The sequence below is a fragment of the Sphingobacteriales bacterium genome (assembly GCA_016700115.1).
Lineage (GTDB): Bacteria > Bacteroidota > Bacteroidia > Chitinophagales > UBA2359 > UBA2359.
This window is the reverse complement of sequence record CP064999.1, coordinates 1557126-1614796: the sequence shown is the minus strand read 5'-3', so window position 1 is coordinate 1614796 and position 57671 is coordinate 1557126. Positions and strand designations below refer to the sequence as shown.

General features: G+C 39.0%; 48 protein-coding genes, 1 tRNA gene and 3 pseudogenes (2 of these 52 cut by a window edge). 26 read left to right on the top strand and 26 right to left on the bottom strand.

Annotated features, from left to right (window positions below; translation table 11 throughout):
* The 3 genes from IPM47_05700 to IPM47_05690 all read right to left on the bottom strand — a co-directional run.
* On the bottom strand, nt 1-273 hold the 5' portion of the coding sequence (locus IPM47_05700) for a hypothetical protein (protein ID QQS30437.1). It extends 201 nt beyond the left edge of the window; 273 of the gene's 474 nt are visible here — the first part of the coding sequence; the start codon lies at nt 271-273; its stop codon lies off the left edge, out of view.
* Between the two features lie 174 nt (nt 274-447).
* Entirely contained in the window at nt 448-630 is a 183-nt protein-coding gene (locus tag IPM47_05695; protein ID QQS30436.1) for a hypothetical protein, read from the bottom strand.
* A gap of 43 nt (nt 631-673) precedes the next feature.
* Nucleotides 674-1018, bottom strand: coding sequence for a hypothetical protein (locus IPM47_05690; protein QQS30435.1), 345 nt, complete (start codon nt 1016-1018; stop codon nt 674-676).
* A 530-nt stretch (nt 1019-1548) separates the two neighbouring features.
* Between IPM47_05690 and IPM47_05685 the strand changes: the two genes are divergently transcribed.
* From IPM47_05685 to IPM47_05660, 6 genes are all read left to right on the top strand, one after another.
* On the top strand, nt 1549-2823 hold the full coding sequence (locus tag IPM47_05685) for an MFS transporter (GenBank protein QQS30434.1): 1275 nt from the start codon (nt 1549-1551) through the stop codon (nt 2821-2823).
* 297 nt (nt 2824-3120) lie between these two features.
* The gene (locus IPM47_05680; GenBank protein QQS30433.1) at nt 3121-3624 is read left to right on the top strand and encodes an SRPBCC domain-containing protein; all 504 of its coding nucleotides are present in this window, start codon (nt 3121-3123) and stop codon (nt 3622-3624) included.
* Nucleotides 3625-4047: 423 nt separating this feature from the next.
* Entirely contained in the window at nt 4048-5007 is a 960-nt protein-coding gene (locus tag IPM47_05675; GenBank protein QQS31393.1) for an NAD(P)-dependent alcohol dehydrogenase, read from the top strand.
* A gap of 44 nt (nt 5008-5051) precedes the next feature.
* Nucleotides 5052-5477, top strand: coding sequence for an SRPBCC domain-containing protein (locus tag IPM47_05670; protein QQS30432.1), 426 nt, complete (start codon nt 5052-5054; stop codon nt 5475-5477).
* A 724-nt stretch (nt 5478-6201) separates the two neighbouring features.
* Nucleotides 6202-6918 carry a leucyl/phenylalanyl-tRNA--protein transferase gene (locus tag IPM47_05665; protein ID QQS30431.1) on the top strand — a complete coding sequence of 239 codons (717 nt, stop codon included), beginning with the start codon at nt 6202-6204 and terminating at the stop codon, nt 6916-6918.
* Nucleotides 6919-7016: 98 nt separating this feature from the next.
* Nucleotides 7017-7448, top strand: a complete 432-nt coding sequence (locus IPM47_05660; protein QQS30430.1) for a hypothetical protein — start codon at nt 7017-7019, stop codon at nt 7446-7448.
* Nucleotides 7449-7486: 38 nt separating this feature from the next.
* Here IPM47_05660 and IPM47_05655 read toward each other — a convergent pair whose 3' ends face one another.
* Complete coding sequence (locus tag IPM47_05655) at nt 7487-8752, bottom strand: pyruvate dehydrogenase complex dihydrolipoamide acetyltransferase (protein QQS30429.1); 1266 nt, start codon at nt 8750-8752, stop codon at nt 7487-7489.
* Between the two features lie 1208 nt (nt 8753-9960).
* Here IPM47_05655 and IPM47_05650 point away from each other — a divergent pair.
* The 8 genes and pseudogenes from IPM47_05650 to IPM47_05615 all read left to right on the top strand — a co-directional run bounded on the left by IPM47_05650 (nt 9961) and on the right by IPM47_05615 (nt 17994).
* A complete protein-coding gene (locus tag IPM47_05650; protein ID QQS30428.1) occupies nt 9961-10080 on the top strand; it encodes a transposase in 120 nt (39 codons plus the stop codon).
* Between the two features lie 162 nt (nt 10081-10242).
* A complete protein-coding gene (locus IPM47_05645) occupies nt 10243-10659 on the top strand; it encodes a transposase (GenBank protein QQS31392.1) in 417 nt (138 codons plus the stop codon).
* A gap of 53 nt (nt 10660-10712) precedes the next feature.
* Nucleotides 10713-10919, top strand: a complete 207-nt coding sequence (locus tag IPM47_05640) for a hypothetical protein (GenBank protein ID QQS30427.1) — start codon at nt 10713-10715, stop codon at nt 10917-10919.
* A 207-nt stretch (nt 10920-11126) separates the two neighbouring features.
* On the top strand, nt 11127-16397 hold the full coding sequence (locus tag IPM47_05635) for a hypothetical protein (protein QQS30426.1): 5271 nt from the start codon (nt 11127-11129) through the stop codon (nt 16395-16397).
* Between the two features lie 260 nt (nt 16398-16657).
* Nucleotides 16658-17038, top strand: coding sequence for a helix-turn-helix domain-containing protein (locus IPM47_05630; GenBank protein QQS30425.1), 381 nt, complete (start codon nt 16658-16660; stop codon nt 17036-17038).
* Between the two features lie 36 nt (nt 17039-17074).
* A complete protein-coding gene (locus tag IPM47_05625; GenBank protein ID QQS31391.1) occupies nt 17075-17680 on the top strand; it encodes an IS630 family transposase in 606 nt (201 codons plus the stop codon).
* A gap of 2 nt (nt 17681-17682) precedes the next feature.
* Nucleotides 17683-17871, top strand: coding sequence for a hypothetical protein (locus tag IPM47_05620; GenBank protein ID QQS30424.1), 189 nt, complete (start codon nt 17683-17685; stop codon nt 17869-17871).
* A 33-nt stretch (nt 17872-17904) separates the two neighbouring features.
* Nucleotides 17905-17994, top strand: a pseudogene (locus IPM47_05615) (transposase).
* Between the two features lie 139 nt (nt 17995-18133).
* On the opposite strand, the gene IPM47_05610 reads toward IPM47_05615, so the two are convergent.
* Entirely contained in the window at nt 18134-20830 is a 2697-nt protein-coding gene (locus tag IPM47_05610) for a hypothetical protein (protein ID QQS30423.1), read from the bottom strand.
* Between the two features lie 167 nt (nt 20831-20997).
* On the opposite strand from IPM47_05610, the gene IPM47_05605 reads away from it, so the two are divergent.
* Nucleotides 20998-21366 carry a hypothetical protein gene (locus IPM47_05605; protein ID QQS30422.1) on the top strand — a complete coding sequence of 123 codons (369 nt, stop codon included), beginning with the start codon at nt 20998-21000 and terminating at the stop codon, nt 21364-21366.
* A complete protein-coding gene (locus IPM47_05600; protein ID QQS30421.1) occupies nt 21327-22343 on the top strand; it encodes a transposase in 1017 nt (338 codons plus the stop codon). The genes IPM47_05605 and IPM47_05600 overlap by 40 nt, the downstream gene beginning before the upstream one ends.
* A 64-nt stretch (nt 22344-22407) precedes the next feature.
* Here IPM47_05600 and IPM47_05595 read toward each other — a convergent pair whose 3' ends face one another.
* From IPM47_05595 to IPM47_05535, 13 genes are all read right to left on the bottom strand, one after another.
* Entirely contained in the window at nt 22408-24249 is a 1842-nt protein-coding gene (locus tag IPM47_05595; GenBank protein ID QQS30420.1) for a T9SS type A sorting domain-containing protein, read from the bottom strand.
* 42 nt (nt 24250-24291) lie between these two features.
* A complete protein-coding gene (locus IPM47_05590) occupies nt 24292-25233 on the bottom strand; it encodes a glycosyl hydrolase (protein ID QQS30419.1) in 942 nt (313 codons plus the stop codon).
* Nucleotides 25234-25243: 10 nt separating this feature from the next.
* Entirely contained in the window at nt 25244-26149 is a 906-nt protein-coding gene (locus tag IPM47_05585; GenBank protein QQS30418.1) for a glycosyl hydrolase, read from the bottom strand.
* 56 nt (nt 26150-26205) lie between these two features.
* On the bottom strand, nt 26206-27636 hold the full coding sequence (locus IPM47_05580) for an MFS transporter (GenBank protein QQS30417.1): 1431 nt from the start codon (nt 27634-27636) through the stop codon (nt 26206-26208).
* A 34-nt stretch (nt 27637-27670) separates the two neighbouring features.
* The gene (locus IPM47_05575) at nt 27671-29164 is read right to left on the bottom strand and encodes a glycoside hydrolase family 30 protein (protein QQS30416.1); all 1494 of its coding nucleotides are present in this window, start codon (nt 29162-29164) and stop codon (nt 27671-27673) included.
* Nucleotides 29165-29169: 5 nt separating this feature from the next.
* Nucleotides 29170-30456, bottom strand: a complete 1287-nt coding sequence (locus IPM47_05570) for a glycosyl hydrolase family 17 (GenBank protein ID QQS30415.1) — start codon at nt 30454-30456, stop codon at nt 29170-29172.
* Between the two features lie 50 nt (nt 30457-30506).
* Nucleotides 30507-33923, bottom strand: coding sequence for a hypothetical protein (locus IPM47_05565; GenBank protein ID QQS30414.1), 3417 nt, complete (start codon nt 33921-33923; stop codon nt 30507-30509).
* A gap of 56 nt (nt 33924-33979) precedes the next feature.
* Entirely contained in the window at nt 33980-34567 is a 588-nt protein-coding gene (locus IPM47_05560) for a transposase (protein ID QQS30413.1), read from the bottom strand.
* 50 nt (nt 34568-34617) lie between these two features.
* Nucleotides 34618-35415 (bottom strand): hypothetical protein, encoded by a 798-nt coding sequence (locus IPM47_05555; protein QQS30412.1) that lies wholly within the window; start codon nt 35413-35415, stop codon nt 34618-34620.
* Nucleotides 35416-35557: 142 nt separating this feature from the next.
* Nucleotides 35558-36400, bottom strand: a complete 843-nt coding sequence (locus IPM47_05550; GenBank protein ID QQS30411.1) for a glycoside hydrolase family 16 protein — start codon at nt 36398-36400, stop codon at nt 35558-35560.
* A 13-nt stretch (nt 36401-36413) separates the two neighbouring features.
* A complete protein-coding gene (locus IPM47_05545; GenBank protein ID QQS30410.1) occupies nt 36414-38135 on the bottom strand; it encodes an Ig-like domain-containing protein in 1722 nt (573 codons plus the stop codon).
* A 12-nt stretch (nt 38136-38147) separates the two neighbouring features.
* Nucleotides 38148-38288: a hypothetical protein gene (locus IPM47_05540; GenBank protein ID QQS30409.1), complete on the bottom strand. Its 141-nt coding sequence runs from the start codon at nt 38286-38288 to the stop codon at nt 38148-38150.
* Between the two features lie 12 nt (nt 38289-38300).
* Entirely contained in the window at nt 38301-41447 is a 3147-nt protein-coding gene (locus IPM47_05535; protein QQS30408.1) for a glycosidase, read from the bottom strand.
* A 478-nt stretch (nt 41448-41925) separates the two neighbouring features.
* Between IPM47_05535 and IPM47_05530 the strand changes: the two genes are divergently transcribed.
* From IPM47_05530 to IPM47_05500, 7 genes and pseudogenes are all read left to right on the top strand, one after another.
* Complete coding sequence (locus tag IPM47_05530; protein QQS30407.1) at nt 41926-42084, top strand: hypothetical protein; 159 nt, start codon at nt 41926-41928, stop codon at nt 42082-42084.
* 121 nt (nt 42085-42205) lie between these two features.
* Nucleotides 42206-42659 (top strand): annotated as a pseudogene (locus tag IPM47_05525) (D-tyrosyl-tRNA(Tyr) deacylase).
* A gap of 149 nt (nt 42660-42808) precedes the next feature.
* On the top strand, nt 42809-43357 hold the full coding sequence (locus IPM47_05520; protein ID QQS30406.1) for a hypothetical protein: 549 nt from the start codon (nt 42809-42811) through the stop codon (nt 43355-43357).
* 36 nt (nt 43358-43393) lie between these two features.
* Nucleotides 43394-45226 (top strand): hypothetical protein, encoded by a 1833-nt coding sequence (locus IPM47_05515; GenBank protein QQS30405.1) that lies wholly within the window; start codon nt 43394-43396, stop codon nt 45224-45226.
* Between the two features lie 94 nt (nt 45227-45320).
* On the top strand, nt 45321-45602 hold the full coding sequence (locus tag IPM47_05510) for a hypothetical protein (GenBank protein ID QQS30404.1): 282 nt from the start codon (nt 45321-45323) through the stop codon (nt 45600-45602).
* 94 nt (nt 45603-45696) lie between these two features.
* A tRNA-Ser gene (locus IPM47_05505) sits at nt 45697-45781 on the top strand.
* A gap of 92 nt (nt 45782-45873) precedes the next feature.
* Nucleotides 45874-47028, top strand: coding sequence for a glycerate kinase (locus IPM47_05500; protein QQS31390.1), 1155 nt, complete (start codon nt 45874-45876; stop codon nt 47026-47028).
* A 111-nt stretch (nt 47029-47139) separates the two neighbouring features.
* Here IPM47_05500 and IPM47_05495 read toward each other — a convergent pair whose 3' ends face one another.
* Complete coding sequence (locus IPM47_05495; GenBank protein ID QQS30403.1) at nt 47140-47652, bottom strand: FKBP-type peptidyl-prolyl cis-trans isomerase; 513 nt, start codon at nt 47650-47652, stop codon at nt 47140-47142.
* 256 nt (nt 47653-47908) lie between these two features.
* On the opposite strand from IPM47_05495, the gene IPM47_05490 reads away from it, so the two are divergent.
* On the top strand, nt 47909-51166 hold the full coding sequence (locus IPM47_05490) for a gliding motility-associated C-terminal domain-containing protein (GenBank protein ID QQS30402.1): 3258 nt from the start codon (nt 47909-47911) through the stop codon (nt 51164-51166).
* A gap of 157 nt (nt 51167-51323) precedes the next feature.
* Here IPM47_05490 and IPM47_05485 read toward each other — a convergent pair whose 3' ends face one another.
* Nucleotides 51324-52343 (bottom strand): nucleotidyl transferase AbiEii/AbiGii toxin family protein, encoded by a 1020-nt coding sequence (locus tag IPM47_05485; GenBank protein QQS30401.1) that lies wholly within the window; start codon nt 52341-52343, stop codon nt 51324-51326.
* On the bottom strand, nt 52336-52932 hold the full coding sequence (locus tag IPM47_05480) for a type IV toxin-antitoxin system AbiEi family antitoxin domain-containing protein (GenBank protein ID QQS30400.1): 597 nt from the start codon (nt 52930-52932) through the stop codon (nt 52336-52338). Before IPM47_05480 ends, IPM47_05485 begins: the two co-directional genes overlap by 8 nt.
* Nucleotides 52933-53237: 305 nt before the next feature.
* Here IPM47_05480 and IPM47_05475 point away from each other — a divergent pair, with 305 nt between their 5' ends.
* Both IPM47_05475 and IPM47_05470 read left to right on the top strand, forming a co-directional pair.
* On the top strand, nt 53238-53507 hold the full coding sequence (locus IPM47_05475) for a hypothetical protein (GenBank protein QQS30399.1): 270 nt from the start codon (nt 53238-53240) through the stop codon (nt 53505-53507).
* Between the two features lie 53 nt (nt 53508-53560).
* Complete coding sequence (locus tag IPM47_05470; protein QQS30398.1) at nt 53561-53710, top strand: hypothetical protein; 150 nt, start codon at nt 53561-53563, stop codon at nt 53708-53710.
* Between the two features lie 192 nt (nt 53711-53902).
* Here IPM47_05470 and IPM47_05465 read toward each other — a convergent pair whose 3' ends face one another.
* The 5 genes and pseudogenes from IPM47_05465 to IPM47_05445 all read right to left on the bottom strand — a co-directional run.
* Nucleotides 53903-54805 (bottom strand): hypothetical protein, encoded by a 903-nt coding sequence (locus IPM47_05465; GenBank protein ID QQS30397.1) that lies wholly within the window; start codon nt 54803-54805, stop codon nt 53903-53905.
* A gap of 8 nt (nt 54806-54813) precedes the next feature.
* A complete protein-coding gene (locus IPM47_05460; GenBank protein QQS30396.1) occupies nt 54814-56262 on the bottom strand; it encodes an MBOAT family protein in 1449 nt (482 codons plus the stop codon).
* A 241-nt stretch (nt 56263-56503) separates the two neighbouring features.
* Nucleotides 56504-56665: pseudogene (locus IPM47_05455) on the bottom strand (tyrosine-type recombinase/integrase).
* 181 nt (nt 56666-56846) lie between these two features.
* The gene (locus IPM47_05450; GenBank protein ID QQS30395.1) at nt 56847-57329 is read right to left on the bottom strand and encodes a hypothetical protein; all 483 of its coding nucleotides are present in this window, start codon (nt 57327-57329) and stop codon (nt 56847-56849) included.
* Nucleotides 57322-57671, bottom strand: the 3' portion of a protein-coding gene (locus IPM47_05445; protein QQS30394.1) for a hypothetical protein. Its footprint extends 58 nt past the window's final position; only the last 350 of its 408 coding nucleotides appear in the window; its start codon lies off the right edge, out of view — the gene reads right to left on this strand; the stop codon is at nt 57322-57324. Before IPM47_05445 ends, IPM47_05450 begins: the two co-directional genes overlap by 8 nt.

The window sequence follows — 57671 nt, the reverse complement described above, 5'->3', positions numbered from 1 at the left end:
TTGACGTATAATCGGTTCATTCGCTTTTTCCCTGTCTTCGGCTGCTTTAATATCTTCGGGGCTTCGCCGAAGTTTAACGCTTCCATACTCAGTTTTATAGGTATTCGTATCTCCGGCTTCTATAGGTTGACCGGGTTTTAATGTCTTCTCAACAGTTTCCTTGCTTTGCACCTGTCCGTTTTTTGAATCAAGTGCCTGCTTGTTGCTGTTACATGCGTTAATGACAAACAACCATACGATTGAGATAAGCGGCAGAACAAATTGTCGTTTCATAATAGTGGTTAGAAACATGAGTTTTCAGAGTTGTGATTTTTGAAATGATTTTTTTGTTTTTTTCTTTCGGGTCGGCCATAATGGCATCATTACTGTGTGTTCAGACACCTTAGAGGAGTATTCAACAGCAATATTGCCGTTAAATACTCCCTTCAGATGTTAGCGCGATTTAGACTATTGACCGCCGGCGGTCGTGTCAGCCTTTGCTGCAGCAGTAGTATCAGCAGCTTGGGTTGTCGTAGTCGTTGTGGTTGTCGTAGTCGTCGGTTCTTCTGTTTTGGTGTCTGCAGGTTTACTCTCTCCGCTGCAGGCAGAAAAGAAAGCAACTGTTGCGAGAACAAGTAGTAACTTCTTCATTGTTGGTTGTTTTAAAAATTTATTAAAAATGGGTAGGACAATTTTATTTGCAAGATTTTATTCCTTCATTATAAGTAGCTTCAAAAGCATCTTTTTCTGCTCCTTTCAACACTGCAGTAATTTGATTTACTGCTCCCAATACTTGCCCTTTACATTCTTTCCGAGAGGTTTCTGCCACCCGCTCAGAACATTTACAATACACACCTGCAAGTTGTACAGCCTGGTTCACGATATCTTGCGCTCTTTTTGCTTTGTTGGCAGTAGCTGTCGAATCTGCACTGCTCATCTTTGGCTGCTCATTTTGCCCTGATTTGCTCCCTTCTTCGCTGCATGAAGTTTGCAACACAACCATCAATATAAAAATTCCAAAAAAGATATTTTTCCTCATCAATCGGATTACTTATTACAAATTCGGGCTGCAAGATACGGACATTTCTAAAAAATGTGCGCATCTTACCATTATATTATTTTGTTGTTATGGTAATTAAGTATTGTTTTGACTTATTTCTAAAGCTGAATCACGGCGCAAAGCTAAATACGTTTTTGGTTATTCAGTAATCATTTTCTAAAAACGATGTTTTTTTTACAAATAACTTACTTATTTCCGGGCATCTGTTGTTAAACTTTACTGTTAAAGAGCACGAATACCTGACTTTTTCAATGAACAGACTAAAACGGCTTTTTCTTAGGATTTTAAAAGGACTAAGTATTGTATGCTTTTATTTTATAGCCTCCATCTCTAAATAGCGGAATATCCAACAGTTTTGCAGCAATAAATATGCCAAAAAAACAGATTGCCTTCTTACTCTCGTTGCATTTTATTTCCATGCCTGAGTAACCCTTTTTAATAGATGGTCATCTGAAAATTCATGAGTTCCGGCATTTTAAAAAGTTTAACTTTGCCGCCAAAATACCGGTTTGAAAAACAAGTCCGCTATCCTGCGATTATTTGCCGCCAATACCATTTCAGGAGCAGCACAGGGCATCAGTATGTTGGCAGTGCCCTGGTATTTTGCCGATGTGCTTCAAAAAATTTCGCTGTTCAACGCTATCTATGCTGTTGCCACCTTTATTTCTTTGTTTTGGGGATTGTATGCAGGCACATTGATAGACCACTACAGTCGTAAAGGAATTTTTTTGGCCGAAAACATGGCCGGTGCTTTAGTCCTGTTGAGCATTGCACTCACCGGATATATTTGGGGTAGTCTGCCGGTGCCATTGGTGGCATTGGTTTTTTTGACGACATTTTTTAATTACAATATCCATTACCCCGCGCTTTATGCTTTTGCACAGGAAATCAGCAGCCGTCAGGATTATTCCCGGATTACTTCCTACCTCGAAATTCAGGGGCAGTTTACCAACGCCCTCGCCGGTGGTTTGGCCGCTCTGCTTCTGACCGGAATTCCACAAGGTGATTACAATTTTGCAGGTTATACCTTATATATACCGTTCACCATCAAAAAATGGAGTCTGCACCAAGTGTTCCTGCTCGACGGACTGACTTACTTAGTTTCTTTTCTACTCATCTTAACCATCAAATATACTCCTCAATCTAACCGGCATCCCGAAAACCTTTCGATCAAAGAGCGGTTCAAAATCGGCATCGGCTTCCTAAATAAGAACCCGCTCGTTTTTTTATTCGGCAATTTTTCCTACTTTGTTTTTGTAACAACCATGGTGCTCAATTTTGTACTCATGCCCAACTTTGTCAAAAACTATCTTCACGCCTCAGCCGATGCTTATGCCATCGGGGATGTGGCTTTTGCAGTAGGTGCTATTGTGTCTGGTCTATTTGTGGCAAAACTTTTTTCCCAAAAAGCAACGGTGAAAGGCAATATTCTGATGGCCTTTTTGTCGGCTTCTGCTTTCTGCATTCTGATTTTCAACAGGCAGGTCGGCATTTACTACCTGATGGCATTTTTGTTGGGGCTTGCCAACGCCGGTGCGCGAATTATGCGTGTAACTTACCTGTTCAACCATATTCCCAACCAGATTATCGGACGCACTTCCAGCGTTTTTCAGGTAATTAATGTATTGATGCGATTCGGCTTTATCGGATTGCTTTCCGGCACTTTCTTTGTCAACCATATTCAATACTCCTTCCTGATAATGGCAGCACTTTGTATCGCCTCAGCTTTGGCTTTAGGCCTGTTCTACCGCAGGCTGATTGAACTGGAAACCACCAATGATTAACATTTTCTGAAATTCAGACATCAGGCTTAAAACTACAGGATTTCATAGATACTTTAGCCTTTATCCTTAAAGTATTGTCCGATTACCTCCCCTCTGAAAATTTTTTTTAATGAAATGTTGTGCAACCGAAATGTTGCACTTATATTTGCAACCAATTAGTTGCTGAAAGCATTTTTTCAAATTTTTAAGAAGAAATGAAAAAAAATACCGGTTTGATAGCGTATTCCCGGTAAAAGTGTGCAGCGTTTTTTAATCAATCTGACAACATATATTCCACTAACTCAAATTTTTTTAAAAATGAACACTGAAAACAAAACACAGGTTACAAAGGATTTAGCCAATAAATCCATCTTGATTTCGCGGGAATTTAATGCCTCGCTAAAAACCGTTTGGCGCGCTTTTACAGAAAAAGAAATATTGGATCAATGGTGGGCACCGAAACCATGGAAAGCAGAGACTAAGTTTATGGACTTTATCGTTGGCGGATATTGGATGTACGCCATGGTGGGGCCGGATAATACCAAACATTGGGCGCGGGCTAATTTTTTAGCGATTTCCCCACTCGTCAGTTTTGAAATAGAGGATGCCTTTTGTGATGAAGAAGGAAATGTAAACACAGCATTGCCTTTATCTACATGGCTCAATACATTTATTGAAACAAAAACAGGAACAAGAGTAGAAGCCAAACTAATTTTTGCCACAGAAGAAGATTTGCTGAAATTGGTTGAAATGGGCTTTGAAGAAGGATTCTCAATGGGGCTGAACCAACTCGAAGAATTGTTGAATCAGTTTGAAATTTAAAGCATCAAATTCTAAAAAAGGATTTTAAAAAAGGAAATAATAATTAAAGTGCCTTAGCGCGTTAATTATTATTTCCTTTTTTTGTTGTTAGTTACTGAGTCAGAGAAAAGGATTTTCAATAAAAAAAGAAATTTATCCTGAATTATAAAAGAAAAAGATTTTCAGGATTTAAACTTTCTTTTTAAAATCTTTTATTTGTCAATTCTGTTTCTGAAAACATTGTTTTTTCTCTCAAACCCTCTCATCTGGCAATTTGGCGTTCACAAAACCGGAAATATTTTTGATTCTTGTCAGAATTGATGTAAATTTGAACACTGTTGCAAAAAAATATTTAATCAGGCTGTGCTGAGAAAATCTGCATAAGGTTCTGACTAAATGATGTGATTCTTCTATAAAATTTAGCGCTATATGGAAAACGGAAAAATGAAAGCAGTGGTTTACAGGAAATACGGAGCACCGGATGTTTTGGAACTAACAGAAACAGATATGCCTGAAGTTGGCGATCATGATGTTTTAATCCGGATCAAAGCAACGGCCGTCAATTCGGGAGACTGCCGTTTGCGGAAGGCTGACCCTTTTTTAGTACGCCTATTATTTGGGTTGTTTAAGCCCCGCCTACCGGTACTCGGTGTTGTCTTTGCGGGAGATGTGGTTAAAACCGGCAATTCGGTAACACTTTTCAAAGAAGGGGACAAATTGTTTGGTTTATCGGACACTAAAATGGGGACTTATGCCGAATATATCAGCCTTCCGGAATCTGCCGTAATGGCAAAGATGCCGGGTAATGTTAATTATGAAGAAGCCGCCTCAATCCCTTTTGGCGGACATACTGCACTCTATTTTTTAAAGAAGGCAAATATTCAGTCCGGACAAAAAGTTTTGATTTACGGTGCTTCAGGGGCAGTAGGTTCTGCTGCTGTACAGATTGCAAAATACTTTGGAGCCTCGGTTACCGGTGTGTGCAGTACCGGAAATATTGATTTAGTCAAATCATTGGGAGCCGATAAAGTTTTGGATTATACCAACAAAGATGTTGCGTATCTCGGTTTTATGTTTGATATTATCTTCGAAACAGTAAATAAAGTTTCAGTTACAAAAATCAGCAAACTGGTCAAAAAAGATGAAGTGTTGATTTTAGGTTCTGCCATGTTTATCGAAGCCCTCCAAGGATTTTGGGTTTCTTTAACCCAAGGCAAAAAAGTCATTATGGGTGAAGCAAAAGCGACTGCCGAAGATATGGTTTTTTTAAAAAAACTGGTAGAAGGTGGTTTCCTGAAACCGGTGATTGACAGAAAATTCCGGTTAGATCAAATCACACTGGCCCATACTTATGTGGATTTAGGACATAAAAAAGGAAATGTAACCATTGAAATGCCCGGATAAAAAAGGAATCTAAATAAAGCTTTTCAATTTAAACCTGATTAAAAATGCAATCCGATTTCAAATCTGTTTATGAAACCACCGTCAATGCCCCTGTTGAAAAAGTTTGGGAGGCCTTGACAAATCCTTTAATTGTAAAACAATATTTCTTTGGTTCAAATCTGGAAACCGATTGGGTAGTTGGCAACCCGATTTACTTTAAAGGGGAATACAACGGCATGGCTTATCAGGACAAGGGAATCGTTTTGGAGTTTGAACCACTCCATAAACTCAGCTTCAGCTATTTAAGCAATTGGAGCGGGCTACCCGATAAGCCGGAAAATTACCTCTTTGTGCAGTATGAAGTTTTTGATCTGAAAAACCTCACAAAACTCGTAATTACCCAATCCAATTATGACGAAACACGAGCAAAACATTCAGCCTCTAACTGGGAAAATGTGATTGACGGTTTGAAAAAAATTCTGAATTCCTGACAGAATTTGGCTGTCTGCGGTTCCTTTCTGGGGTGATTCCATGTTGGTAGAGACAAGGCATGCCTTGTCTCTACAACCGTTATTCCGAAACCGCCATTCCTAATCTGATTATTTTTATACCATCAACCTGAATTCTGACATTGGCATCCCCACACAACGAATATACCTTTATGCCTTTCATACATTTGCATGTTTAATCTAAAAACGGGCTTTCTATTGTTCAGATTTTAAATTCCAAAAATATAAATCTCAAATTCGTCCTTTGCAATACTATTTTGCAGGTCAACAAAGCTTTATTGCCCCTCTGAATTGTCTTATAGTACCCCTGCAATGAACCTTCGCACCCCTGCATCACTTTAAATCACCTCTACATAGACTTATTGCACCCTTGCAGTAAACTGATACACCCCTGCAATAAACCATTGTACCTCTGCAATGAACCACTGAACCCCTGCAACACTTTAAATCGCCTCCGCATAGACTTATAGCACCCCTGCATTAGCCTGTTGCACCCCTGCATTAGCCTGTTGCACCCCTGCAATAAACCATTGTACCCCTGCTAAGGTTACCTTTTATCTTTAGAAACAGACCTCGACCCGCTACTGATCAATAAAAAAAATTTGACAGGAAGCTTTTTTAGAATTATTCCTTATCTTTTAACCCCAAAACTGGTTTTTTCCCTTTTTTTGATTATCCTTGTCTGCTACAACCAACCAATTGAAACATGCCTTTTTTGTTGACAAAAGATTTGGTGTTTCCCCCTCCTAATTTAGCCGGCCCCGATGGATTGTTGGCAATTGGCGGCGATTTATCGGTAAAGCGGCTGATTTTAGCCTACCGCAAGGGAATTTTCCCCTGGTATAGCAAGGGAGAACCAATTCTTTGGTGGTCGCCCAATCCTCGGTTTGTACTATATCCCCACGAACTCAAGGTTTCAAAAAGCATGAAGCAGGTTTTAAAAAACGGACAATTTACCCTCACATTTGACACCTGTTTTAATGAAGTGGTGCAAGCCTGTAAACGCATTGCCCGAAAAGGTCAAAACGGCACCTGGATTACCCGTAACATGGAAACAGCGTTTCAGGATCTGCATCAGGCCGGGTTCGCACATTCAGTTGAGGTTTGGAACACCAAAACCGGTGAACTGTCCGGAGGGCTGTATGGTGTTTCATTGGGAAGGCATTTTTACGGAGAGTCAATGTTCAGTTTTCAGAGCAATGCTTCAAAATACGGATTTATTGTCTTAGTCAGGCAACTTGCTCAACAAGGATTTACCTTAGTTGATTGTCAGCTACATACCGATCATCTCGAAAGTCTCGGAGCAAGACATATCTCTCGCACTGTTTTTTTGGAGTTACTGGAAGAAAACAAGCAAAATCCCACATTAAGAGGTAATTGGAAGTCAGATTTTGCGACCAATCTTTTGAACGAAGTTCCTTGAATGAAAATTTGACTTAACTGGAGGCAGTTTGTTGTTAAAGAACAGAATACGCATCAAATTCTAAAAATTACCTATTAACCGTAAAAATATAAACAGACATGGAAAATCAACATCCGAAATTCATCGAAATCACCAACCTGAAAGAGCAACAGGAAAACAAAGAAACCCCGGCAAAGGAAATGCCTGAAAACAACTCGAACAACAATGGGAATGATGATAAACTGATTCGGGCGATTACTGAAGCCGGTATGGGCTTGCTCAAACAGTTGGCCAAAGACAAAGTAGCAAAGGTCTTGACCGATTTTCAGGAAAAAGGCACTTTGAACCCGAAAGAAGGGAAGCAGCTACTCGAAATCCTGCAACGGGAAGCAGAACTTGCACGGCTTCGCAACGAGCAACATCAGTCAGACAAACACTCCGGTTCAAAAGATGCGGTTAAAAAACTCAAAAAAAGGGTGCGCCGCCTCGAAGAAGAGGTAAAAGAGTTAAAAACGATGTTGTTGCTGTTGAATGGCATCAACAAAGGGTAAGCGGACATTTCAGAACCTGAAAACAAACTGGTTCTGTACTATACCAACAATCGGATCGGGTCTTCCAGCAGACCTTTTAAGGTTTGCAAAAATTTAGCGCCGGTTACTCCATCCACCACCCTGTGGTCGCAGGACAATGTAATCTTCATTTTGTTGACCACCTTGATTTCGTTGTTGACTACAGCAGGAACCGCTGCAATTTTCCCAACTGCCAAAATACAGGCATCCGGCGGGTTGATGATGGCGGTAAACTCATCAATGTCGAACATACCGAGATTTGAAATGGTAAAGGTATTGCCCTGCATATCGGCCGGTGCAAGCTTTTTGTTTTGTGCTTTTTGAGCCAGATCTTTGGTTTCGGCGGCAATCTGGCTGAGCGATTTGTTGTCTGCAAAACGAAGAACAGGTACTAACAGACCTTCATCTACTGCCACCGCTACACCAATATGTATATGTTGGTTAAAACGGATAAAATCCCCCATCCACGAAGAATTGACCGCAGGATGTTGACGCAAAGCCATACTGACGGCCTTTACAATCAGGTCGTTGAAAGATATTTTTACCGGCGAAAACTCATTCATGCTGCTACGGGCGGCCATGGCTTTATCCATCGTCAGCTCCATCGTGAGGTAAAAATGAGGAGCACTAAACTTGCTCTCGGCCAACCGGCGGGCGATAGTTTTGCGCATTTGCGAAACCCGTACATCCTGAAAACTTTCAGTACCTGAAAATGCTAAGGTCTTGTCAATTGTTTCAGGTTCAGGCTGCTTTTGTTCAGCAGGTGTCTGAATAAAGGCTTCAATATCCCGTTTGATGATGCGTCCATCTTCTCCGCTTCCTTTTACCAGACTGATGTCTATATTGTTTTGTTTGGCCAAGCTTTTTGCAAGTGGTGAAGCTTTCAACCGTCCGTCTCCCGCCTCAGTCGCGGGAGTTTCGACAATAGCTGTAACCGGCATTGTTTCCTGAATAACAGGTTGCTCGTTAGTTTTTTGAACCACCTCGGTTGTCGGGGATTTCTTTTCCGGTTCGCTTCCTCCCGAATTGAGCAATGCTCTGATATCCTCACCGGCCTTGCCAATAATGGCCAAAACAGCGTTTACCTTGACTGCCTCCCCTTCAGGAGCGCGGTATAACAACACACCGTTGGCAGGCGATTCAAATTCCATAGTTGCCTTGTCGGTTTCTATTTCGGCCAACAAATCGCCTGAACTTACTTTGTCGCCTATATTTTTATGCCACGCTGCAATAACACCTTCGGTCATTGTGTCGCTCATCAGGGGCATGTTGATTACTTCTGCCATTTTTTAAAGGATATTTTTGAATGGATGTTCCTGTTTTGAGGGGCAAATATACGGTTTTACACCACAGCCTAACAACAAATGAGGTAAATAGTTGGGTTGTTTGTGTGGGTTTGCCCAAAGAAAATAAGCTGCCTTGTTGTCAAAAAAAGAAAAAACGCATTTGCTGGAGTAAAATATCAGATCCGTTCCCTTTTTCATTGAATTGGTAATAAGCAAAGGAGGGATTTTTGAATCTACCTCTTATCAGTTCATTCACAACATTTTTTGTTTTCAAGTATCGCAAATTAACAAAGCCTTCTTTCCAATGGTTGCCAAAAGCATTTAATCCGGTCTTTCTGTATCTTTTAAACAAACGGGTTTTATATGACCCCTTACTTTAACGTGAGATATGGAATTAGTGCTTTATTTTACAAGGCCTTAAGTGATGTTAAGCAACAAATTGGATAGTATTTGAGTAATTATTTTGGTTGGGGATAAAAACAGATGGCTTTTTATCAAGGATTGATAAGCAATTAGCGCAGTTATAAAATATGTAGCTGCGTTTTCCGGTTAACGATGTCTTGTGTGTTCTTAATTGTAAACTGTTTTCAGAACATCATTTACCGATTCTATCATTGCTCTTTATTTACTATGCGAGACCTCTTTTTTCTAATCTCCACCCTAATTTATCAAAATTTAATTACAACTTGTCGTTCGATTACCGGGTTTGAATCGGGTGCAGAAGTTAGGGTGCAAATTTGTGCCAGCAACTCTAATGGCATAAGCAATTGAACAGTACTTATAGAATCCGAATATTTAAAATGGTTATTAGCCCATTAATTCTAATCGAACAAAAAAAAACACCCCAATTTATGTTGGCGTGGATTTTTTGTGCTAAGAGGGTTTGTTCCTTAGAAGCTGCCCGAAAAGTATCTTACAAAGGGCTGTAGAGGCATAATGAATTTCAATAAGCCTATAAAATGCGTTCACAGCGATTAAAATTGTGCAAAAGTTAGCAACAATTTCATAAAACAATCAATTATAAACGCAAATACAAAGGAACGGAATAAAATAAAAAAGCCAAGGAGAAATTTAAAAGACAACTCAAGAAAAATGCCAAACCAAGTGTTTCAAAACGGTGGGCTTATCCCAGTGATATGAGTAAAGTTGCATGGGAGAAGTTGAAACCGTTACTGCCTGCCGCAAAGCCGGGTGGTCGTCCATGAAAAGTGGTAATAAAAGAGGTGGTAATTGCTATCTTTTATGTGTTATGTACCGGCTGTCAGTTGCAGATAATACCCCATGACCTTCCTAATTGGTCAACGGTGCATGATTATTTTACCAAATAGAGTAAGGAAGGCAGATGGGAAAAGAACAATGCCCTGTTAGTGAGCAAATACCGCAGACAAACAGGAAGGGAAAGTTGCCCAAGTGCTGCAATGATTGATAGTCAGTCGGTCAAAACAACCGGTTGCGGAGGAGAATAGCGAGGCTATGACGACCGTAAAAAAATAAAAGGGCGGAAACGCTTCATTTTAACAGACACGCAGGGTTTGGTACCGATAGCGTATGTATGTAGTGCTGCAAAAAGCGAAAAAGAAGGTGCTATATGTTTGATGGAACGCATTAAAGAGCGTCCTGTATTAGGAAGTATTTGTGGTAGAATAAAGCAAGTTTGGGCAGATAGAGGTTATCGGGGTGAAGAACTAATAACTATGGTGATGAATTTACTGACTTGGGTATGGTTAATCATAACACAGAAAGAGGGACAAAAGGGTTTTGAAGTTTTGCCTCGCAGGTGGGTAGTAGAACGCACCTTCGCATGGCTTAATCATAAAAGACGATTAAGTAAAGATTACGAGAAAAAAAGCAACTACTCTGAAAACATGATTTACATAGCAATGATTAATGCCTTATTAAAAAGATAAATGGACTTTTCGGACAGCTTCTAAGCGGAGATGCCATTATCAAATCAAAAAAAATGACGAACTCCATCCAAAACCAAATTCTTTTCGCACCCGATCCTTTAGGCCCCGACACTGCGTGGACTGAGCTTCCCCTTCAAACAAAAGCCACGTTCTATTTAACCGAACTAACTACCGGCAGACTTTATTGGTTTCAAACCCAAACCTTCAGCACGAAAGGCTACAGTTATTGGTCTGACCCTTTCCAATTTAGAGTTCGGTAGAAATTAAACAACAGTTAACTGTATAGCTTTAAAAGCCCCTTCTTGGTAAAGTGGGGACTTTTTTGATTATTTAGTATATTTGCGGATTGTGAGTTAGGGGTGTAACCTTAATGGGTGAATGTGCTCAGTAAACTTGCCTTTATACTCAAGTTAAGGCTCATTGTAAGAACGGCAATTAATCACATATTCTAAAAGAAAACTAAAAAAATGAAGAACCAAGCTAACTGGCAAAAAATTAAAAAAGCTCTAAAAGAAAATTTTATCCTTATAGACTTTCAAGATTTTGCAACTACTGCCTTCGTTGGAGTTGATTTTGATAAAGGGCTAGAAATATTTAGATACATTTTAGAACAAAAATTACCTAATCATGATGAAACAAAGTCAGTTTTTGAAAAATTGGAATTATATGCTGATGGACAGCTAAATAAAGATATTTTCGACGGACTAATTGCAAAGTATGAACCATTTCTTAAAAAAATGTTTGAAATAATAGAAATGACTTATGCTCCTAATCCCCAAAGACCCAAACCAATTGCACTTGGTTGGTGCTATAATGAGTTATTTTCTAAACTTTCGATACCAAAAACTCCACAAAAAGATGAATTTTACGCTACAATCGTCAATGGAAAAATAGAAACTCCGACACATCAATCTTCTCACTTTACAACAAATTTTCTAACAGATTCAACAAAATTTGGAAAAGCACTACATTCTTCATATCACTTTAGAAATTCTCAAATCCACGATGACCCGTCTTTTACTAATAGAAAATCTCAAGAACTAATAACTGATACTGTCAATTCTTATTTATACTTTACTTTCAAATACTACAATGAACTTAGCACAAAAATACCACCAAATGATTTACAGCCTTCTTCAACTTTGACTATAAGAGATTTGGCTTCTCTAAGTGGTGGAGCATATAATCCTGACGTTGAAAATGAAGTAAAAAGGGATAATATCATTCAAACCATAGAAAATAAAATCAAAAATCTTGATGTGCTTTTTATTGAGGGGGAGGAAGGTATTGGGAAAACCACGATTTTACATCAATTTGTAGCAAAATACCCAAATGATTGTTTTGCATATTTTATTGATAGCAAGGACAGTAGTACATATTCAAATTCATCAATTCTTAAAGCGTTTTGTAATCAATTTCATTTTGTAAAAAAAGGATGTGTATTAGAAGAAGACAATGTTAATATTAACCTATACACAGATGAAGATTGGCTGAAAAACTATCTACATTCAGAAAGAATAAGAAATAAACCCAATCAAACTTTTTATTTTATCATAGACGGACTTGATGAAATAAGCCAAGACAGGCAAAATGAGATTAAAGAACTGATATTGGATAAATTACCTTATGACAAAACAAATATAAAACTACTTCTTAGCGGACAGCAGAACAAGAACCTTGTAAAGCGAGACTGTCAATACGATAAGTATGAAATTCCATTTCTTTCAAAAGATGAATCCTTGGTTGTTTTTGGCTCTAGTATTACGTCAGAGAAATTTGAGAGTATAAATAAGGCCTGTAAAAATAATGCAGGCAAGATTGTATTTTTCAGGTATTTAATAAAAAATCGAGGAATAAGTGTAGACAATATTACGGACAAACTTTCACCATCAAACCTAAAAAGTATCTTTCAATATCTCTGGAATGATATTGATGAAAATTGTAAAATAATTTTGGCAATAATTGCTTTTCAAGATGAAAAATTTAATTCAAAGGATATTTCAAAGATTATAGGACTTAGCGAAAGAGAAATTATTAATTCTTTACAATTTCTCTCATTTGTGAAAAAAAATGCAAGAGGCAAGTATGAATTTATTTTTGATGATTTCATGGATTTTGCTAAAAATAAACTCACCTCTTACAAAAGGAAAATTGATGAAATTGTAATTAAATATTTATTAAGTGATTTGGATTCTATTGATTCCTTGGTTCGATTACCTGAAATGTATAAAAAAACGGGAAAGAAAGATGATTTAATGAAGCTATTGACCGATGAAAGATGGAAACAAATATTAAAAGCAAGCGAAAAAATTAGTGATATAAGTCGTGTGTCTAATGTGGCTCTTGAAGCGATTCAAGACGAAAAAGAAAACAAGTATATTCCCACAATACTTAAATATTCTGTTCTAAAATCTGCTCTTAAAGAACTTAGTCGAACAACTGTATGGCAATATGAAATAGCAGCAAGTCTTGTATTGAAAGACTATATGGAAGCTCAAAATTTGGCTAATATAGCTTTTTTAAAAGAAGATAAACTAAAAATGTTCGCTTTTATAGCAAGAGCATATACAGAACGAAAAGAAAAGATCCCCAACGATATACAACGAAACATTCAAGAGCTTTACGATGACATAGATTTGTCTAAAAATTTTAAAAATATAAAAGAATCAGCAGTGGAAATTGCATCTTTATTGATGTATTCTAATCCCAAATTAGCTTTCCGATTAATTGAGGACTTATCTGGAAGCATATTAGACAATGATAATGCTTTTGATTGGGCGTTAGCACAAATATCTCTTTCCATTCATTCAAATTTAGAAAATTTAGAAGACGTGTCAAAAGAAGATATAGACACAAAGGTTTATTCAAAAATACGCAACCCAAAAATTAAGGAATTTGCAGACGCAATTTTATACCTATCTGAAAATCAAACTTCAGATCAAATAATTGAGAAAATCAATCAATTAGAAAGCACAAGTCAAAAAATGTTTTTGATTAGAAACTGGATAGGAAATAATCAAAAAGATGAAAACGTAGATAAAATTATTGAATTGGGATTGAAACTAGTTGTAGATAAGAGTGATAGATACGTACCAAAATCAAGCGATTATAAAATTTTTGCAATGCCTTTGCCTTATCTTAAAGAAAAGGATAAAGCCTATGAGTTGGTAGAAAAAATTGAGCAATATACCGCTTCAATAGAGGCGAATTCAGGAACTAATGATTTATTAGCAATTAAATTATTCATTGCACGTACATTGTGCAAATTTGAGTTTGAGAAGGGTGAAGAAAAATTACTAGACATCTATACTGAAATTGGAAAAGTTGCAGATTTAGCTATAAGATGCACTTGTTTCGCTATTTATGCAAATGAGGCTACAAGAATTAAACAAATACATCAAGAGGAAAATCTTGATGTATATTTAGAAGCCGCAAAAAGAGGGATTGATGATAATATAGATAAAATTCTAGAACAAACAGCTTCACATTTCGAGATAGTTCAAAGCATCATTACAAATTTAGTTAGATTATATCCCGATAACGCAATAGAAATTTGTCGTAAATTAAATAAATCTATTGATCGAGATAATGCTTTTTTAGAAGCCTTGGCAACCTATTTGAATCAACGTATTGAAAAAATTGATACTAAAATAGTAGATAAATTGTTGGATAATATTGTAGATGTAGATATTCAAAAAATTGCTATTTCTGAGATTGTAAATAGATTAGAAGTTCTTAGAGACAGTGAAAAAGTGAATATATATCAATTTTTAAAGTATTTGGAAAAGGTTGATAATTTGTTTGATAACAGAATCAAATGTCTTTTATACGTTAAAATAATATCCATTTACGAACAAAACGAACAGGATTTTTCTATTATTTGTAATAAACTAAATCAAACTTGGAATGAGTTAGAGAAGTCGGTTTATAAGATAGAATTGGGTTTTGAAATTGCTTATCATGCAGCTTTTCTGAAGAATAAAGAATTTGCCCAAAAAACTAGAAGTGCTGTCAAGGAAGAAAAAGATAGAACTGATTTATTATTAGATTCTCCCAATACCACCGAGATATTTAGTTTAGTTGTTGAGCTTGCTATAAGAGTTTTTTCTGGTTTGATTTTGAAAAATAATTATGAACAGAAGGATATCGAAAATATTGAAAAATTAATAGGTTCTTTGCCTTCGGAGAGACAACAAATGAGTTTATGGTCATCTTTGATTTTAAGGATAATCCATAAGGCAAAAGATGATAAATTGCCAAAGCAACTTATCAACTCTTACATAATTCCTAAACTTTCAAAAATTAAAAACAAGAATGAACGCATAAGTGCTATCTTAGAGGTTATTGTAGTTTTATATTTTGATGATAAGAATATGCGCAATATAAATGAGTTGCCAAATCAAAAACTAAAAGACATTGCACTTTCAAGAATTTGTAAATTTCTATTTACAAAGTGTTTACCTCATGATCCTTGTGATGACCAATTTGAAAATTATGCTATTGACCATGATATAGTTGGCAAAATATTAGAATTAGTCAAGTTAATGGAAAATGATTATTTTATAGCACATCAGATCATTAATATACGAAAATCTGTATTGTCTAAATACACAAAAATAAGTAGTCAGAAAAAGGTAGAAATTAAGAATGAATTTGAAAAAATAGCCAACACTAAACTACCAGACCCAAACAATATTAAACACTATGGCTATCAATTACTTGTAAAGTCAAATGCCCTTGCTATTAAATCTAAACCAACATGGGAAGAGTGGGATAGCATTTTGCAAGAAGTTGAAAAAATACCAAATTTATCAGATAGGATTTATATGTGGGATTCTATTGCTGAGCTGCTACCGAATGAGTTTATGAAACAAAAAAAACATTTGATTAGTAAAGCAATTGAATCTGCTTATAATCTTCCATCATTTGTAGATACTGTTGAGAGAATAGGAATGATACTTTTTACATTGCACAAAAAAAGTATTGATAGTTTTGGATTAAAGCAACTATTGGATAACTTAATTAGAGCCATAAATAATAATCCTCATAGCCCATCTTTAAGGGAGAATTATAAGAAAATTCTTGATGTTGCTCATTCAACTGACCCTCAAATTGCTAAAGCTCTTGTTAATTCATTTGACAATGACACTGCAAGATTTAATACTGGTGCATATCTTGGTAATCATTTAAATTTGTTAGAGTTTCAATCCAAGATTAATAAAAAACTTAATCCAGATGAGAGCGAACAAAGTCTTCTTGAAAACAATCCTAAATTTTTTAATCAAATTATTGAAAAGAAATTAGCTAGGCTAAATGCTTCTAAATCAGTTGTTGATAATTTACTTCCCAAAAATTTGGTTTATCAATTAAAAATAGCTTCTGAATATTCTATTTTTGAGAGTCATAATGCTTTCTCGTACTTTATTGAAAGACTTGTCTTAATGTATGAAGATACTGATGAATCAAAGAAACTGATATACAACTCATTCTTAGAACTAATAGATGTTTGTAATCTGATTAAACTTTTATCTATTCGCAATGCGGATAAAATACGAAGTTTATTAGATGTCTTATCTCCCTCCGATGAAGAAAATAAAACTATACAAAACCATAATACTGAAATAGACAATGATACAAGAAATACTATTTTAAATCTACTTAGTAAAGGAAAAACTGTTCAGGAAATTGCTGCTTTTCTTGAAATTGAAATAGAAGTAGTGAAGTTGCTTAACGTATGACAAGGTTTCCGCATTCAGTTGGCCGAAAAACCTTTCTTACAACCTATAAATCGTCAGACATTCTTTCCACCTACATTATAGCTCTCGTAATAACTTTACAATTCATTTAAGGCAACTGTGACTTGAATTTACCCCAATAAAACCCTTGCTCGAAATAGTGAGGGCTTTTTGTTATGGTTAAAGTGGCAATTTTTATTCAAACTATTGGCGAATAAGTATTGCTTCATAAATAGTTTGTACTATTTTGTGGATTTGCGGATATGGAACGAGTAAACACACCTATTCTAAGTGAAATAGGTCGAAAAGAGTTAGAGACACTGTTTAAAAGATCAGACAACCATAGTTTGCGAAAACGCTGCCAGACGATTTTGTTGAAAGCTGAGGTTCGGCATTCAAAAGATGTAGGAAGCATAGTAGGCATGTGTCATGTGAGTGTGACCAGTTTGTTAAAACGGTATAAATCAGATGGGATAGCAGGCTTATACATCAAACCGGGGCGTGGGAAAAAGTATCTTATTGATAAAAAATCGGATGAGCATGCTATCTTGGAAGCCGTCAGTCAGCATCGCCAAAAAATTAGCTACCGCCAAGGCAGAATGGGAGGCTTCAAGTGGAAAAGAAGTAAGCAAGAGCACTTTTAAACGTTTTTTAAAAAGCTTGGGGGACGATTTAGACGTATAAGAAAGCGTTGCAAAGGAAAGCCTGATGAGCAAATTTATCAGTCGAAGAAATCGGACTTGCAAGAATTGGAGAAGTTGTCACAACAAGGGCAGATAGACCTCTTTTATGGCGATGAAAGCAGGGTTAGTAGCGAGGGATATGTCCCCTACGGCTGGCAATTCCCCGATGAGAAAGTGGCTGTATATACAGAAAAAGGGTACAAAGTCAATATATTGGGCTTGATTAGCAGAAGTAATCAATGCTATTGGGAAACCACCCAACAGAATATAGATGCCAAGTTTATTGTCAATCATTTGGATAAATTATCGCTTAAAATCAGAAAACATACCGTTGTTGTCTTGGATAATTCCAGTGTCCACCAATCTAAATTATTGAATCTCTTACTGCCTATTTGGCAAAACAGAGGCTTGTTTGTCTTTTTTCTGCCCACTTACTCGCCGCATTTGAATATCGCCGAAACGATGTGGCGAAAGTTAAAGTGTGAGTGGCTTGTTCCGGAAGATTATCTCGAAAAAGATAACCTCTTATACGCTGTCAATTGTTGCATGGATAATATAGGCAATTATCTCAAAATCAATTTTAGCCCTTTTAATGCAAACTAAATATGGTCAAGTACTTAACGTATGTGTGTAGTGCTTCAAAAAGCGAAAAAGCAGGTGCTATATGTTTGATGGAACGCATTAAAGAGTGTCCTGTATTAAGAAGTATTTGTGGTAGAATAAAGCAAGTTTGGGCAGATAGCGGTTATCAGGGTGAAGAGCTAATAACTGTGGCGATGAATTTACTGACTTAGGTATGGTTAATCGTAACACAGAAAGAGGGACAAAAGGGTTTTGAAGTTTTGCCTCGCAGGTGGGTAGTAGAACGCACCTTCGCATGGCTTTATCATAAAAGACGATTAAGTAAAGATTACGAGAAAAAAAGCAACTACTCTGAAAACATGATTTACACAGCAATTATTAATACCTTATTAAAAAATAAATGGACTTTTCGGACAGCTTCTTAAACAATTCTACATATTTAGGAACCAGCCGATTTACCCCGAAAATTCAAAATTAAATAGAATTTAAATAATTATACAAATCGTCATCTGTATGGATGTTGAGTTTTTTTCTTAGTCGAGAACGGCTGATATAGATGCTTGAAGGCAAAATGTTTAAAATATCGGCGATTTCCTTCGAGTTCAACCCTATTTTTAAATAAGCACATAAACGCAGGTCGTTGATGGTTAAGCCCGGAAACAATTCTTTTAGTTTCAAAAAAAACTCCTGATGCAGTTCGTCAATCTGAAATTCGAATGTTTTATCTTCTGCGATTAAATAGGATTCTAACAGTCGTTGCATATCATTGAGCGTTTTTTTTGTGTTGGCCGGATTTTGCAGGGCGGTTTCACATTTTTCTTTAAGGGCAAGTAGTAATCGGTTTTTATCTTCATTTTCCTTTGCTTTATTTGCAAGTTCTAAGGTTTTGGTTCTGAGTTGTATTTTTATTTGTTCATATTCAGCTTGTAATCTTTCCTGCTCTATCAATATAAGTTGTTGCTGATGTTTTTCTTCTTGTTCGAACAGCGATTGTTGTTGTTTATTGATTAGCATTTTTTCTTGTTTTTTCAAGGCTAATTTTTGCCAGATATAAGCCATAAAAACGACCAAAATAAAAAGTAAGGTATAAAAAATATAGGCGTACCACGAGTAAAACCAAGGCGGGCTAATTCTAAATGATAAACTTTCGGAATCGGTGATTTCTCCATTCACCATAGCTTTTACCGATAGTATATGATTGCCATGTTTTAGGTTTAATAGTTTAAAAGAGTTTTCGTTAGACCATGAACTCCATTTGCCGGCTTCATTCAATTTATATTGGTATAAAACATTCTCCTGGTTTGGTACTATAAATTCAACATTCAGACTGTTTAGCCGGTAGGGGATTGTTGCGCCGGGAAATAATGGAATGATGGTATCATTGTTTAAGACATTCATATTTCTAAATACCGGTTTATAGTATGTTTTGCTTTTGGGGGTTTTATTGTTAAGAGATTTTAAGGCAAACCCATTGTAAACCGGATAAAACTCAAACTCTGAATTCAATGGTACTGATTGAAAAATGCCGGGCAATAGTCCTTCCACCTTGTTATCGTGTTCAATAGCGGTTTGGTCTGTAAATTTATTTTCATTTTCAGAATAGAAGTATTGAAATTTATCGGTCAAAACATACACTCCATTTTTCTGAAGGATTAGGTAAGGGTCGTAACCTTCAAAGGTATTTTTGAAGAAAGTTTGTCTTTCAACAGGGTATAACTCGTTGTTTAAAACAGCCCTGACAATCCCATAGTTGGGGATATTTATCCATAGAATATTGTCTTTTTCGATGAAAAGTTGGTTGCAAGAACCCGATATGAGTTCAATTTGCTTATCAAAAGCCCAACTATTACCAGACTGTTTTAAAACACCGATGCCATTATAGGTTCCGGTTAGTAGATAGTTTTTGTAAGGCAAAACCGTCCAAACTCCCTTTTGATTGCTCAATCGTTCAAGTCTGTTGCCATTTAGAAAAAACAATCCATTATCATGTCCGATAAATAATTTGTTGTTGATGTTTTTCATCGCCCAAACCTGACCCTCAGTTCCCGGAACAAGCTGAAATTTATTAAATTCAGTATTGTTATTCAGTTTATCCCAGCCCAATTGGTAAAGACCTTGATTAGTTCCCAGAAAAAAAATACTGTCTTTTAAGATTGCCGTATAACCTGTTCCGAAATCTCCTCTGTAGTCATAAAAATAGGTAAGATTATTTTGGAGATGGAGTAATGAAACACCATAATCCATTCCCAACCATAATTTTCCGGCAGGACTATAGTGAAGGCTTAAAATGGTATTATTGGGGAGTCCTTTGTGTTTGTTGATGTAGTGTATGATGTTTCCGTCTAAATCACTGATAAACAAACCCTTCAAAATAGTACCAAATACCAGGTGAGTTTGGTTGATTTGTTCAAAACTAAACACTTTGGCAGCTTTGAGGTATTGAGATAACGGGTTATTCAAAGGGCTTAGATTCTCCTTAAAATAGCTGTATAAACCTGAATTTTTGGTAACTAAAATAAGTCTTTCACTTTGACGGTAGATACCGGATATTTCGAAATCGGTTGTAACAGGCACATCAAAAAGGTGCTTTAGTTTTAATTCATTCCAGACAAATAAACCCGATTTTTGGTCGGCAAAGTACAACGTATCATTGACATTAAAACTACCTGTAAATTTGTTGGGAGCAGCAATCTTTGTAAGTTGCCGGTTTTTATAAATATAAATATTGTAGGCTGAAACAAAAAGGACATTATCGCCCCACTGATGAATGTTCCAAAATTCTTCGTTAATTTTGGACAGTTCTTCTTTAAAAGAATATAAGGATTGGTATTCAAAATTACCGTATTTATTTTTATTCCAAACGCCAAAATCCAAATCAGAACCGGTATAAATAACCGAATCATTTACCACTGCCAAAGAACGGGTAAACCCATCGCTCCCGGTAAAACTTTTCCAGGTTTTTCCATCATATTCCAACAAACCTTTGTCGGCTGCCATATAGACAATTCCGTTTGGCGCAGAATCAATATCCCATATCTTACCTTTATGCAGATACTGATCGGGCGTAAAGTTTTGTAACAAAGGAACGCCCTTTTCGGGAAATTTTTGTGCTAAAGCAGTCAGCGTTCCCGTCAAAAAAAGTATCAGAAAGAAAACTGCCTGTGTTTTCAACTATATGAATTGGATTAAGATGGTTTACGCCAAAAAAAAAGAGCCGTCTATTTACAAGACGGCTCTAAATTAAGAATTAATTATCAACATGGCTGCCACACATTAAAAAAAAGAAGGGAGGCGATATCTTTGTAATTTTGCGAATTGCAAACCCAAAATCAAAGTATATGCCTCCCAACATTCTGCCTTTAGAGTTATATAAAGACATCCTGTCAGTAGCAAAGATATTACAATTAAGGGATTTTCTGTACTGTTTTATGTGTATTCGATATGGAGTAAGTGTACGGAGTTTATGCCGCTATAGTAACTACTCTGTTCGCACTTGGTTTCGTTTTATGTCAGAGGACTACCTGTGGGAGCGCATTCGTATGAAGTTGTTTTTGAAGTGGGTGTATCAACCGGAGGAGAATTATATTATAGCCATAGACGAAGTGGTAGAAGGGAAAAGTCGGGACAAGACCTATGGTTTGTCGAAGTTTTGGAGCAGCATTCAGAAATGCCCCATATTCGGGATTTGTTTTTTTGTGCTTCTCTGATAGCTGTGGGGAAACGGAAATCATATCCGATGGTGGTAGAGCAAGTCGTACAGACAGAGGGGGACAGGAAGCGGATAGCGGAACAGAAAAAGAAGGCATTAGCTGGCAAGCGGCGCAGTGCCGAAGGCAGATGTTTGGTTCGTGGCAGGAAGCAAGGCAGCAAAAACCGACCCAAGCAGCCCAATCCTACGGCATCCTTTCGGGCATTCACCGCCTTGTTAAACAAGTTGCTTTCGTGCTTACCGGGCATCAACCTGACCTATATGGTAGCAGACTGTGCTTATGCCTCGGCAGATTATTTCTCTGCGGTAACAAAGACCGGACTTCACCTGATTACCCGTTTGCCTGTAAATGCCGCCCTCGTCTATGCCTACTCAGACCCAGTAGCCCCAAAACATCGGGGAAGACCCAAAAAATACGGAGAAAAAGTAGATTTGAACAACCTTGATAACCAAGAACTGAAAGACACCAAAACCGAAAATGGTCTCCTTACTCAGATATGGCAACTGCCCTGTTACAACAAATCCTTAAGCAAAAACCTGTTAAATGTGGGGATAGTAAAAATAACCAATTTGAAAACCCAAAAAGTAGCCTTCTCTAAATTTTGCACCACCGACCCTAACCTCGACTGGCAAACTATGATAGATTATTATAGTTTGCGTTTTCAGATTGAGTTTGACTTTCGGGATGCCAAACAATTTTTCGGACTATCCGATTTCAAAAACTACACCTCGAAAAATCTGACCAATTTTGTTAATCTATGCTTTACCGCTACCTTGACGGCTAAAATTTTGCAGGCACAATATCAGGTTAAATACAATAACCCTAACTTTAGCATTTTAGACCTCAAAATACTCTGTAATACGCGTTTTACGGTCAAAACAGTTATTAAATTGGTACGAAAATCGCCCGATTCAATTTTTAATACTCAATTCGCAGACGGGTTTATGCCAACAGATTTGGTCAATGTCGCTTAAATATCTATAATATAGAAGAAAAAACACGACCGTCTTATCTTATATTTGTGGCAGCCTTGTTGAATTATTCTACAATAAGTTTTTTCGTTTGGGTCAATCCCTCGTTAGTTAGTATTTTTACCAGATAAATACCTTTTGCTAACCCGGTTGTATCTATCAATAAACCGTTGGAAGACAATACTGCTTTTCCGCTTAAATCAACAATATCCAATTGATTGACTTCTTCACTCAGGTGCAATTGTGTGCCTGCTTTAACGGGGTTAGGAAAAACCAGAATTTCAATTTGGCTTTGAGTCAAATCATTGATGCCTGTGTTGATGTCGTAAAAATAAACATTGTCCACAAAAACCGTGCTTAAACCGGTAGGTTGAGCAACAAGGATGAGTTGTGCAATATGTGATTGCGAAGTAAGTCCTGTAAAATCAGTTAGAGGAATATCCATACTTACCCACTGTGCTTGCGCCGGTGCGGTAAAGTTTACCTGATGCTCGGTATCGTCCCCTCCGCCAAAAGCACCATCTGCGCCAAAATCAACCAATTTTACGCCAAAGAAAGTAAAATCGGCCGACCATACATCGAGATGAAAATGAGACATTGCCGAAGCATTTATTTGATTGGCAACGGTTTCGATGCCGACAAAATCTAACAAAGAATACTTTTTAGTAGCATTACCTGCAATTAACACGTCTTCGAGTGAAGCAGCAGACCAATCGGTGCGCCAGGTATCTACCGGAACATTGGTATAAGCATCGCTGAACATAGAGATAACATTTGCTGCGGGATGTGTAGGCGTTGGAGCAGCAACCGTAGGCTCAGGAGAACCACCTCCATTGTTGAAAAAAAGAACATTGTCCACATACACAGTATTTGCCCCCGAAGGCTGCCCGACCAATATGAGTTGTGCCAAGTTTGACTGTGAAGTAAGTCCTGTAAAACTGCTTAACGGAATATCCAAACTTGCCCACTGTGCCTGAGCAGGGGCATTAAAGTTTACCTGATGCTCGGTATCGTCTCCTCCGCCAAATGCTCCATCTGCACCAAAATCTACTAATTTCACTCCGAAAAAGGTAAAATCGGCCGACCATACATCGAGATGGAAATGCGTCATGCCGGTAGCATCTATTTGATTGGCAACGGTTTCGATGCCGACAAAATCTAAAAGGGAATACTTTTTAGTTGCATTTCCTGCAACCAACACATCTTCGAGCGTAGCAGCAGACCAATCGGTGCGCCAGGTATCCACCGGAACATTGGTATAAGCATCACTGAACATAGAGATAACGTTTGATGCCGGATGAGTGGGTGTAGGTGCGGCAACAGTCGGCTCGGTTGAACCGCCACCTCCTGCCGAGAAGGTAATGTTGTCGAAATAAATGATGTTGTCTGCCGTTCTGCCACCTAAGTTAAAATCCGGAAAAACGATAATTTGGTCTAATTGTCCTTCGCTTGTAGGAGGGTTCAGATAAGAAGAAAAATTAAAGGTGAGTTCTTCCCATTGATTAACCAAGGTATTGGCAATTTTAATTTCGGGTTGTGCCCAACCTGTTGGTGCGGCAAGTTTAATTCCCACATCGCTGATAACAGATTTCCAGACCATTATTTTGATGATGGAATTGGTTGCATCGAGAACAAAAGGTCCGAGGTCGGTATTGCCATGAAGCGACTCGCAACCTGCCCAAGGTTGCCCTGTTTGAAGGGCGGTAAATTTGGCTACTGTAGCAGAGGTATTGATTCCTGATGGGTCCGGATTTGCCACCACTTCAAGCGGAGGATTGGTGGCATTTTCAAAAACTGTCCAGGTCCAACCGGCACCGTTTCCGCCGGTTTCAAAATTGACAGGAGCATTTTGTGCAAAACTCATTGCTGATGCTATAAAAGCAAGCAAAAAAAATGTAAATTTTTTCATGACAAATAAAATTTAGTAAATAAATAAATGGCAACACCCAAATTATGGCGTTGTTAAATTTCTTTTAAGGTAGTGTTTCAAAGCTAACTTAGGGGTTCGGTCAATTTTAAACAACCCCCAATGTTTTTCGGGTTCCATGGGTTCGTGCGACCCTTTCCAACTTTCGTCAAATGCTTCAAAAAAGAAAGTAGTGATGTTTTCTTTTTCTGTCCAATCCATCAGTTTTTCAAAATAAATTTGCTGATGCACTTCATTTACATGTTCAGGGTCAATACCTCTTCCGTTGGAATTGGTCGCCCAACCTGCTTCGGTAATAACCACCTCTTTATGAGGGTATTTTTTGGCTACGGAATAGTAATTTTCTTTGGTAAAATCCAGGGCTTCACGAATATGCTTGTATTCCCAAACCGGATAAGTATGAATAGAGATAAAATCAACTTCTTCAGCCAGTTTTTCTAATTTTAATAACCAGGGCACATAGTTTTCACAAAAAGTAACGGGTTGTATAGCTGTTTTTTTAACAGTTTTTACATACTCCGACACTTTGTTTTCAGGCACGTAATGATCTGTCCATTCCACACAGGCCTCATTTCCAACAGACAATGCAAAAATGATTTCAGGGTATTGATTACCCATTTCAGCTAATCGGATAATTTTTTTCTTGTTGCTGATGATGTTCTCTTCCAATTGTTCTTCCGAGTAAACGCCGCCGTTCCAAGGACAATTAAAATTGTTCATTTCAGCTTCAATGTATGCACCAAGCATTATTTTGAAGTCCAACTTTTCTTTAACAATCACATCGAGAACAGTTTGCGCATGTTGGTCGCAATCAAATAACCTCAGATATTTCCAATGTTGGTGCAACAGCAGTAAATCCTCTTTTACTTCGGCATAGCTTGGGTAAAGCCCGCCGGGGCATTGCCCTTCTCTGAAACCCGAATAACAAATTGCCCTATCCGGCGATATTTTTAGAGTGTTGTACATGTTTTGACGGCTAAAATTTTAACATCCCGTTGCTATCCCAAATCCCCCAATATGCGCCAACTTCACCTTCTACACTCACCTTCCACGACTCATCAAATGAGGAGAAGTAGAATACCTCAATATTTTTATCATGTGCCCAAAGTTGGGTGTTGATGAAATATTTCATGGCATTAAGATGTGTTGGAACAGCTTTGCCTAATTCTTTCCCTTTGCTTGGCCAACCTGTTTCTGTAATCACTACTTTTTTCCCATCTGCTACGTTTTTTACTTGTTGATACATTTGTTGCATGTGATGCAACGAATCTTTGAAAGCAGTGCCCTCCCAATAGGGGTAACAATTGCACAAAAGGATGTCGCAGCGCTCTGTTATTTCGGGTCTTTTGACAAATTCGTAATAGGCGTCTACATAGCCGACCGGCACTTCCGGAATTTCTTTTTTAACCAGTTCAATGTAGTCCAACAGTTCATTTTCTGTTAAATCATTCCGGTAAAGGACTTCGTTTCCTACTGCCGCAATATCTACATATCCTTCTTTGGCTAATTGAATAAGCCCATCAATTTCTTGCCGGTTTTTTTCCTTGTCGCTTCCCAACCAAGCGCCTACTAAGGTTTTCAGTCCTGCTTCTTTGGCTAATTTGGGTATAAATTCGTTGCCTTCAATACAAGAAAACGACCTCACCCAGGACGTATATCGTTTTAGAATTTGCATTCTACGGTTAATTTGTTCTTCCGAAATGATATCGCCGGGTTTTTGACCATCTTCGTACAAGCTGAAGCAAAAGCCATGAACACCATTGTACAATACTTCCAGAAATAAATTTTCAATGTCTCCCTCAGACATTTCAGCTAAATAGCTTTCTCCTGCCGGATAGCCCAATTCCTTGAACTTTAAGAATTTTTCTTCCCTAAATGACATATTGAAAAAGGTTTAAAAGATATAGTGAAAGTGTTAAAAGGTTAAAGAAGGGATGATTACAATTCGCCTCGTCTTTTCACCAGTTCGTTTTTAATTTCCCTCGCTTTTTCCTCGCTTAAATCGTAATTCCACATCACCAAAATTGCCATTCCGGCGGTAATTGCAGGAATAAAAATGTCGGCAAGCCTTAACCGCGTTAAGGTTTCGGCAGCCTGAACAGTGGCTTTTTGATCAAAGCCAACCATTTTCAGAACCAATCCTCCAAGCACTAAGGCAAGTCCTTGACCGAGTTTAACCATCCACCAATAAATAGCGCCAAAGGTGCCTTCTTTTCGGGGCATGCCGTTATTCAATTCATCCAAGTCGCATACATCGGCTGTCATACTCATCATGAGGGTAAAAAGCCCCCCAATTCCAAACACCATAAATGGAATAGGCATGAAAATAAGCCAATGATTATCGGGATCAAATCCCCACCATTTTAATAAGTATCCTACCATAGAAATAGCGGTAGAGATGATAAAGGCCTTTCTTTTCCCCCATTTATTTGCCATCCAGGTAATTACAGGAATAATCAAAAGCGCAGTAGTGATGGCACTGATAGTAGAAAACCAAGCCGGCCAAGTACCGGCTGCGCCATAATCGCCCTGAAACATGTAAAAAACAATGATAAAATAACTAAAAGAGGCAACCATCTGAAAACCATTGAACACTAAAAACGTAGCACCACATAATCTTAAAAATGATTTGTTTTCAAAAATCAACACCATGTTTTTTAAAAGCCCCTTTAAATTTTGGTATAGTTTTTTGAAGGTAATATCATCTCTGTTGAAGAGGTTGGTTTGATCTACTTCTTTACAAAATATAGCCGGCATTATACCAATAATCATACATGCTGCCCCAACTATGACAGCAAATGTACGAACACCTTCCGCCTGTGTTTCAAATAAATTAGGGTTGGCAATAATTACCCAAAACCAGGGTACTATCATCCATGCAACTTGCCCGATAGTTTGTGCAAACCCCATCAAACGGGTGCGCTCGCTGTAATCAGAGGTCATTTCATATCCAAGCCCTATCAGCGGAGTAGAAAATATAGTATTGCCGGTCAGGTATATTAAGGAGAAAATAAGAAAGTACCAGAAATTGTATGTCTGTGAATTCTCAGGATGCAGTTGCCACAATGCCATAAAAAACAAGCCACTCATTATTGCGCCTATAAAAATATACGGCTTTCTGCGCCCCCATTTAGATTTGGTATTATCGGATATATACCCCATGATAGGGTCGGTAATGGCATCATATATTCTTGGCAAACCGCCAAGCAACCCGGCAAGAAAAGGATCCATGCCAAATGCAGTTAATAAAAAGAAAGAGAACACCCCTAATGCGCCCGGCAGTAAATTATTGATTAAAGACCCGGCACCATAGGCTGCTTTTTGAATGATAGGTACTCTGTCTTTTGGAGCAGTTGTATAATGCGACATGATGTAATGTTTAAAATGTTTGCTATTTGGAGTATTATTTATTATCTGAAATCAGCATGGTTTGAATTGCTTTGGCGCTAATGACCAATCGGGTAGTTTTTCCGGATAAACTAATTTGGAGTCCCTTTGCTTCGTTGGTAGGATTAAACAAGACAACTGCAATGTCTCCATCGGGATTTTGGGCTGCTGTTACCATGAGGTCTTGATCTGAATGTTCAAAACCAATTCTCACGGCACCGGGTCTTATAAACCGGCTAAAGTGAGCCATGATGTAGTACAAAGGAGTGAAATAAACTTCATCGTTATCGGGGTCCACAATCACCGGAGCAATACACCAGTTTTTTGCCCAATTGGGTCCTCCTTGTTTGTCGAGCACCATATTCCAGTCAATCCAACCATCTACGTGGTTATTCAGGCAACCTATTAAATCCTGCGCATAACGGAAAACCGGTATATACTTAGGATGCAAATGTTTTTTTTCGGGCGGTGCCCAATCCCACCCCCAATCGGTTGCTTCTTTTGACCAAAACCAGGCATCGTTTTTCCATCTCGGAACTTGTGCATCAATACAAGCTTCGGTTTGAATTAAATGTTTATCGGGAGCTTTGTGATGAGCATATTGCAAAGCAACGGGGAAAAAGTCGTAAGTGCTTGCATACCAATGTATGGCTGTTCCGGCGTAATATTTGCTTGCCTGAACATCATCATACATGATATCTACCCATTCCTTTAATTCTTCGTCGCGGTTTTGGTCATACCCCAAAATTTTTACTTCATGTCCATCTCTTTGTAATTTGGGACCCAAATAGTTTTTGACAAAATGGTTCATTTCTTGAGGGGTAAAGTGCATACTCTCCCAGTTGCTGTCATTACCCAACGGTTCGTTTTCTACGGTAATTCCCCAAACATCTATACCTTCAGTTTGGTAAGCGGTTAAATATTTAGAGAAATACAATGCCCATGTTTCATAATATTCAGGCAGCAGTTTGCCGCCCTTCCAAGCATTGTTGTCTTTCATCCAAGGTGGTGCGGTCCAAGGAGTGGAAATTATTTTAACCCCTTCTTTTGAAGCAGCCTTAGCTTCATTAATCATGGGTATGAGATAAATCAGGTCTTCTTTTATAGTAAAATGCTCCAACAGTCTATCGTCTTTGACTGAAGCGTATGCATAATTACCCAATGAAAAATCACAGGAGTTAATATGAGTACGGGTGAGGGAGTATTTAGCTCCGGATTCACCGAAATAGGCTTCTATAATTTTTGCGCGATTTTCTTTGCTCAACCGGTGAAGCAGGTAGGCAGATGCCTGGGTAAATGAGCCGCCAATCCCTGTGATGGTTTGATATTTTTCATCAGGCAATATTGCAACATAGGCAAATTCTTCAACGATTGGAAAATCAGATACTTTTGTGAGCCGGTTGCCTCCTTCAGAGGTTTCAAATATCTCTACCGCCCTTAATGTCGGGTAACTAAAACTTGCGATCATGATGAATACCGGCAAAATAGTGGCGAGTAGATATTTTTCCATAGCTACTAATTATTGTGTTTTTTTAATGCTTTAATTTCCAATTCGGTAGGTGGCGTGTTCACCTCTTTCAGCAATGCCTCTATATTCCCGCTATATGTTTTTGTGATAGGTTTGCCATCTCGGGTTAATCCCTTAAAAGCACCGTTATCGGTCAAATTCCATAAGGCGTATTTTGCTTGCGATTGCAAATTGATTAGTCCGAAATGGTTTTCTGAACCTAAAGGATTAGCAGCATCTTTCCATTGTTCGTCGAAAGCCTCGAAATAAAAAAGGGTTATTCCCGCTTCATTTGTCCATTCACGCATCAGGTTGTAAAAGATACCCGATTTATATTCATCGGTAGCTTTTGAACCGTTACTGCCATAGCGTTCATTGGATTGAGTTGCCCATCCTGTTTCGCCAATATGAACAGGTTTGTTTACCCCTATACTTTCCATGTAAGTTAACACACTCTGATATTGAGATATGGCGTAGTTTTTTGCTCTTAACATAGCCGCATCTATTTTTTCCAATTCTGGTAAATCGGTTTCTGTTTCCCGAACACCCCAAAAATCGGGATTGTAGTGAGTGTCGTGCATAGGATAGGTGTGCATCGAAATAAAATCTACCGCTTTAATCAACCGGTCTAAGTCCTCTACATGATACTCTGCATCACCACCTCCCCAAGAGGCAAAATTATCGGAACTTGTAATCCACAAAGTTGACGGAAGTTCTCCCTTAGCTTTCAGGTCTTGTAAATGGTTGACCCATTTTAGGATCACACCGGGCTGTACGAAGTAAGAGGTTGCCCATTTGACCATTGCTTCATTGCCAACCGCAATTATTTTTACTATATCAGGATATTGTTTTGTCAGGGCTACGGCTCTATCAATTTCTCCTGCATTTTGCTCGCTTTCTTCATCATGATTAGGTTTGTCTGTACGTGCATTTTTACAATCTATCCATGCGCCCAACATCACATACATCTCAAACCCGGGTTGTTCTTGCTTTAATTCGGTGATAGCTTTAAGTAATTTAGCCGTTTCTTCTAAGTAAACATTATAGGTTCTGACCAATTTAATACCCATTGCAGCCAATATCTGCATATCTTCTTTCAACTCTGCAACGGTAGGTTGTACATCTCTTGATTTTTGACGATATCCGCCATAACAAATTGCCAAATACTCTCGATTGCCAAGAATATCTGCTGCGGTTTTGTTCATAGTGTTCGTTTTTGATTCCTTACTTTGAGCGCAAGAGATCAGATTGAAACATACTATCATTAAAATGGAGAAAATCAAAAATCTATACATGTTGTACTTGATAGCTCAAATGATAAAGGCTAAAAACAGGATTAAAAACCTTACAGCACCTTCGTTTCTTGAATGGAAACAAGAATTTGGTCAATTTCACCGGTTCGTTGAAATACCATCCGGCTTGTTTCTTTATCCAAACTAAGTGTATTGTGTTCTTTCACTGTTCCGTCTATAAATCTTACTTTTATTTTGTTTTCGTTGTCAATTTTATACACTACCGGCGTTTGGCAGTAGGTAAATCCAAGCGACTTAGGTGCTAATTGAATTTGTCCGTGTTCTGAATTGGTTTTAAAAAAGTGGAAGGATTGCGATTCGGTCAGGAAGTCATTTTTTTTCAACAAACAGGGATTAAAAACCAAGCAACTCTGATTGACAAATACCCCCAGCGATCCAAACTTCACCAAGATGTCTTCTTTTACCTGTCCGGTCATTCCAGGTTGCTGCGCTCCTCTATGCAGAGGTGTGTGCGAATAGGGGTCGGTAGGAAAAGCCCCATAGAGATCGGCGGGTTTATGAATGCCTATGCCTTCGCCAATTTCAAAGAAATGGGATATTAAAGCATTGAGTGAATTATGGTTATTTTGTTGGTTGAAGGCTGATAAGCAGGCTTCCTGTACTGCTAAGTGAAGTTTGGAAACCATATGCCAATAAATAGAACCCAAACCTTCGTAACCAAAAAAAGTACCCGATCGTCCGGTAAATTCTTTATGATTAAAAACAGATTCAAAAATTTCTAAAATGACATGGGTTTCTTTTTCTATCAATTCTTTGTATTCAGCGCTCGATTTGAGGTTTTCCAATGCTAATTTGACATCATAGGCATTGGTAAAATTGCCGTTAAAATGATAGCCGCCTGCTACATCCTGATTGACAATCTGGAAGTTGTTATCGGCTATCAATTTTTGCAGTAAGAATGACTTTTGAATGAACAAATCCGGTATATTGTTTTTGGCTAAAAAACCGGGGAGTTCTTTATTTGGATACAGCAGATAACTGTTTTGGTCTTTTCTGTATAAAGAGCTGTTTCGAAGCGAGTTCAACAATTTTACAATTTCGTCTGCCGGTAAATAATCTGAACTGATGACCGCCACTTGCCCTTCGAGCATTTCGCTCAAATAGGAAATTGAAATTTCCTCTTTGTGAATAGTAATCAGATTGTAGGCATGATAAAGATCATCGGGGCGCTTATTTGCTTCAATCGAATGTTCAATGTAGTGAAGGGCTGTTTGTAAAAAGTTGGATATTGCATTGAGTTTCAATGCTGTTTTTTCTCCGCTAAAACCTAATCGGTAAATGCTTTCTCTGTAATTGCTGCCTGTTTGGCCAAGCGCATCGGTAATTGTTTTTCTGTTACGGTCATTTACCTTGCCGTTCAACAAATATTGATGTTTGGAAAGAACACCTGATATGCCGGTAAAAAAAGCATAGAGTTCTTCCGAAACAGCTACTTGTTCAATTTGTGATTGTTGAATTAGGGCTTCAAAAAACTTCAAAAATCTTCGTAAATAGTATAGCGTAACCATTGAAACTCCGTTGCCCACCAATGCGTTATTGGCATCATTCCATTCGGGGCGTTGCGTATTCATCCAAATACCGGCTTCGGGAATAAAATTGGAAACTTTTGCCAAAACGGCAGCCAATAATTTTTCAAGAAAATTAACGCGGTGAATTTCATGTTTACGGTTGCTTAGTAAAGCAGCATCCGCACCTAATTCGGTTATTTTTTTCCGTATTGATAAATCTGCCTTTTCATCAAACAGAATGGTGTCTTTGGGATTTTGGACAATTTCCTGATAGGATTTGATTTTGTAAGGCACATTGGCATAGACAAAGTGTTCACTGTTAAATAATTGATACAATGTATCCGGCTCGTGATGGTAAAAAATCTCCAAAAACTTAAGCAGGTAAATAATTTGATGGTCTCCCCAATAACCAATGTACGACCATGGATTATCGTGCTCAACTGTCTCCCAGTCAAAACCGCTTTTGGTCACCCGGTAAGGATTATACCCGTCAAACGTGGAAGCATTTAAAAATTTAAATATCATTCCTTCTAAAAAATCGGGAAAGGAATGAGCCAATGCTTCCCAGTTTTGAAAAATATCCCGCCAGTTCCCTTCATAATCCAATATCTTTGAGCCGTCTAATTCATGGTGCATATTGATGGAAAAGTAATTCCACGGACGGCTTGGATCTCCGTGCCTTCGACTGAATTTCAGTGGCAGATATTCCTTACACAACCTGATTAAATCGGGATCTTGTTGAGCCGATAAAAGATTGAACAGTTCTTGTTTGTCGAATTCGTTTTGAAGGGAATTGATAAAGTTTTCGTTGTTTTGAAAAACTTTATTGTTGGCATGATACAAGTAAGCTACGAAATCGGATTTGGTGATTTGGTAATTGTTGTCGAAAATGCCACCGCGCATGATGTTAAACAGCACATTGGAATAGTGTCTTGTATCTTTTAAAGTGTCGGCACTCAATTGCAAACCATCTGCTCCCGCAACAAGCTGTGTTAATTGTTGAGTGCCTTCAGCAATATCTGCTTCCAATAGGCTGTTCAGGTCTTCCCTTGTTTGAATTAAATTGTTGAGCGCTATTATTTGAGCATGGTTTTGGTTTACATTGGCAACAATCTTCCATTTTTTAGCTTCGTTTTCGGCTAATTGAAAAGTTGCATGAACAAAGTATGCTCCCTTCTCACCTTTTATATCAAGTTCCTCCCTGATAGCTTGATTTTTTCGGAAACTGTTTAATTGTAAAGAAGAAAGCAGGTATTCCGGATTTTCCAAACCTAACGACCAGGCTATATTTGCCTTCAGCGCTTCGCTTGGCTCGGCTTTATCAACTATAATAGCACTTAGTGCAAAAATCCCCAAACCGGTTGTTTTAACCAATTCATTTCTTTTATAAGCATCTACCAGGTTGCTGACCGTTATTTGCAAATAACTGCTCACACCATAGGGCATGATGTTTTGAATGCCATCTAACACAGTTATTTGGTAATCTTTTCCCGATGTGTTGACTAACTCGGATTTTTTAACAAATCCAAATTCATGACTTGTATTCCATTGGTATCTGAAAATTAAACCTAAGTGATGGTTTAGTTCTTCAAACATTATTTTATTCCCGTAGCAATTTTTATACAAGTTCCTGCCAATGTCAGAACTATCATCACATCTGTCTGAAAAAGGCTCCCAAACATGTATTTCACCTTCAAAAGCAACCCGGAAAATGGTTTTACTTCCTGTAAACTCGGCAAATTCCGACAGTTTGTCATCGGTATAATAAGGGAAAAGGGCGTACTGTGGATTTTTGCGCCCAGCGGTAAGTCCGCCGTTGCTTGAAATAAACATCCAATGGTTCGAATTGCTCACCACACTCATTAAAAAGGGGCGTAGCAAGTCGTGATTGGTTATTTTATACCAAACTTCCTGTTCAATTTCTATTCTGTTGATTGCCACAGTTTTGCGCTTTATACTTTTCGTTTGCGATGAATCAAACTGTAACTCCGCAGGATTTAGGTAATAGGTTTTTCGATTTTGACGATCAATTCTGCTGTTTTCTTAGGTATTTCAGCGATTTCCCAGTTCTGATTAATTTTTAAGGTTTTTATACCGGATAAATGTAGGAGAATATCTTTGGGGGTATATTTTTTTAGTAATCTCCTCTCTGTTAATATTTTGTAGAGTTGATAGTAAAAAACTGTTGCCATGAAATTGATGAACAGCCATGCTTCCATCTCTGCTCCTCCTCTCATGTAAGTACGGTCAGCATGTAAAATGTTTTTGAACGCATCAAAGAGTTGCTCGATATGGGTTCGGGTTTTGTATCGTTGATAAATCTGTTCAGGCTGATAGTCATCTGGGAGGTTGGTTAGCAGTGCTAAGGTGCCAAAGGCATCTTGCTTCTGATAGAAGGTGTGCATATCATAGCCCTTTGTTTGGTTTTCTATTCTACGAATAAAGTCTTGTTTTTCGGTTGCCTTGAGGTAGTCATTCACAAAGACAATAATTCGTTTATTGTCCGGTAGTTGGATAGTGTAGTACCAAATGGGTTGTTGTTTATAAAGAAAGTACTGGAGTTGCTGCCCTTTGTTAGTATGCAAAGGAGTGTAATTGACAAGACTTGAATTCCGACGCAAAGGCAGCAGATACATTAGCTGTGCCTCATCGAGGTCGGCAATATTTTTTGAGAGCAGAAGCCTTTATCGGCAACAATGATAATATTTTGAAGTCCGCTCTCCAGGATACTCAATTTCATGGCAGAAACATCACGTACATTACCGGGAAGCAGTCGATAATAAACAGGTAGAGACAAATCGGTGGAAAACATGAAAAACAAGTTAACCTGTGGGTCAAAAGTTCGCTGACTATTATACCCTACTTGTGCAAGATCCAGCTCCTCAGAAAATGAGGTAATATGCGTAACATCCAATAAAATAAAACTATTGCCTTTCATCAATGCTTTGAGGCAGTTGACTATCTGTTCCCTTTGTGATCCTACAGAACGCAAAAGGGCAGTAATGTTCTTATCGCTTAATTGGGCTGCCGGCAGTAATTCTGATAAGTAGGACTGTTCATAGTACAGGGGCATGTTTTTTAACGGGGCGTGGTGCAATAGGCGATAGGCAGATAAAACAAATAATTCCTTATGCCAATCTGGAAAGTGGGTCTGTAATGCTTGCAAAATATCGGTATGTTCTTTGTAAAGATAATGAGAAGCACCGTATTCTTTAACACTGACAGACTTAGCCAATATTTGAGGAGTTCCGGTAGAACGGGTTAATAATCCCTCTGGAGTAATTCTACCAATAAACTCCCCACTTATCTTTTCAGCGCGTTTCTTTTCTTTGTTCCAACGACTACTAACCTTGTATAAGTAGTAATTTCCGTTTATAAACTTTATTTCGGAACCTTTAATCTTGTGTGTCAAAACCCAATCAGGATGCGCCATAACTATTACCTATGATTAGGGAATAACAAAGGTAGAGCCAATTCTTCTTAAAACAAGGCTTCCAGCATTTTTTTTACACCTATTACCTATGAAATTGCGGAGTTACAGATCAAACTTCATATTCCGGGGTGGTTCCTATTTTTTAATTTGCCTCATTGTAAACCCTGATGTAATCAATGATCATTTTTTGAGGGAAAGGCGTTTGCTCGGTAGGGAATCCGACATAATTACCGCCTACTGCTACATTGAGAATCATGAAAAACGGGTGGTCATATACCCACTCTCCGTTAACTTCATTGGGTTCAATGCGTTGGTATAAATAGTCATCAACAAAAAAATCTATTCTGTCGGGAAACCATTCAACGGCGAAAGTGTGGAAGTTTGAATCATACCGATCGTTTTCCAAACCATAAGCACCTGTAATAGAATTTCCTCCCGAATAACCGGGGCCGTGAAGTGTGCCATTTATTATTTGCGGATGCTGGCCTCGAAGTTCCATAATATCAATTTCGCCACATTGAGGCCAGTTGACGGTTTCTATATTGGAACCCAAGAGCCAAAATGCCGGCCATATACCCGGACCGTAAGGGGTTTTTAACCTTGCCTCAAAACGCCCGTAGGTTTGTTCGAATAAGCCTTTTGTATTTAATCTGGCTGAGGTAAAACCCGAACCTGCATACAACTCTTTTATTGCGGTAATCACCAAGTTCCCTTCTCCATCCATTGACACATTTTGGCTTCGGTCGGTATAGTATTGCAATTCCTGATTTCCCCATCCATTTTGTCCTGTGCCAATATCATACGTCCATTTTGTCGAATCGGGTGAAGTACCTGCTTCGCCATTAAACTCATCACTCCATACCAACGACCAATTGCGCGCTTCTAATTTTTGAAAATCATCTCCTTTGCAACCGGAGAAAACAATAGAACCAATTAAAAAAGAAAATGCAAAAGGTATAAACACCAACAACCTGATTGTTTTCATGTTGTAATAGATTTTAATTGCGGAAATAAAGGTTATCTAAATAAATTGTGCCGTTCCCTTCAAATTTAAACTGAATGACATCAGTTAAATCTACCGGTGCAAAAGAAGATAAGGGTATATCTATGCTTGACCATCCCGAAGTTGGAACCGGTAATGAATAGGCAGTTTCTACCGGCCCTGTGCTGATTAAAAAAACATTCAGTAAAGTGGAGTTTGCGGTCCAGAAATCTATATGTAAATAGGTATATGAAGAAACATTTTGGCTGCTGCCCAATTGAATACCCTGATAGTTAAGTCCGGTGTATTTCAGGGTATTGTTTCCTTGAATGGCTTCTTGGGTAACTACTGTGGCTTGTCCCCAAAAGGGGTTAAGATTTGTGCCCGCAATATTGGTATAAGCATCGCTGAACACCGAAAGTACACTTGACGCACTGTGTGTGGGAGTAGGAGCGGCTGTTGTGGGTAGCAAAGGCGGTGTGTCGTCGTTATAAAAATACACATTGTCCAGATAAAGATTGGGTAAAGTGCCCGAAAGAACCAATTGAGCCAAGTTTGACCTGTTTAACAATCCACTGAAATTAGACAATGGAATATCCAGACTTATCCAGTTTTGGGTGGTTAGGGTAGGGGCGGTAAAGGTTAGTTCGTGTGAAGAATCATCATCTCCGCCAAACAAGCCATTAGCGCCAAAGTCCACCAACAATACTTTAAAATTGTTCGGTGCATTGGTAGGGTCGGGTGTCCATATATCTAAATGGAAATGAGTCATGCCGGCAGCGTCAATGGGTTGAGACGAAAACTCAATGCCGACAAAATTCAGACTTCGATAACGGATGGCATCGTCTCCGTCTATTTCGACAAAAGACTCTTCGGCGGTAGAAAATTGCCAACGGGTATTCCAAGTATCTACAGGTACATTCTCGTAAACATTGCTGTACATGGAAATAACCTTATCGGCACTTCGGGTAGGTGAAGGCGGTGGAGATGCCGGCTTAATTGCCTCGCCCACCGAGTTGATGGTGAGCGAACCTGCTGCGTCAATGCTGCCAAGTTTTGCAGTAATTTGTGCAGTTCCTTCGCTATGTACTGTCACCAAACCTTCCTGACTGACAGATGCTACTGCCGGATTTGACGATAAAAAACTAAAATAACTGTAAGCAACGTTAACGCTTTGGTCAATTCCGGTGGGGAGGTTATGAGCAGAGGTCAATCCGGTTATCTGAATCGTTTCTCCGTTTTCGGACGACATGACCACCTCATCTCCATTAAAAATGGTCGCACTTTGGTGCGCCAAAGTTCCAAGTTTTTCAAACTTTACCTCGTCAATCCAAAAGGTATAGCCTTTGCCGTCTTCCGGTCCTTCGGAGTAATAAAACATTCCGCGCTCTGCTGAAAGTTTGGAAGGATCGGGTAAGGGAATGATGTATTTTCTCCAATTAGTATTTACCTGTAAACCGTTGACCGAAGCCAAGTATTTTAATGCTCCTAAATCGTTTCCAAATCCTACCACATCAATTGTGGCAGGTTGGGTAGCTTTTATCCAAAAAGTTAATGCATCGTAGCCTGATAAATCTCGTGGCTCGTTGGTAAAATAAGCTCCTCCGGCATAAGCGCCGTTGGGATTATTAAAGTCGGGCACTTCAAACTTCATGGAAGCCTCGGTATTGTTGTAGGTAGTTTCTTCGTCCACATCAAAAGCGGTGGGTACAGAGCCTCCAAAAGCTGCATAATTCAATCCCGGGCTAAATCAATCTATAAATACATCGGGATTGGTAGAAAAATTGGGCGATTCTAAATCGTCTAAAGCCCGTTCGCAGCCCGAAAACAAAAGCAACAGTAATCCGCAAAAAACAAACTGGCTATAATTGAACAAGAATTTATTTTTCATTTTTTGTCTTTTTTAATTTCCGATACTGAATTGAATGTAAGTTCTGATTTCCCATTCGGTGCCGTTGTCAAAACCAATAGCATCGGGGTCGGGTACAAAATTGCCGTTAGGGTCAACTTTGGTGGTTGGCATATAACGCGGTGAATATTTGTCGAGCGAACGCCAGTTGGTACGAAATCCTAAGCGGGTAGCAGGCAGGTCAAACCAATCCGGTTTTCCGATAGTGTTTGACACATCCACCATAAACTGCATAGGGAAAGTGAGGTTGAAATCACGGTGATAGTCGTAAGGCCCCCAATCATTTACCCTTACAAAAGAATTGAGTTTCAGGGTTTTGTAAATCATGCGCAGTTCCATACCGAAGCGTTCAATCAAACGCGGGTCGCTTCCGTTTGCCTGGGCAGTTCCTCCGTACAAATTGGCAATTAAGCCGAAATTGCCGCTTATTTTGGAAACCAATCTGGTATGTATTTCCCATAAATCTTGTGCAGGGGCTGATCCCGGAAATGCAAATAAAGTACGCCCGTTTGACAAAATACCAATTGCGGCATCTTGAATAGTGGGATGATGACGATAGACCAAACCGGCGCTTAGGGCAAATTTTGCATCTTCAGACTTGTCATTGTCCCACTCATACATCCACGAACCCGGAGTTGGGTCATAAGTAAGCAGAATTTCTCCGGCAATGGTTTCTCTGTTACTCCGAACAACAAATGGGTCTTCCAGAATATTGCGGGGTCTGCCCGGAGCAGGCACATCAATCGGAATGGGCCCTTCAATAGGTTTTTGCCATAAGAAGTTGGGCGCAATCTGCAGGTTGCCTATTGAATAGGTAAAACCGGTCAGGGCATTATATTGATTTCCGCTGCCACTGTCTTTGAGTCTCCAGCCGGTAAAGGTTTTGGTAAAATCGGCACCGCCATTGGCAACCAAACCCATGATGGCAGATTGAGCATACCAATTGATATGTTTACCCTTGTAGGTGAATTTAATTTTTCCGCCCCAGTTGTCTTGTGTTCCCAATTGGTCTTGGTAAACATCAAAAGTGCCGTCTTCTTTTTCTCTTGCCAATTGGAAATCTCTTCCATTGAGCGGTTGCCCGCCCCAAATGCCTCCCAAATCTATGCCCAACCTTCCAAAACTACGGTTGACATGCAAAGTAATTCTTCGGGTTAAGGGTTGTGGAACGGCAAACGAACTTTGGGTGCCGCCCAAACTTGCAATGTCTTCATGGTAACCCCCCGTAAATTTGAACTTACCCAAATTTCTGCTGTATTTTGCTAAAACAGCAGGGTTGGCTCCCCACCAAAGCTGAGGGCCGAAAGCAACTTTTAATCCGGCTAAGTTTTTTTTGCCTTCAAATTCAAATCCAAGTGGCGCAATGCCGTTGTATATGTCCATTTGAGGGCCGTAGTTTGCTTCGGGGTATAAGCCAAAGAAATCGCCTTCAAATCCCCAATGATAATGCCCTGTACGGTAAAACCCGTTCAGGTTAAACCATTTATGATCCCAATGATAGCTTGCTTTATAGAGTTGCACCCTGTTGATGGATTCTACTCTGACGTTGCCATTATTGCTGTTTAGTAAAATAGGGCGACCCCGATTTTCGTAAAAAATTTCGTTAATCGGATTTTGTGCCACATTTCCCAACACATTCACCTCAACATTTGCTCTTATATTTGATGTAGGATTGGCTTCAACGCCAACAAAAACCGATTCCTGATGATCGAAACCCAATTGATTGGGAAATACCGGATTGGCCGGATCGGGATCTTTTGGAGTTGAAATTAAACTGCCTCCGGTATTAAAGGTAGATACCTCGGCTGTAAACCGGCTTAACCTGATTAATTTGGTCTTTTCGCCTTTTAACGCTGCTTTATCACCATTTGCCCGCAAAGCTGCGCCGGTCAAAGAGATGTTATCAAAATGTTTTTTTATTTCGCTTTGTGTTGTGCCCGTTGAAAGAGGATTAAAGCTATGCACTTCTTTCAACACATAATATGCCGCTCTCGGAAACAACTCATATAGCCCTTTGGGGTTGGTTGGCCCTTTGGCGCAAATACCAAACCATTCCTCGTTCATATTATTGTCGCCTTCCGAATAATCGCACAGATAACCCCCGTTTGACCATGAGGCGTGCGTATCGTGAACTTCTAAGTTTGAGGTTTGTCCATACTTCCACCAGCCATCGCTAAACTGAAAGGTAAACCCTCCGATGGAATTACCGGCTTTTCCCGCCCCGGCAGCATTTTCGTAAATTTCGCGCCAGTTACCATGCAATTGATAGGCTTGACATTGTTGGTCTTCCTCATTTGATTTTGCATTAAAAGCATCCGATCCAAATTCTGTAAACAAAATGGGCTTTCCGTATTCCTTTTTTACGCGGTCAAAAGCATCTACAAACGAAACGCCTCTATACATGTTTACACCAAAAATATCTACATCTTTACATTCTTCGGCAATAAGGTTCAAAAACAACAAATCGCCGTTGCAGAGCGCTACCGGATGCTGTTGGTCAATGGCTTTCATTGCTACTGCGCCCTCGTTGAATAACTTATACAAAAACCTCGCTCTGATGGAAGATTGCCTGTCTTCTAAAGGTATGTCTTCCGTTTCTGCGCCTTCCCAAAACAGCCCGTAGTTATTTTCGTTTCCAAGCAGGTAAAGCAGCAGCCCTCTTGTATCTTTATATTCGTTGGCAATTTGTTTTACCTCATTCAGCAGCAATTCTTTTACATCGGCATTGGAATAATCGGTATTTGCCTCCCAGTTGCCATTAATGGTTAGCCCATAACGCCCGTAAGAATGATTGAGCATCGTATAAATACCGTGATGATCATAAATATACTCAATCCAGTTTTTAGGAATGCCTGTATATACGCGAATGGTATTTACTCCGATGTGCTTTAACAGCGACATTTCGTAGTCCAGCACTTCCTTAATCATGTCGGGCGACTCATTCCATAAACTATATGAGTAGTTGGTTCCTATCGGGAAATAATCCCAGTTCATACCGTTTACCATAAATGGCTGTCCGTCAACGGTCAAGGTCATCCCATTATTTGTTTTTTCGATAGTTACCTTGCCCGTTTGTGCATGCAACGCAATAGAAGAAAAAATAAACTGGAGCAAAAAGAGTGTAAGTAGCCTTGCTTTCATAAGTTATGATTGATGTAAAGGTTTGACGATTATTGGAGCTATTGAGCACATTAAGGTATTGAAACTACCCTCCTGATTTGTATATACATGACATATACAACAAGGCTAAAAACGATAATATTAAAGGAAAACACAGGTAAACGCTTTTAAAACCAACACCTTAAGAAATCTCAATAAAGCCCTTTTACTTCAAGTATTTTATGGCTGTATGTATTTTGTATATAACAATTTGCAGACAAAAAGTGGAATGCACTCAAAACCATAATCAGGAAAAACAAAGTGCTGAATCGTAGTTGACGCACTACATCAGACTGTGGCAGGTATAGGAACCCTTCCAAATAGCCAAACACGACCTGCGCATGCGCTCCATATTCCTACCGAACACCCTAAAAAATATACCCAGACATCATCGCCATCTGTTTTATGGCACTGATTTGCTTGCTCCAGATTGAATGAAAGGTCCGGTTACAACAAAAAAATGAGCCCAGCCGCCATCCGAAATACATTGTTGCAACTAAAAGTACCCCTCCTCAAAGATTACAAGACAGGCAACCGGTATGTTCTTCCGGAAAAAGCTACGCAGTTTGTAAAGAAAATTTACCAAATCCTGGTGCGAATGGATGGATATTTCATATAAATCAAATCATGTAGTGCCTACAAATTGAAGTGAGGTCTTAGGATACATCACTTTGTGCAAAAAAATGTATGAAGTCTTACTTTCTTCAACAAACCCTATATTTGAGCCATAAACGGTTAGTATGAAAGCAGTCATTCAACGCGTAAGCAGGGCTTCGGTAACTATTGATGTGGTTGTAACCGCTGCCATTCAAACAGGGTTGTTGATTTTATTGGGCATAGAACATGCCGATACTGAGGAAGATATAGAATGGTTATCCAACAAAATAGCAGCCCTCCGTATTTTTTCGGATGAAAACGGACTGATGAATCTTTCAGCAAAAGAAGTTGACGGGCAAATGCTGGTGGTCAGTCAGTTTACCCTTCATGCCAGTACTAAAAAAAGGCAACCGCCCTTCTTTTATTTCGGCTGCCCGACCGGAAACAGCAATTCCGCTTTACCAAAAGTTTGTCACACGTTTGGGTGAACTGACGGGGAAAACTACACTGACCGGCGATTTTGGAGCAGATATGAAAGTGGAACTTGTCAATGATGGTCCTGTTACCATCATTATAGACTCAAAAAACAGGGTTTGATCGGTTGAAATATCACATCCTTTCTAACAATACTTAAGTTTGAACTTCCCTATAGCCGCTTTATTTTTAAAATTACCGGCAAATCAGTGCAAGTGAATTGAAGTCGTTTTACATTTATGATAATATTCACTCCCTAAATCTTATCAAATATGCTGCTTCTTAAAACGCTCATCCTGCCGACCGATGATTCGGAATTGGCAAGCAGTCTGTTGCGCGACTTTCTTACAAACAGCAAGTACATCTTGTTTATCGTCCTGGGAGATGATAGCAAAGCCCGCGAAACGGTGGAACTGGCAGATAAGCGCTCCGGTAAAATTGAAGAGCCGCAATGGGTAGTTTGGGTTCGAAACCCGAAAACGTTAACGGCTGTGCTTGAAACCCTGAAACTTTCCGATGCTAATTTGCTGAAAGACTGGAGTAAAGTGTTGGCGGTATGTGTCAATCCCAAATCAACAATTTGCTTTGTTTGTGAAAACTTGAAAGTACCCGACAGAGTAGTCGTACTGGAAGCTTTTACCACCTGCAAATCAACCGCTAACTTTGATAAAGTTGGCAGCATAACGGTTCCTGCTTTTCCGGCTGACAGAACCTTAAACTTATCCGGCAATCAGGATTTGCCACCGGTAACAGACAATAAGGAAAAGCCCCCGGCTAACAAGAAGAAAACAGATAAACCAAAATTGCCCGATCAGGACTAAGTTCATCTTCTTTAGTTACTCAAAGCCTTTTCACCTATGAAGCATATCACAACAAGTTTACTTTGTTTTTTGGCGCTGTTGCTTTTGTTTGCCCAATACATATTGGCACAAAAACCGGCGATCCTGCATTTGGAGGAATATGATCAAAGAGGAAAAACCCACCCCATCGGTAAAAAAAACGCCACGATTGATGTCAACAGTATTGTCAATGTTTCGGTCAACAAGGACTCGCTCCGCTTAAGGGTAGGCAGGTTTTTGGAAGATAAAGATGGCGGGGTTAAAAAGTTGCTCGACGAAGTTTCCTTGATTGGCAATATTCTTGCGGACTACTCTCAACAATTAGATGCTTTAGATAAAGTTTTGGAAGAATATGCCAATCAGCCGAGAGAGAAAAAAGACCCCTCGATATTGCGAAAAGCCGAAGCGGGAATTGCCGACCGTGTGTTGGCTGCAATTGCCCTGATTAAAACCAAGCCCCAACTTTATGAACAACTCGACGAAGCATTGGGCAAATTAGATAGAAACGCTTCGAGTACAGACGAATATTTAGAGGTGTTTACAATTACTCAGATCGCCTTAGACAATGCACAACAACTTTTAGAGGAAGTCATCAATCAGCAAGGGGTAAAAATTCAGATGGGGGCCTGGATAGTTACCGATAACGGTACAAGCCCGGTGCGTTTAGAAGGATTTGGGGATGTAGCACAAGGCGAACGATTCGAGGTGAGCCGCAATCAACTGAGTTTGAACGAAAAACAAATTGCCGAACTGCGCAGCTATCAGCAGGTTTTTGCCGGAAATGCACAAAAACTAAGCGAGATGACTAAAAAATCGCAACGCCCTTTGAGTATGTTGCTCGAAAAAATAACTGCCAAAGTAGATAGTTTTGAAGTACAGGTAAAAACGCTGATTGATAATGCCAAAAACGCAGGCAAATCGGTGAGCGAGCAGGCTCAGGGCGAAGTATTGAAGTATGTGGAAGACTATCAAACTTTTCTGGAATCTCTCAACCAAAAATATTTATTAGGTACCGAATATACAGACGCTGTTGAACTCTTAATCGGAATTGAAGCCGATACAAGGAGGTTAAAAGAAAAAACTGAGGCATTTATCAGGATAGATAAGTTTTTACTGGAACTGAAAACAAATTTAGCCGGAAACCCTGAATTAGAAAAAAGCCTTCAGGATATCATGCAGGTGGTGGCAATTATTGGTGAAACAAGACAACAAATCACCACATTTGTCAATAATTTTAAACTATTGTTGAAAGGCAGGCAGGTCAATTCCGAAGCACTTGAATTTACTGATGAAATCTATAAACTCACCTTTAACGAATTGCCGCTGACAACACAGTTCAATCTCTTGTTTACCGGTGCCAGAAAGCCCGGCGATTTGATTGTACTGAAAATTGCTGCCCTTCCTGCCGAAAGTAAACGCTCCATAGAACTGGAAACACACAACCTGCGGCTTGCCAACGCCCTGCCTCATATTGATATCGCAGTAGCCTATGCCTTTGCCCTCCCCACTAAGGGCAACCCCGACAAAAGTTGGCTCGGTGGCCCTTCTTACAGTATGCTGTTTAAGTTCGGCTCCCGAAATATGCTTTACCGGAACTTTATTGATGCAGGATTGGGCATTAACTTTGCAGCTTTCGATTTTAACAAAGACGGTAATCCCGAAATTTCTGCCGGTGCAACCGGAAGTCTGTTTAAAGATTATGTTCAGGGCGGAGTAGGATTTAACTTTAGCAGCAATAGCCCTTATTACCATGTAGGGCTGCGTATTCCCATCCCATCAACTTCTATCGGATTGTTTAAAAACTCCAAAGGTCAGGAAAATCCCGATGCAGATTTTGGCACTGAACAGTAAAACAACAAACAAGCCCGGCGGGCGCTTGGTAAAATCCAAAAACATTTAACAATAAACCTTTGTTGTATCGGCTTAAAATCTTTAATTTTGTGGCATGAAAACGCTCAGAATTATTTTTCCCGTTCTTGTTTTGATAATGTTCGCTGTATTGTTTCAAACAGAATTGGCTTATGCGCAATGCCCCATGTGCAGAGCGGCCGCTGAATCAAATCTGAAAGAAGGGGGATCTTTTGCCCTGGGTCTGAATACCGGCATCTTATACCTCTTTTGTACCCCCTATATTATTATTGCAACCCTCGGTTTTATTTGGTGGCGAAATCAGCAAAAAGTAAAAAAAGCGGCCATTTCTCAATCTGAAAACGAGCGATGGAATTAGTCCCTGCCTGAGTGCTGTCATTTAGAATTTTATTTGTCGGCAAAAATAGTATCACTATGTATAAATATTCCGTAACCGGCCATATCTTTGCACCGGAGAGATGGCAGAGCGGTTTAATGCGGCGGTCTTGAAAACCGTTGAGGGTGATACCTCCGGGGGTTCGAATCCCTCTCTCTCCGCATCATTACCACGCGAAATTCCGCAACTGCGGTGTTTCGCGTTTGTTGTTTTTGGGACTTCCTATTTTTAAGACACCTTGCCCGAAAATACCATGCCTTTCAACCTGCTCATAGCACCCGATAGCTTTAAACACGCTCTTTCTGCTTTGGAAGTTGCTAAAGCTATTGCAAAAGGAGCTGAAAAAATTTCAGAACAGACTATCTACCCAATCATACACCCGCTTTCAGATGGAGGCGAAGGAATGGCTGAAATTTTAACCCACCACAGCCGGGGCACAGTTATATCAGTTAAGGTAGCCGACCCACTGTTTCGAAACATTACAGCAACCTACGGGTTAAGTGCGGACAAACAAACCGCATTTATCGAAATGGCACAGGCATCGGGTTTACAACTCCTGCTTCCTAATGAGCGCAACCCTATGAACACCACTACTTTCGGCACCGGGCAACTGATTATTCATGCCCTTAGTCAAGGTGCAAAACACATCATCTTAGGAATTGGTGGAAGCGCTACCAACGATGGCGGAATTGGCATGGCAACTGCATTGGGGTATCGTTTTTTAGACGAACAGGGTCAAGAAATCGTTCCGGTCGGGAAAAACCTGTCTAAAATTGCCATCATTGATTATAGCAATTTGTTGTTTGACCCAAACCACCTGAACATTACCCTTGCCTGTGATGTGAATAACCCGCTATGTGGAAAAACAGGTGCCGCTCAAACCTATTCACGACAAAAAGGAGCATCTGAATCTGATGTCTTGCAGTTGGAGCAAGGACTTCAGCATTTTTCCGGCATAATTCATCAACAATTTGGCAGAAATATTGCACAAATTCCCGGAGCAGGTGCCGCAGGAGGTACAAGCGCCGGTGCCATGGTTTTTTTAAACGCCACCATAGAAAGGGGAATTGATTTGGTCATGCAATATACCGGATTTGACAAACAATTAGAACAAGCAGATTTAGTCATCACCGGAGAAGGCAGCATTGACTACCAAACCATGTATGGAAAAGTGGTGAAGGGAGTATCCCAAAAAGCCAAAAAGCTGGGCATACCGGTATTGGGGTTTTGCGGAAGCCTGACTGCCTCTCCACAAGAAATTATGAATATAGGGTTGACAGCAGCTTTTTCTATCCTTCAAACACCATGCTCCCTTAACGAAGCAATTGAACATACCGCCCAAGGATTAGAAAATCTTTCAACACAGGTTCTTAGGTTGTATTGTGCTGAACGCAATTTTAGGCTTTAAATTCAAGTGTTGTTTTTTAAACAAAAATGCAACTTTTTACCACACTTGTCATGCTGTTTGGGGCATAACGTGCAGTTTGAGGAAAGTCCGAAACATAAAGCGTAACCGGGTTTAATGACTATGATGATGGCCGTCTTCGCCATGCACATGGCCATGTTCTACTTCTGAGGGAGAGGCTTCTCTTACTGAGATGACCTTGCCCGAAAAAAACAAATCTTTCCCGGCCATAGGGTGGTTAAAATCCATTTTAACCTCGTTAGCGTTAATGCCAACTACTTTGCCATGTAGTAAATGCCCCTGGTCGTTTCGCATTGGAACCACATTGCCGAGCTGAAGGAGGTCACCTGCAAGTTGACCATCTATGACAAAAATGCTGATTGGCAGTTCAACTATAGCGCTTGGGTCAGTTTCTCCATAAGCATTCTGACTGTTAATATTAAACTGAAAACTGTCGCCTTCTGATAATCCGTCTAAATTGGCTTCAAATTCGGGGAGTAAACTGCCGCTGCCAAATAAAAAGACAAAAGGCTCTTCAGCCGAAGTTTCTTCTACCATTTCTCCTTCTGCATTGCCTTCATGCAACCGGTAACTGACGGTTACTACTTTGTTTTTGGAAATAATCATGTCTGAACAAAAATTGATGAGTAATTTTTATAGACAAACCACAAACAGGCAATAATAGTTCGACCTGATATTAGGAACAGGTAAATTGTTTTGTGTATCAGAAATTGAGGATTTTCTAGCCTTTTTTTAACCCGGCAGAGCTTGTGTTGTTGTAAAAAATATTTTTCATAACTGCCCATCTATTTCAAACAATAAAAGCAGTATCTTGTACGGCATAATTTTAATTTAATTCCACTCTTAACTTAACTGTTTAACTGTGCCCGTGTGTGCAATACCCGAAACCATTGCCAAAGCGCTAATTCTGGCGTTTATACCGGTTGTTTTTTTGCTGCAAAGCGCAGGGTTAAAAGCTCAACCGGCAGGGTCAACATGTGGCAACCCATTGGTAGTAAACACGCTTCCATTTAACCAAACCGGATTAACCACCTGCGGTTATGGGGATGATTATTCCTTAGGGGGAGGCAGTCCCTGCAATTTCGGCAATTTTTTACAAGGTCAGGAAATTGTTTTTCAACTGACTCCTGTTGTTTCGGGATGCTATAATATTCAGTTGTATAATCAAACCGGAGTGCCCGATGCAGGAATATTTGTGTTTCAGGGTTGTCCCGGTGCCGGTGGGGTTTGTTTAGATTCAGAAGCCAATAATAATACTCCATTTATCAAAATAAACCTGACAGCCGGCACCACTTACTATATCATCATTGGAAGTGAGCAAGTCGGGGGCTTCAGTTGTTCGGGATTCAGCCTGTATATTTCTAACCCTGCTTTAGCACCTCCCAACGATTTTTGTCAAAACGCCGCTACCCTTACCGGATTGGGAAGCAACTACAATGCCACTGCCTGTAATGAACCCAGTCAATGGGCACCCGATTACAACTCGTTTTTTAATCAATGTACCGGAGGGCTTTGGAATTATAACCATAACGGGGTTTGGTATATGTTCAACAACCCTTTTCAGCAGTTTGTCAGCATCGAGGTGTTTAATATCCAATGTATCGGGGTTTTGGCCGACAATACCCTGCAACTTGGAATTTGGTCAAATACCGGAACCTGCGATCTGGATGACGAAACTTTTTATGGATGTTTGGTAACAAACGGAGATGCGACGATCAATCTTCCCAACCTGCCTGCCGGCGACTATTATTTGTTTGTGGACGGTTCTTCTGGGTCTTTATGCACCTGGGAGTTTGCAAGCCCACAAGTCATTGATTGTTTTCCCCCTCAAATTACACCGGTTTCGGGCACTTCTTTTTCCCAATGTTCCGCTTCGTTGAGTCCTCTGACTTTTGGGATTGATACTGCCGGCTCTCAACCGGCAGATATTGTCTGGACACTCGACGGTCAGCTTTTGCAAAATGACGGACTTACTTATACTGCCCTTTTACCCGAACAAGGCATTTATACCGCTCAGATAACCAATGAATGTGGCGAAGCCGAACAGTCTTTTTCTGTAACCGTTCTTACTTCTCCTTCTGCAGTTCTCAGTGGGGGCGGGAATATTTGCGCAAACAACCCTTCCGATGTGGCCATCAGTTTTGTCCTGAACGGAACACCGCCTTTTACCCTTACCTATCAAATTGACGGAGTGGTACAACCCCCTATGGTTTCGTTTACCGGTACGTTTGTTATTTATACGCAAACCCCCGGATTATATGAGCCGGTAGCATTGGAAGATGACAACTGCCTTTTAGCCGGTTTTTTGAGCGGAACAGCCATAGTTACGCAAACCGATTTTTTACCTCCTCCCGAAATACCCGTATCCCTGTCCTATTGTATAGGAGATTTACCCGAATGGTTAACCGCCGGAAATGTGGTGTCAGGAGCAATGGTCAACTGGTATTCGACTAATCCTTTAACCGGTTCGGGCATAGTGATTGGTTCCGGCAACTCGTTCGATTTGAATACCTATTTCAACACTTCCATGCCCGATACCTTGCAAATATGGGCAACGCAACTGTTGAACGGCTGTGAAAGTTTACCTGCTCTCTCAACATTGATTGTCTATGAGCCGCCTGAGCTGACTATTTCCCCTCCTGTTTCTTTGTGCTTGTATGAACCTTTGCCGGACCTGACGGCTGTTTCAAATGGAGCAATAACCTGGTACAATGCCTCCCCAAGTTCAGGAGGGTCTCCGATTGGAACCGGGAGTTTTCTGGAAACCTCCGATTTTTTGGATAGTAACACCGCAGGAGTTTTCACATTCTGGGCTGTCTCTGAGCTATATGGATGTTCTTCGGTAACAGTTATGACAGAAATTACCATACTCGCCCTGCCCGAAATTCCGGAAGCAGACGATGTTTCGATTTGTCAGGAAGATGCCCTCCCTTTGCTTCAGATAAATGCATCGGGATTGGTGAACTGGTATTCAAATCCGGGCGAAACGGTTCCTTTGGCACAAGGTCCTGCTTTTTTACCTCTCTCAGCAGGAACTTATTACTTCCGGCAAACTGATTTGATAACGGGATGTATCTCTGATTTTGGCACAGTAACAGTTTCTTACTTTTCAGCCCCTCCTCCGCCTTTGGTTTCAGATACTGCAATTTGTATGGGTACTCCTTTACCCATCCTTCAGGCAGAAGGGGCGGGATTGATGAGTTGGTTTGCCAATGTAGCCGATACAACACCCCTTGCCATTGGGAATTCATTCTTGCCTCCGGCTTCCAGAACTTTTTATGTACAACAAACAGCCCCTTTAACAGGATGTTTGTCGGAATTTTCGCCGGTTACTGTAACCGAAATTCCAACGGGTATTGCTGAACTCAGTTATCCACAAAGCTATTATTGTCTGAGTGATTTATTTACCCCTCCTGCACAAATTCAACCCATGTCAATCAGTGGCAGTTTTTCGGTTTCGGGGGGTCTTGGCATTAACGCCCAAAACGGGATATTGGATTTTGAAAATGCCCAACCAGGACAAACCTATACCATCACCTTTTTGCCCGACCTCCCCTGCGCACAAGCCGACACTTTTTTGATTTCCATCCACCATCTTGAGCTTCCCGAGTTGCCCGATGTTCAGATTGAAGAAGGCAGCGCATTACCCATCAATGCTATCGCCGTTTTTACTTCCGAACAAACCCCAACCCTTTATGAATGGTCGCCATCCGGCTTGACTGATTGCCCGGTTTGTCCGGTTGTTCAAATTTTTCCACAGACCACTACCCTTTTTCAGGTAACTGCCGTTTCAAGTTTGGGGTGTGTGGATGCCCAAAGTTTTACTGCAACTATTTACCCCCGACCCAACCATCTCCTATTGCCAAATGCCTTTAGCCCCAACAACGACGGCATTAACGATGTCTTTACCTTGCTTGGATTTAACCTGTCTTCTGCACATCTTTATATTTACAACCGGTGGGGAGAACAAGTCTTTGGCACAACCAACCTGACCGAAGGATGGAACGGCACCCATCAAAATCAACCTGCACCCATCGGGGTGTATGTATATTATGCTCAGGTTACTTACAACAACGGACAAACCGAATTTGTCAAAGGCAACTTAACCCTGATCCGGTAGATTTTGATGTTGGCGATTTTTTGAGTGGTTATGCAACAGTTACCCGTGTTAGAGGTTCATTTTCAATTGTTGTTTGTCCTTTTTTCGCTGGCAAACAAGTTCTTTTGCATTTTTTCATTTAGTTATATGTGTCGGCGGAAATGTACCTCTGCTTTTTTTAAAGTTGGCTTTTGTTTATCCGCTTTTGCAATTTAGTCAACCGTTTTATAAGTTCGTCAAATGGCAATAGCTGTCCGTAAATCATACTTGCTGTCATATCCTGATAGTCTTTTTCCCAAAGTGGTAGCAAGTTATCTTGTGGAATAATTTTGATGTTTTCAGGTCTGTGTCTTTCGTAATCAATACCTGAAATTGGCGTAAACATACTACGATGTCTTACTATTGTTTTATAAAGTTCTATGTCCTGTAATGCAGTTTCTGCGAATTCAGTTTGGCTTAGTTTTTCAATGTCGTATAGGTGTCGGCTTAGATGTTCAACTCTAATTTTGTCTGTATCTTTTTGAAATTCTTCGTGTAGCAAAAATACTTTCTCTAAAAATGTCCGTTCAGGATTTACAACAGGAATAGTTATCGGTTTGTCTGTAAAAGGTTTTTCTGAATAGATTTGTGATACAAATGTTCCGAAAGTTCGTTGTGTAAATGGTTCTTTCAGCGAACGACTGCCAATTTCAACTAAAACACCGGGTTTTAAATAAGTGTCTGTTTCAGTTAGTTTGTTGTAGTAAATTTCAATAATCAAAGGGTCCTGATCGTGATTTTCTACTTCACGATATTTTACCATTACGGCTTTGAAATCCAATTCGGCAAACTTTGCTTTCAGTTCTTCGGTGAAAACTTCTGTTATGAATTGAAATGATTTTCTTCGCAGTTTTTTGATACCTTGTTTTGATAACTCTCCTGTAAAGCCCAAAAATTCTCTGTCCAACGCCAAATCAATATCTTCCGAAAAACGTTGTATCAAATTCCAACCTTTGCTCAATGAAGTTCCGCCTTTAAAAACCAAAGCGTTTGCACATTCCATTGAAAAGATAATCGCTAAAGTTTGCACTGCCCACCAATCTTTTTCTGCGGCTGATGATGACGGCAAACCTGTTTGTCTGCTTGTTTCTGCAAATAGCCTGATTTTAGTTTCATCAGGCAACCGAAACCATTCCTGTAAATGTGTAAACTCATTCATTTGTCATAATCAATTTTCTTATCCAAACAGGCGCTAATTGTAAATCGTGTCGCAAATGTTTGGGATTTTCTGTTTTCAAAATCTTCTTTATCTGTTTTATTTCTTCATCAGTTGCTTTGTCTTTACCAATAGTTCGCAATGCTTGAATTGCTAACATACTAATTTCTCCAACAAAAGCGAGATTTTTAGAACTTGCTTTTTTGAATGTAATGGTTTGTTTCCCGATTTTTATTTTTCGCGCGGAAGTGTCGGAATAGAAAACGATATTCAATGGAGCTTGCGAAGTCAATCCCAACTTATACATTGCATAACTTCCTGTGGGAACAAGCGTAGCCCTGTCTCTTTTTGCTATGGCAACGGCAATTTCTTCAATGCCCGGCAACACTTTCCCGATGTAATCGTCATTTACCGGACGAACGTAAATGCCTGTGGCAACTCGTTCCAATTCACCCGATTTTACCAAACGTTCCAAAGCCTTGTTCACGGCTTTTGCGTTGGCAATCACAGCAAAACTATCCACAAAAAAAAGCACTCCCCTTGGGTTTCGTTTTACCTTGTCTAATACTTTTGTTTCAATGCTTCCGGACATATTTACGCTTTGATATTGTCGCAAATTTAGTAAATATTTGCGACAAATCAAGTTTATTTTGCAACATAAATTCGCAGTAATCGCAGCGATTAAACTTTATTGATCTCCCGAACAGAAGCTGCAGTTTGTTGTATCTTAGCAGTATGTTGGTTTCGGTTAATCCACCCAACAATTTTTTTTGAGCTAACATTGCTGCTTTTGATTTAACTCCTAACTCTTAAAAATTTATACGGAATAGTCTCAAAATAAGTTGAGATTTCTTAGTATTTAGTAGTTGTTGGCGTTTCATGTGTATACCGTATTTTATGAAACAACCTATCCTGCATGGGTTATCCCACATCGCAAATCTGGAACAGAGATTAGATACATCAATGGACACTACTATTTGTTCTTATTATGACCCTGTAATCAAAAAGAGACGCAAGAAAACCGGTGCGATGTTGGGCAAGATTACCGAGTCTGACGGTTTTATTGCCTCAGATGGGCGAAAAAAGAAAATATGTGCCTCAGACCTAACCAAGATTGCTGTTAGAGAATTTAGATTTACTGACTTTTTGGAGGTTTCGGCAAATTAATAGAACAAAAGCTTAACTTGTTTTTCCCAAAACACTATATACAGATTATTTACATGGCTTATGTCCGGTTTGTACACATCAGCCCCATCAACCGGATGCCGCTGTTGATAGAAAAATCCATGCCGAGTGTGGATGAGAAAGAAAAAATATACCCGCAAAAGTTGATTGCGGTACTCATAGAAATCGTACAAGACACATCGTAAAATCCTAATCGGAGATAAATGAATAGAAGAGCCTCTAATCATGCAAACAAAAAAATACTGACCAAACTTAATATATATTCCGTAAAACAAATTGAGAGTTAGGGTAAATTTGAAGGCAAGTTTCTCAAAAAACGGGTATTTAGAAGTTTTTAAGTAGTTATGCAACAGTTACCTATGTTATGCGTTCGAGCTTTATAAATTTTTTTTAATCCAATTAGCTATTAGTTCAGAAACTTCCTTACCTGATGATTTATATAGATGGTTTCCATCTGTATAAATAAAATCATCATTTTTAGTTGTTAAATCTAAATAGTCATCAGATAATGCTATTGCTTTTTCAATTACATTATTAAAATCAGGCATTATCTTATCTTCGATTTCCAACATATCCCTATGTACAGGAAGCCTTACTAAAAAAACCTTGCCGTAGTTTTTTAAGTATTTGACAGTTTGCAAAAGATAATCTAATCTTACTTGAGAAAATTTTGTTTTAGGTAAATACTCTGTTCTGTAGGTCGCTATCTTATCTAAAATTCTTTGATTAACAGACGCACTATCCATTGGAATGCCACTAACTTCAAGCCAGCCATTATTATGTAAAAACATGTTTTTTGATGGAGGCAAAATTATATCTATATACTTCCCATTCAGGTTTTTGTACAAATACTCCAGATTAGGGTACAAATTTACATACCTTGTATTGTTTAGGCACAACTCATTTTCTCTGAATTGATTTAAATCATTAGGATCTTTGCACCAACTAGATATAGACCAAGGGTCAACCGTAATAATGAAAATACCATTTTTTTCTTTATTGTGTTTTTTTAAAATACTTTCATAATAAACTTTGCCAAATGGACTATGGGTAACCGAAAATGCATAATTGTAAATATTGGCATTTAAAATCTTATTGAATATTTCAGGTTGTAGTCCTTGAGCAGCTCGGGATGTACCAATAATTAAGTTTTTTTGTTTCGGAGTTGTAAACCTTACATAAAAAGGGTCTGTATAGCCTCCTGCTAAAAATGAAACAAAAACAATAAAAATAAATATTGGAAGAATAAATAACAACAACTTGTGTATAAACCTTTTCATGTCGTATTCTAAAACTGAAAGTAAATAAATTGTTGTTCTTTTCCGCCAAACAATATAATAGCAAATATGATTGAATAATACATTGCATATCTTAAAGGACGGTTCCATCTATCTCCTAAACGTTCAATTGCATATTGGCTTTCTCTTCCTTTCCATTCAATTAACACAAATGCTCCTATAAGGAAAATTGTTATTAACGCTCTTCTCATTCCCATAAATTGTGGAATTTCAAAGAGTGATGTTGAGAAGATTTCCGATATATATATTAATGCGTGTTGTATATTTTCTGCCCTAAAGAAAATCCATGCAAAAACGGTTAGCCCAAAAGTGACAAGAATTTGTGAAAATTCTTTTATGGATGGAAAAAATCTCCCTTGTGCTGCAATCTCAATATTATTTCTGTTTTTGTTAGTCAGTAAAAGTGGTAAGAAATAAATTGCGTTTAATGCTCCCCAAACTATAAAAGTCCAATTTGCTCCGTGCCAAAACCCACTAACAATAAAGATTATAAATGTGTTTCTAACTTTCATTAAAGTTCCTCCACGACTGCCTCCCATAGGAATGTAAAGGTAATCTCTGAACCAGGTCGAAAGGGAAATATGCCATCGTCTCCAAAACTCTGCAATATCTTTCGAAAAGTAAGGGAAAGCAAAATTCCTCATTAAATCAAAGCCAAACAATCTTGAGGTTCCATTTGCAATGTCTGAATAACCAGAAAAGTCGCCATATATTTGAAAAGTAAAAAACAAAGCACCCAAAACAAGCGTACTTCCGTTCATATCTGCTGAGTTGTTAAAAATTTGATTTGCGAACTCGGCACAATTGTCTGCAATTACTATTTTCTTGAACAAACCCCAAAGAATTTGCCGCATTCCGTCAACTGCTTTTGAGTATTCAAAAGTCCTTTTTTTATAAAATTGCGGGAGTAAATGTGTCGCCCTTTCAATTGGCCCTGCAACCAATTGTGGGAAGAAACTCACAAAAGCTGAAAATGCAATAAAATCTTTTGTTGGCTCTAATTTCCGTTTATAAACATCAATTGAATAGCTTAATGTCTGAAAAGTATAGAAACTAATTCCTACGGGTAATATTAAATTTAATGAGTTTGCTTTAATCTCAGTCCCAAAGAATGAAAAAGCTGTTATAAAATTGTCAAGGAAAAAATTGTAGTATTTGAAGAAACCAAGAAGCCCAAGATTGACCAAAATACTTGTCCAAAGTAATATTTTTCGTTTTATTGGATTTTCTTGCTTTAACAGGCCAAGTCCAACAGAATAGTCAACTAAAGTGCTGAAAAGTATAAGTGATAAAAATCGCCAGTCCCACCAACCGTAAAAAACATAACTTGCTGCAACTATTAGAAAGTTTTGTAGTTTCAGATTTTTGTTTGTTGCAAACCAATATAGTATAAAAACTATCGGCAAGAAAATTGCAAAGTCAATTGAGTTAAAAAGCATAAATTCTATCTATTACTTTAATGTTGATTATTATCACTATCATATCTCTTGACATGACACACAACACGCATATAATCGCAACTCAACCTTTATCAATTCCATACTTGCGTTTATTTCTATTTTATCCGTAAGGTTCAAATCCGGAAAACAATGAGCTGCAATTCTTGCAGGTGCAAACTTTGGTTCTACCATTCTTATAAACAAGGCCAATTATAACACAGACAAAGTTAAATATTCGATATTAAACATCCCTGCTATCTATAGGACTTTTAATTCGGTCGAAGCTTTTGGCGGTTAGATGGGTGTAAACCTCTGTGGTTTTGGAGTTTTCGTGTCCTAACAATACTTGAATATCGCGCAAATCAGCTCCATTTTATAACAGATGTGTTGCAAAACTGCGCACAAAGGTATATACACTTACTTACTTTTTTATTCCTGATATATCAAGACCGGTTAGAAATCAAATTGGTAGAAGTCTTTAATTTGAAAGCAACTTTCAAATATATTGGGTGTATAGTGGTTTTTAAGTAGTTGTGCAACAGTTACCGATGTTAACGGTTCGGGCTTTTTTCTGTCAACTATTCTTAAAGTGAATTTAGGAATTCTAAATATATCTTTCCCCTTGATTGGGCAAAATGGTCAAATCCATACAAAATTATGCCTTGTATAATAAGACCAATGCCTACACCTTTAATGATGTTATTTTTCCAAAAAACTACTAATAAAAAAGCAGCGACAAAAATAAATACAATCTCTACCATTTGAATTACAGGAAATGTTTTCATTACTTTTTCCATTCGAGGTAATTCTTCCGTCTGCATTTTAATTGGATCACTTTCATAATATGAGCTTACTCTTTTTATATCTTTTGGGGTTCGCATAAAAACTCCAATGCAAACAGCTAAGAGTAATAATGATAGTGGGATAAATACATACCCAATGCCCTTTAATACGGGTTTGTTGATGTAAATGAAATAAATTGAAAGCATAATGCTCGTCAACCCAAGTAAGATGCCAATGGCACATTGCAGTTTTTCTCCTTCAAAATATTTGATGATGCTATCCATTTTTACTTGCTTTATTGATGCCGATAATTAAAAGTAAACCAAAAAAGTAGTGTGAAACAATAGCAGCAATTACTGTTGTCTCGGCTAATGAATTATTGAAGATACCTTCATCTTTCATTACTAACCACATACCCCAATCCATAGTAGCACTTGCCATTTGATAGAATGCAAGTCCTTTCGCAACTCCTAAGTGTGGATTTTTCCTGAAAATCCAAGCCATATAACCCATCGTTCCGAGCGATAATCCAATGAGTTTAGCTATCCAATGTCCGTCAGGACTCAAATTCCAACCTGTAGCTGCTGGAATTAGTGACGGAGGAAGCATAGCCGCTGCGAAATAAA

Excerpts from the sequence above, each read along its gene's own strand:
- IPM47_05695 (QQS30436.1), bottom strand. The coding sequence starts at position 630 with ATGAAGAAGTTACTACTTGTTCTCGCAACAGTTGCTTTCTTTTCTGCC.
- IPM47_05690 (QQS30435.1), bottom strand. The coding sequence starts at position 1,018 with ATGAGGAAAAATATCTTTTTTGGAATTTTTATATTGATGGTTGTGTTG.
- IPM47_05680 (QQS30433.1), top strand. The coding sequence starts at position 3,121 with ATGAACACTGAAAACAAAACACAGGTTACAAAGGATTTAGCCAATAAA.
- IPM47_05675 (QQS31393.1), top strand. The coding sequence starts at position 4,048 with ATGAAAGCAGTGGTTTACAGGAAATACGGAGCACCGGATGTTTTGGAA.
- IPM47_05670 (QQS30432.1), top strand. The coding sequence starts at position 5,052 with ATGCAATCCGATTTCAAATCTGTTTATGAAACCACCGTCAATGCCCCT.
- IPM47_05665 (QQS30431.1), top strand. The coding sequence starts at position 6,202 with ATGCCTTTTTTGTTGACAAAAGATTTGGTGTTTCCCCCTCCTAATTTA.
- IPM47_05660 (QQS30430.1), top strand. The coding sequence starts at position 7,017 with ATGGAAAATCAACATCCGAAATTCATCGAAATCACCAACCTGAAAGAG.
- IPM47_05655 (QQS30429.1), bottom strand. The coding sequence starts at position 8,752 with ATGGCAGAAGTAATCAACATGCCCCTGATGAGCGACACAATGACCGAA.
- IPM47_05640 (QQS30427.1), top strand. The coding sequence starts at position 10,713 with ATGACGAACTCCATCCAAAACCAAATTCTTTTCGCACCCGATCCTTTA.
- IPM47_05635 (QQS30426.1), top strand. The coding sequence starts at position 11,127 with ATGAAGAACCAAGCTAACTGGCAAAAAATTAAAAAAGCTCTAAAAGAA.
- IPM47_05630 (QQS30425.1), top strand. The coding sequence starts at position 16,658 with ATGGAACGAGTAAACACACCTATTCTAAGTGAAATAGGTCGAAAAGAG.
- IPM47_05620 (QQS30424.1), top strand. The coding sequence starts at position 17,683 with ATGGTCAAGTACTTAACGTATGTGTGTAGTGCTTCAAAAAGCGAAAAA.
- IPM47_05605 (QQS30422.1), top strand. The coding sequence starts at position 20,998 with ATGCCTCCCAACATTCTGCCTTTAGAGTTATATAAAGACATCCTGTCA.
- IPM47_05600 (QQS30421.1), top strand. The coding sequence starts at position 21,327 with ATGCCCCATATTCGGGATTTGTTTTTTTGTGCTTCTCTGATAGCTGTG.
- IPM47_05595 (QQS30420.1), bottom strand. The coding sequence starts at position 24,249 with ATGAAAAAATTTACATTTTTTTTGCTTGCTTTTATAGCATCAGCAATG.
- IPM47_05590 (QQS30419.1), bottom strand. The coding sequence starts at position 25,233 with ATGTACAACACTCTAAAAATATCGCCGGATAGGGCAATTTGTTATTCG.
- IPM47_05585 (QQS30418.1), bottom strand. The coding sequence starts at position 26,149 with ATGTCATTTAGGGAAGAAAAATTCTTAAAGTTCAAGGAATTGGGCTAT.
- IPM47_05580 (QQS30417.1), bottom strand. The coding sequence starts at position 27,636 with ATGTCGCATTATACAACTGCTCCAAAAGACAGAGTACCTATCATTCAA.
- IPM47_05575 (QQS30416.1), bottom strand. The coding sequence starts at position 29,164 with ATGGAAAAATATCTACTCGCCACTATTTTGCCGGTATTCATCATGATC.
- IPM47_05570 (QQS30415.1), bottom strand. The coding sequence starts at position 30,456 with ATGTATAGATTTTTGATTTTCTCCATTTTAATGATAGTATGTTTCAAT.
- IPM47_05555 (QQS30412.1), bottom strand. The coding sequence starts at position 35,415 with ATGGCGCATCCTGATTGGGTTTTGACACACAAGATTAAAGGTTCCGAA.
- IPM47_05550 (QQS30411.1), bottom strand. The coding sequence starts at position 36,400 with ATGAAAACAATCAGGTTGTTGGTGTTTATACCTTTTGCATTTTCTTTT.
- IPM47_05540 (QQS30409.1), bottom strand. The coding sequence starts at position 38,288 with ATGAAAAATAAATTCTTGTTCAATTATAGCCAGTTTGTTTTTTGCGGA.
- IPM47_05535 (QQS30408.1), bottom strand. The coding sequence starts at position 41,447 with ATGAAAGCAAGGCTACTTACACTCTTTTTGCTCCAGTTTATTTTTTCT.
- IPM47_05530 (QQS30407.1), top strand. The coding sequence starts at position 41,926 with ATGAGCCCAGCCGCCATCCGAAATACATTGTTGCAACTAAAAGTACCC.
- IPM47_05520 (QQS30406.1), top strand. The coding sequence starts at position 42,809 with ATGCTGCTTCTTAAAACGCTCATCCTGCCGACCGATGATTCGGAATTG.
- IPM47_05515 (QQS30405.1), top strand. The coding sequence starts at position 43,394 with ATGAAGCATATCACAACAAGTTTACTTTGTTTTTTGGCGCTGTTGCTT.
- IPM47_05510 (QQS30404.1), top strand. The coding sequence starts at position 45,321 with ATGAAAACGCTCAGAATTATTTTTCCCGTTCTTGTTTTGATAATGTTC.
- IPM47_05500 (QQS31390.1), top strand. The coding sequence starts at position 45,874 with ATGCCTTTCAACCTGCTCATAGCACCCGATAGCTTTAAACACGCTCTT.
- IPM47_05495 (QQS30403.1), bottom strand. The coding sequence starts at position 47,652 with ATGATTATTTCCAAAAACAAAGTAGTAACCGTCAGTTACCGGTTGCAT.
- IPM47_05485 (QQS30401.1), bottom strand. The coding sequence starts at position 52,343 with ATGAATGAGTTTACACATTTACAGGAATGGTTTCGGTTGCCTGATGAA.
- IPM47_05480 (QQS30400.1), bottom strand. The coding sequence starts at position 52,932 with ATGTCCGGAAGCATTGAAACAAAAGTATTAGACAAGGTAAAACGAAAC.
- IPM47_05475 (QQS30399.1), top strand. The coding sequence starts at position 53,238 with ATGAAACAACCTATCCTGCATGGGTTATCCCACATCGCAAATCTGGAA.
- IPM47_05470 (QQS30398.1), top strand. The coding sequence starts at position 53,561 with ATGGCTTATGTCCGGTTTGTACACATCAGCCCCATCAACCGGATGCCG.
- IPM47_05465 (QQS30397.1), bottom strand. The coding sequence starts at position 54,805 with ATGAAAAGGTTTATACACAAGTTGTTGTTATTTATTCTTCCAATATTT.
- IPM47_05460 (QQS30396.1), bottom strand. The coding sequence starts at position 56,262 with ATGCTTTTTAACTCAATTGACTTTGCAATTTTCTTGCCGATAGTTTTT.
- IPM47_05450 (QQS30395.1), bottom strand. The coding sequence starts at position 57,329 with ATGGATAGCATCATCAAATATTTTGAAGGAGAAAAACTGCAATGTGCC.